Annotated in this window: 52 protein-coding genes (2 of these 52 cut by a window edge); 24 read left to right on the top strand and 28 right to left on the bottom strand. The window is 46.8% G+C overall.

Translation table 11 applies throughout. The features are described 5' to 3' along the window. From Q1B11_RS00735 to Q1B11_RS00725, 3 genes are all read left to right on the top strand, one after another. A protein-coding gene (locus Q1B11_RS00735; protein WP_067519269.1) for a cation:proton antiporter crosses the window boundary here: on the top strand, positions 1-190 show its 3' portion. Its footprint begins 122 nt before the window's first position; 190 of the gene's 312 nt are visible here — the last part of the coding sequence; the start codon falls outside the window, past its left edge; its stop codon occupies positions 188-190. Further along, positions 187-492, top strand: coding sequence for a monovalent cation/H(+) antiporter subunit G (mnhG, locus tag Q1B11_RS00730; protein WP_299725824.1), 306 nt, complete (start codon positions 187-189; stop codon positions 490-492). The genes Q1B11_RS00735 and mnhG overlap by 4 nt, the downstream gene beginning before the upstream one ends. Positions 493-697: 205 nt before the next feature. After that, entirely contained in the window at positions 698-1309 is a 612-nt protein-coding gene (locus Q1B11_RS00725) for a LysE family translocator (RefSeq protein ID WP_299725821.1), read from the top strand. A 178-nt stretch (positions 1310-1487) separates the two neighbouring features. On the opposite strand, the gene ilvD is transcribed toward Q1B11_RS00725, so the two are convergent. The 3 genes from ilvD to Q1B11_RS00710 form a co-directional block, all read right to left on the bottom strand. Continuing rightward, entirely contained in the window at positions 1488-3329 is a 1842-nt protein-coding gene (gene ilvD, locus Q1B11_RS00720; RefSeq protein ID WP_299725818.1) for a dihydroxy-acid dehydratase, read from the bottom strand. Positions 3330-3629: 300 nt separating this feature from the next. Then, on the bottom strand, positions 3630-4340 hold the full coding sequence (locus Q1B11_RS00715) for a DUF3581 family protein (protein ID WP_299725816.1): 711 nt from the start codon (positions 4338-4340) through the stop codon (positions 3630-3632). Between the two features lie 223 nt (positions 4341-4563). Then, complete coding sequence (locus Q1B11_RS00710) at positions 4564-4833, bottom strand: hypothetical protein (RefSeq protein ID WP_299725813.1); 270 nt, start codon at positions 4831-4833, stop codon at positions 4564-4566. Between the two features lie 234 nt (positions 4834-5067). On the opposite strand from Q1B11_RS00710, the gene Q1B11_RS00705 reads away from it, so the two are divergent. The 7 genes from Q1B11_RS00705 (at position 5068) to Q1B11_RS00675 (ending at position 13278) form a co-directional block, all read left to right on the top strand. Beyond that, the gene (locus Q1B11_RS00705; protein WP_299725810.1) at positions 5068-5790 is read left to right on the top strand and encodes a hypothetical protein; all 723 of its coding nucleotides are present in this window, start codon (positions 5068-5070) and stop codon (positions 5788-5790) included. Positions 5791-5934: 144 nt separating this feature from the next. Then, positions 5935-6045 carry a cytochrome c oxidase subunit CcoM gene (gene ccoM / locus Q1B11_RS00700; protein WP_281180376.1) on the top strand — a complete coding sequence of 37 codons (111 nt, stop codon included), beginning with the start codon at positions 5935-5937 and terminating at the stop codon, positions 6043-6045. An 89-nt stretch (positions 6046-6134) separates the two neighbouring features. Further along, positions 6135-7163 carry a GTP-binding protein gene (locus Q1B11_RS00695; protein ID WP_299725802.1) on the top strand — a complete coding sequence of 343 codons (1029 nt, stop codon included), beginning with the start codon at positions 6135-6137 and terminating at the stop codon, positions 7161-7163. A gap of 148 nt (positions 7164-7311) precedes the next feature. Then, a complete protein-coding gene (locus Q1B11_RS00690) occupies positions 7312-8124 on the top strand; it encodes a hypothetical protein (RefSeq protein WP_299725799.1) in 813 nt (270 codons plus the stop codon). Positions 8125-8223: 99 nt separating this feature from the next. Continuing rightward, the gene (locus Q1B11_RS00685) at positions 8224-8877 is read left to right on the top strand and encodes a thiopurine S-methyltransferase (RefSeq protein ID WP_299725796.1); all 654 of its coding nucleotides are present in this window, start codon (positions 8224-8226) and stop codon (positions 8875-8877) included. A gap of 96 nt (positions 8878-8973) precedes the next feature. Continuing rightward, positions 8974-11265, top strand: a complete 2292-nt coding sequence (locus tag Q1B11_RS00680; protein WP_299725793.1) for a DUF748 domain-containing protein — start codon at positions 8974-8976, stop codon at positions 11263-11265. Between the two features lie 261 nt (positions 11266-11526). Further along, entirely contained in the window at positions 11527-13278 is a 1752-nt protein-coding gene (locus Q1B11_RS00675; RefSeq protein WP_299725790.1) for a mechanosensitive ion channel domain-containing protein, read from the top strand. A 131-nt stretch (positions 13279-13409) separates the two neighbouring features. Here Q1B11_RS00675 and Q1B11_RS00670 read toward each other — a convergent pair whose 3' ends face one another. Further along, positions 13410-14147: a UPF0149 family protein gene (locus Q1B11_RS00670; protein ID WP_299725788.1), complete on the bottom strand. Its 738-nt coding sequence runs from the start codon at positions 14145-14147 to the stop codon at positions 13410-13412. Positions 14148-14696: 549 nt separating this feature from the next. On the opposite strand from Q1B11_RS00670, the gene nrdD reads away from it, so the two are divergent. Both nrdD and nrdG read left to right on the top strand, forming a co-directional pair. Then, positions 14697-16817, top strand: a complete 2121-nt coding sequence (gene nrdD, locus Q1B11_RS00665; protein ID WP_299725785.1) for an anaerobic ribonucleoside-triphosphate reductase — start codon at positions 14697-14699, stop codon at positions 16815-16817. A gap of 6 nt (positions 16818-16823) precedes the next feature. Then, positions 16824-17294 (top strand): anaerobic ribonucleoside-triphosphate reductase-activating protein, encoded by a 471-nt coding sequence (nrdG, locus tag Q1B11_RS00660; RefSeq protein WP_299725782.1) that lies wholly within the window; start codon positions 16824-16826, stop codon positions 17292-17294. A 274-nt stretch (positions 17295-17568) separates the two neighbouring features. On the opposite strand, the gene Q1B11_RS00655 is transcribed toward nrdG, so the two are convergent. The 8 genes from Q1B11_RS00655 to budA form a co-directional block, all read right to left on the bottom strand. Continuing rightward, a complete protein-coding gene (locus Q1B11_RS00655) occupies positions 17569-18252 on the bottom strand; it encodes a type 1 glutamine amidotransferase domain-containing protein (protein WP_299725779.1) in 684 nt (227 codons plus the stop codon). Between the two features lie 114 nt (positions 18253-18366). Continuing rightward, the gene (locus tag Q1B11_RS00650) at positions 18367-18990 is read right to left on the bottom strand and encodes a LysE family translocator (protein ID WP_299725776.1); all 624 of its coding nucleotides are present in this window, start codon (positions 18988-18990) and stop codon (positions 18367-18369) included. Between the two features lie 197 nt (positions 18991-19187). Next, on the bottom strand, positions 19188-19871 hold the full coding sequence (locus tag Q1B11_RS00645; RefSeq protein ID WP_299725773.1) for a zinc metallopeptidase: 684 nt from the start codon (positions 19869-19871) through the stop codon (positions 19188-19190). Then, entirely contained in the window at positions 19872-20336 is a 465-nt protein-coding gene (gene nrdR / locus Q1B11_RS00640; protein WP_299725770.1) for a transcriptional regulator NrdR, read from the bottom strand. It abuts the gene before it with no gap. 143 nt (positions 20337-20479) lie between these two features. Further along, positions 20480-20938 (bottom strand): aspartate carbamoyltransferase regulatory subunit, encoded by a 459-nt coding sequence (gene pyrI, locus Q1B11_RS00635; RefSeq protein WP_299725767.1) that lies wholly within the window; start codon positions 20936-20938, stop codon positions 20480-20482. Positions 20939-21133: 195 nt separating this feature from the next. After that, complete coding sequence (pyrB, locus tag Q1B11_RS00630) at positions 21134-22057, bottom strand: aspartate carbamoyltransferase (protein ID WP_299725764.1); 924 nt, start codon at positions 22055-22057, stop codon at positions 21134-21136. Between the two features lie 72 nt (positions 22058-22129). Beyond that, entirely contained in the window at positions 22130-23074 is a 945-nt protein-coding gene (locus Q1B11_RS00625) for a bile acid:sodium symporter family protein (RefSeq protein WP_299725761.1), read from the bottom strand. A 9-nt stretch (positions 23075-23083) separates the two neighbouring features. After that, positions 23084-23839, bottom strand: coding sequence for an acetolactate decarboxylase (gene budA / locus Q1B11_RS00620; protein ID WP_299725758.1), 756 nt, complete (start codon positions 23837-23839; stop codon positions 23084-23086). Between the two features lie 230 nt (positions 23840-24069). On the opposite strand from budA, the gene Q1B11_RS00615 reads away from it, so the two are divergent. The 6 genes from Q1B11_RS00615 to yaaA all read left to right on the top strand — a co-directional run bounded on the left by Q1B11_RS00615 (position 24070) and on the right by yaaA (position 31427). Beyond that, a complete protein-coding gene (locus Q1B11_RS00615) occupies positions 24070-24387 on the top strand; it encodes a hypothetical protein (RefSeq protein WP_299725755.1) in 318 nt (105 codons plus the stop codon). 260 nt (positions 24388-24647) lie between these two features. Beyond that, positions 24648-26051 carry an ATP-dependent RNA helicase RhlB gene (gene rhlB / locus Q1B11_RS00610; protein WP_299725752.1) on the top strand — a complete coding sequence of 468 codons (1404 nt, stop codon included), beginning with the start codon at positions 24648-24650 and terminating at the stop codon, positions 26049-26051. Positions 26052-26348: 297 nt separating this feature from the next. Continuing rightward, positions 26349-27752 (top strand): PhoH family protein, encoded by a 1404-nt coding sequence (locus tag Q1B11_RS00605; protein WP_299726386.1) that lies wholly within the window; start codon positions 26349-26351, stop codon positions 27750-27752. A gap of 206 nt (positions 27753-27958) precedes the next feature. Further along, positions 27959-29977 (top strand): hypothetical protein, encoded by a 2019-nt coding sequence (locus tag Q1B11_RS00600; protein WP_299725749.1) that lies wholly within the window; start codon positions 27959-27961, stop codon positions 29975-29977. A 132-nt stretch (positions 29978-30109) separates the two neighbouring features. Continuing rightward, a complete protein-coding gene (locus Q1B11_RS00595) occupies positions 30110-30535 on the top strand; it encodes an avidin/streptavidin family protein (RefSeq protein WP_299725746.1) in 426 nt (141 codons plus the stop codon). A gap of 115 nt (positions 30536-30650) precedes the next feature. Then, the gene (yaaA, locus tag Q1B11_RS00590) at positions 30651-31427 is read left to right on the top strand and encodes a peroxide stress protein YaaA (RefSeq protein ID WP_299725743.1); all 777 of its coding nucleotides are present in this window, start codon (positions 30651-30653) and stop codon (positions 31425-31427) included. Between the two features lie 58 nt (positions 31428-31485). Here the strand turns inward: yaaA and Q1B11_RS00585 are convergent, their stop codons facing one another. The 7 genes from Q1B11_RS00585 to Q1B11_RS00555 form a co-directional block, all read right to left on the bottom strand. Beyond that, positions 31486-32055 (bottom strand): hypothetical protein, encoded by a 570-nt coding sequence (locus Q1B11_RS00585; RefSeq protein ID WP_299725739.1) that lies wholly within the window; start codon positions 32053-32055, stop codon positions 31486-31488. 219 nt (positions 32056-32274) lie between these two features. Next, positions 32275-33543, bottom strand: coding sequence for an outer membrane protein transport protein (locus tag Q1B11_RS00580; RefSeq protein ID WP_299725736.1), 1269 nt, complete (start codon positions 33541-33543; stop codon positions 32275-32277). A 457-nt stretch (positions 33544-34000) separates the two neighbouring features. Next, positions 34001-35257: an OmpP1/FadL family transporter gene (locus Q1B11_RS00575; protein ID WP_299725733.1), complete on the bottom strand. Its 1257-nt coding sequence runs from the start codon at positions 35255-35257 to the stop codon at positions 34001-34003. Between the two features lie 239 nt (positions 35258-35496). Continuing rightward, positions 35497-36324: an amino acid ABC transporter ATP-binding protein gene (locus Q1B11_RS00570; protein ID WP_299725731.1), complete on the bottom strand. Its 828-nt coding sequence runs from the start codon at positions 36322-36324 to the stop codon at positions 35497-35499. Between the two features lie 3 nt (positions 36325-36327). After that, complete coding sequence (locus tag Q1B11_RS00565) at positions 36328-37425, bottom strand: amino acid ABC transporter permease (RefSeq protein WP_299725728.1); 1098 nt, start codon at positions 37423-37425, stop codon at positions 36328-36330. A gap of 9 nt (positions 37426-37434) precedes the next feature. After that, complete coding sequence (locus Q1B11_RS00560) at positions 37435-38592, bottom strand: amino acid ABC transporter permease (protein WP_366139424.1); 1158 nt, start codon at positions 38590-38592, stop codon at positions 37435-37437. A gap of 242 nt (positions 38593-38834) precedes the next feature. Beyond that, positions 38835-39869: an amino acid ABC transporter substrate-binding protein gene (locus Q1B11_RS00555; protein WP_299725724.1), complete on the bottom strand. Its 1035-nt coding sequence runs from the start codon at positions 39867-39869 to the stop codon at positions 38835-38837. 482 nt (positions 39870-40351) lie between these two features. On the opposite strand from Q1B11_RS00555, the gene folE reads away from it, so the two are divergent. Beyond that, a complete protein-coding gene (gene folE, locus Q1B11_RS00550; RefSeq protein ID WP_067514750.1) occupies positions 40352-40903 on the top strand; it encodes a GTP cyclohydrolase I FolE in 552 nt (183 codons plus the stop codon). A gap of 236 nt (positions 40904-41139) precedes the next feature. On the opposite strand, the gene Q1B11_RS00545 is transcribed toward folE, so the two are convergent. The 9 genes from Q1B11_RS00545 to livH all read right to left on the bottom strand — a co-directional run bounded on the left by Q1B11_RS00545 (position 41140) and on the right by livH (position 51682). Next, positions 41140-42081, bottom strand: a complete 942-nt coding sequence (locus Q1B11_RS00545; RefSeq protein ID WP_299725718.1) for a hypothetical protein — start codon at positions 42079-42081, stop codon at positions 41140-41142. 148 nt (positions 42082-42229) lie between these two features. Continuing rightward, positions 42230-43255 (bottom strand): L-threonine 3-dehydrogenase, encoded by a 1026-nt coding sequence (gene tdh / locus Q1B11_RS00540; RefSeq protein ID WP_299725715.1) that lies wholly within the window; start codon positions 43253-43255, stop codon positions 42230-42232. Between the two features lie 32 nt (positions 43256-43287). Next, entirely contained in the window at positions 43288-44484 is a 1197-nt protein-coding gene (locus Q1B11_RS00535) for a glycine C-acetyltransferase (RefSeq protein ID WP_299725712.1), read from the bottom strand. Between the two features lie 339 nt (positions 44485-44823). Further along, complete coding sequence (cysN, locus tag Q1B11_RS00530; protein WP_299725709.1) at positions 44824-46428, bottom strand: sulfate adenylyltransferase subunit CysN; 1605 nt, start codon at positions 46426-46428, stop codon at positions 44824-44826. Continuing rightward, positions 46428-47348, bottom strand: a complete 921-nt coding sequence (gene cysD / locus Q1B11_RS00525; protein ID WP_067514810.1) for a sulfate adenylyltransferase subunit CysD — start codon at positions 47346-47348, stop codon at positions 46428-46430. Before cysD ends, cysN begins: the two co-directional genes overlap by 1 nt. Before the next feature lie 564 nt (positions 47349-47912). Beyond that, complete coding sequence (locus tag Q1B11_RS00520; RefSeq protein WP_299725699.1) at positions 47913-48632, bottom strand: ATP-binding cassette domain-containing protein; 720 nt, start codon at positions 48630-48632, stop codon at positions 47913-47915. Between the two features lie 13 nt (positions 48633-48645). Continuing rightward, entirely contained in the window at positions 48646-49410 is a 765-nt protein-coding gene (gene livG, locus Q1B11_RS00515; RefSeq protein ID WP_299725696.1) for a high-affinity branched-chain amino acid ABC transporter ATP-binding protein LivG, read from the bottom strand. A 17-nt stretch (positions 49411-49427) separates the two neighbouring features. Continuing rightward, on the bottom strand, positions 49428-50759 hold the full coding sequence (locus Q1B11_RS00510; RefSeq protein ID WP_299725692.1) for a high-affinity branched-chain amino acid ABC transporter permease LivM: 1332 nt from the start codon (positions 50757-50759) through the stop codon (positions 49428-49430). Then, entirely contained in the window at positions 50756-51682 is a 927-nt protein-coding gene (livH, locus tag Q1B11_RS00505; RefSeq protein WP_299725689.1) for a high-affinity branched-chain amino acid ABC transporter permease LivH, read from the bottom strand. Before livH ends, Q1B11_RS00510 begins: the two co-directional genes overlap by 4 nt. 642 nt (positions 51683-52324) lie before the next feature. On the opposite strand from livH, the gene Q1B11_RS00500 reads away from it, so the two are divergent. The 5 genes from Q1B11_RS00500 to Q1B11_RS00480 form a co-directional block, all read left to right on the top strand. Next, entirely contained in the window at positions 52325-53995 is a 1671-nt protein-coding gene (locus tag Q1B11_RS00500) for a peptide ABC transporter substrate-binding protein (protein WP_299725686.1), read from the top strand. 115 nt (positions 53996-54110) lie between these two features. Next, positions 54111-55037 carry an oligopeptide ABC transporter permease OppB gene (gene oppB, locus Q1B11_RS00495; protein WP_299725683.1) on the top strand — a complete coding sequence of 309 codons (927 nt, stop codon included), beginning with the start codon at positions 54111-54113 and terminating at the stop codon, positions 55035-55037. Beyond that, positions 55034-55945, top strand: coding sequence for an ABC transporter permease subunit (locus Q1B11_RS00490; protein WP_299725680.1), 912 nt, complete (start codon positions 55034-55036; stop codon positions 55943-55945). The genes oppB and Q1B11_RS00490 overlap by 4 nt, the downstream gene beginning before the upstream one ends. A gap of 2 nt (positions 55946-55947) precedes the next feature. Beyond that, positions 55948-56964 carry an oligopeptide/dipeptide ABC transporter ATP-binding protein gene (locus Q1B11_RS00485; RefSeq protein WP_299725677.1) on the top strand — a complete coding sequence of 339 codons (1017 nt, stop codon included), beginning with the start codon at positions 55948-55950 and terminating at the stop codon, positions 56962-56964. Next, a protein-coding gene (locus Q1B11_RS00480; RefSeq protein WP_299725674.1) for a dipeptide ABC transporter ATP-binding protein crosses the window boundary here: on the top strand, positions 56961-57671 show its 5' portion. It continues 300 nt past the right edge of the window; 711 of the gene's 1011 nt are visible here — the first part of the coding sequence; its start codon is at positions 56961-56963; its stop codon lies beyond the right edge, outside the window. Before Q1B11_RS00485 ends, Q1B11_RS00480 begins: the two co-directional genes overlap by 4 nt.

The following is a 57671-nucleotide window of genomic DNA, read 5'->3' as shown; positions in this document are numbered from 1 at the left end:
TCTGATCGCATTTATCACTATTGGCTTTATTGGCGTGTTTACCATTTACAGCAACGCAACCGCGTTTATGGATATTGCCATCACCCTGGCACTGGTAGCGTTTCTCAGTACGATTGCCTTTGCGCGTTTTATTATGCGTTTGCCGCAGAGCCAGTCCGATGAGCATTCAGACTCAGGAGAAAAATCATGATGGAGTGGATCGTTGCCCTCTGTTTAATCACCGGGGTGCTGTTCAGCTTTTTCTCAGCACTGGGTATTTTACGGATGCCGGATGCCTATATTCGAATGCATTCGTCGACTAAGGCGGGCACAATCGGAGTTGGTTTGATTATGGTGGCGGTTGCGCTGCACTTTCACGACACGTCTGTTATTTCACGGGCTGTGGGAATCATCGCATTCATTCTGATGACGGCACCTGTTGCCGCACAATTGCTGGGGAAATCGCTGTTGATGAACAATTACAAAATGTGGCGTGGGCATCAGCAGGACTGACTCTTCCAGCCCTTCTTCTTCAATAGGACTGAATATTCAAACCTGTTGAAGAAGGCACTCATAAATGCAGAATGCTGTGGGCAACGCATTAAATATGCCACTATAATCCTGCAGACTAGGGTCTGTTGACGTTTCGTTGCGAGGCTCAGTGACTCAGAAAAACGTCAACAGACCCTAATAACAATTTATTCAGATACAGAACATCATGTCAGCTTCTTCCTGGTTATCCCTTCTTGCTATTTGTGCACTTGGTGCCATGTCTCCTGGTCCAAGCCTTGCTGCGGTGATGAAAAGCACCGTTCAGGGCTCCAGAGCCCACGGGTTGGTGACTGCGGTATCCCATGCGCTGGGGGTGGGCATTTACGCGTTCCTGGTCACGGCGGGTATCGGCATCATCATTACAGAAACACCCTGGTTGTTTCATTTTATTACCTGGGGCGGCGCAGCTTATCTGGCGTGGATGGGGTTTAAGGCGATTACTTCAAGTTCATCTTTAGTCAATGAAACCCAACGTACGAATGCGCTGTCTATCAAACAAGCGGCAATGGATGGGTTTATGGTGTCGTTTCTCAACCCAAAAATTATCGTGTTTTTTCTGGCGCTGTTCAGTCAGTTCGTAACACCACAATCAACCCTCACCACGCAATTATTGATGGCACTTCTCGCGACACTGTGTGATGGCATCTGGTATTGCATTGTTGCTTCGATAGCAGGCCACGGACGTGTACTGCCCACACTGAAAAAAAGAGCTGCGCTGATTAACCGGCTCTGTGGAGCGCTGTTAATTCTGGTAGCTCTTCGTATTCTGGTGATGTAATTGTTAAGTCACCAATCGTATGATCAGTGACTTAAGGGAAGTGGCATTGGAAAACATACCACCGCTCGCACTGAGCTTGTCGAAGTGCGGTGCAACCATCCTTCGATACTTCGTCAAGCTCAGCACTCAGGATGAACGGATTACTTGGTATTTTTCTAACTGCCCCTACCCTAAGTGATCAGTCGAACAAATCTAAATCGCGAATTGCGCCTTTGTCTGCACTGGTCACCATTTTGGCGTAGGCTTTCAGAGCCGTAGAGACCTTTCTTGGACGAACTTTTACCGGCTTCCAGCCATCTTTGCCTTTTGCATCCATCGCTGTTCGGCGCTGAACAAGTTCATCAGCAGACAGTTTCACATTAATGGTTCGGTTTGGAATATCAATACGAATAATGTCGCCGCTTTCAACAAGCCCGATGGCACCACCACCCGCAGCTTCCGGAGAAGCATGACCAATAGACAACCCTGAAGTACCACCGGAAAAACGCCCATCCGTCAGCAGCGCGCAGGCTTTACCAAGCCCTTTGGATTTCAGGTAACTGGTTGGATACAGCATCTCCTGCATACCCGGTCCACCTTTAGGACCTTCATAACGAATGATGACCACTTCACCAGCTTTTACCTGATCCTCCAGAATGCCTTTCACCGCGTCTTCCTGACTTTCGAATACGTGGGCGGGGCCTTCGAAGACGAGGTTGTCGTCGTCTACACCAGAGGTTTTCACCACACAGCCGTCTTCTGCAATGTTGCCATAAAGCACAGCCAGACCACCTTCCAGACTGTAGGCATTATCCAGAGAACGGATACAACCCGCTTGTCTATCCTGATCCAGAGTATCCCAGCGACATGACTGACTAAAAGCTTCTGTCGTACGAATTCCTGCCGGGCCAGCCTTAAAGAAAGTAAGTACATCGTCGTCCGATGTCTGCATAACATCCCACTGCGCCAGAGCATCTTTCACTGACGGACTATGAATCATCGGAAGATCATTGTGCAGCAAGCCGGCACGATCCAACTCACCGAGAATACCCATAACGCCACCAGCACGATGCACATCTTCCATATGGTATTTCTGGATATTAGGCGCCACTTTACAGAGTTGAGGAATCCGGCGAGAAAGCTCATCGATATTCTTCATATCAAAAGGCACGCCGCCTTCCTGCGCTGCGGCCAACAGGTGCAGAATGGTGTTGGTGGAACCGCCCATGGCGATATCCAGGCTCATGGCATTTTCAAAAGCTTTGAAGTTAGCGACAGATCTTGGCAGAACAGAATCGTCATCCTGCTCGTAATAACGGCGAGTGATCTCAACAATGCGTTGCGCTGCATTCAAAAACAACTGTTCACGGTCTGCGTGGGTTGCCAGCATGGAACCATTACCGGGCAACGATAAACCAAGGGCTTCGGTCAAACAGTTCATGGAGTTGGCGGTAAACATACCTGAGCAGGAGCCACAGGTCGGGCAAGCAGAACGTTCATATTCCGCAACGGTTTCATCATCCGCATCAGAAGCGGCAATAACCATGGCGTCTACCAGATCCAACCCATGTTGAGCCAGCTTGGTTTTACCCGCTTCCATTGGACCGCCGGAGACAAACACCACAGGAATGTTCAGGCGCATGGCTGCCATAAGCATGCCGGGGGTGATCTTGTCGCAATTGGAGATACACACCAATGCGTCAGCGGTGTGAGCATTGACCATGTACTCTACGGAGTCTGCAATGATGTCACGACTTGGCAATGAATAAAGCATGCCATCGTGACCCATGGCTATACCGTCATCCACCGCAATGGTGTTGAACTCTTTGGCAACGCCGCCGTGTTTCTCAATTTCACGGGCTACCAGCTGCCCCATATCTTTCAGGTGAACATGACCTGGTACAAATTGAGTAAATGAGTTGGCAACGGCAATAATCGGCTTTTTGAAATCCCCATCGTTCATTCCGGTGGCGCGCCACAATGCGCGGGCACCGGCCATATTCCGACCATGGGTTGATGTTCTGGAGCGATAGACAGGCATGAAACAATCCCTCTATGTGGCTTTATTCCTGATCAGCAGGTTCTGATTCAGCATCTCGGTTACATTCTTGATTATGGAAATACTGATTAAATTCATTCGGCACCATTATAAAAGTATACACGTGCCGTTTAGGGAAAATGCTGGCCTTGTAGGCGCTTCAGCAGTTTTCTTGTTTTTCTGTATTGCTGTGGTGGGTTAACCGCAGATTTCGCAATAGGATACCAAAGCCAAGCTGAAATGGCAGAGATATCCTTCGGGAAAGCGGATAAATATGAGGATAGAGATAACAACGACCGCTTTTTACGCTGAATAACGCTGCTGCCGGGCTCGATGACTTTCCACCATGGTATCAATGGTGTCCTGATCGTAAGGCCGCAAACCAGAGAGAATCATAGTCTTTTCACCCATTCCAACCACCTCACCATTATCACGGTAGGCAAAGTTAAAGGTGACTTTCCCTCGTTTGCCATTAACGGCCAGCGTTGCACCTGTTGACTCCAGCTGCGGGTTGACCAGATCAACATGCTCCATTTTCAGTGTCATGCTATCGTAAATCACCAGGGGTTTAACGGCATTGATCATAACCCCTTCGGACTTCATCAGGGGAACCAGCACGTTGGGAAAGCTCTCTCCGGAAAAGGCCACATAGCCTTTGATCAGTTGCTCGATCATTGCAGTATCACGGTTGCAGCTTCCCTGACTTTCAATCTCAAGATACATTTTGCCGTTCAGGTCACAAATACGTTTGCCGCCATCATCACCAGAAACAATCTCCAGTTCCACACCATCAGTCAGCATATCTCTGAAATGAAAGCGCATGCTGGCGTGCAGACCCTCATTTAACAAGACTTTGGCAAATAGTAGATCCCCGGGAACACAAAAACGGGTGTTATCCACGTCATGGAGTGGATTAAAGTCATTAGCAACACGCTTGGCGAATTCGCTGGCCTGCTCGCGGGTAAACGAGAAATGATCCCCTGCCAGAGTAGTACAGTATTCTTCTAGAAACATAATTTTCAGTTATTAAAAGCCAGTTATTAAAAGCCGCGCACGTATCTTAAACTAGCCCACAATGGCAAACCTACCAGTAATTCGTAGCTTTTTGTTTTTTTCTGAAATTGACGTAAAGGCCACAACTGAGTCAACAGATTGCGCATCAAGGCCATCTAAGGCATTGTTTTATCTCTGGTTTCACATACAAAGCCAATCCGTCATTACTTATGCTTCGATCACCTTATGCTTCAATCACCTGCCCCCGGTAAATTCTCTTTGGTACTTTTTTGGCTTCCACGGGTGCTGCCACCACATCATCACCCAGCGCATGAACACACGCTTCCAACAGTAAGCGCGTATCATCCATTTCCGTTTTCAACCTGTATGTCTGCAGTTGATCAACCAGTTGATCGTCAGACAAGCTGATCACCTCATCAAACTCTTCCTTAATGCTCCGTCTTAAGGTCATTAGCTGTTCGATAGAGGTTCTTGATAGGTGAGTTACATGCACTGTTTTATCTCCTTAGTGAAACTAACGAATGACAACGCCCTGTCCTGGTGCCAAAAGAAGCGAGACTTCCCTTGAGCTGCCCTGCATAAACACTTTGCACTGTTTAGAAGAGCAAAACAGATGCCAACTTACTGAACACAGTTCTCACACTTTGAATTTAAAGAATCCACCCCTTGTCTGATAAATTGTCTGATAAACTGCGCGAAAATAATGAAGCCATAATAAGGACATTCCATGTCACTTGATGACAACCCACGCACGCATCCTGATCCCGACCGACACAATCCTGTAGAGGCAGGTATGGCCGGTGATTACTCCATAGCCATTGGCAATATTCTAGGTGAAGCCTGGCAACGCACCGGTGGCGCCAAATGGATTATCCACCTGGCGATGTTCATCTATTTCGGCATCAGCATTCTTGCAGGTATCGGGATCGCCATCATTGCCATGGTACTTCCGGAAAGCGGGATGACGGAGATGTTCTACCAACTACTGATGATGGCGGTCACCACTCCGCTGTGGGCAGGTCTCTGGATGATTGGTCTGCGTCGAGCTGTGGACGCCCCCGTTCGTGCCAGTCAGATTCTGGATTATTTTCATCTGACCCTGCCATTGCTTGGCCTGTATCTACTGATTACTGTTTTCACCGTGCTCGGCTTTTTATTGTTGATTCTTCCCGGCATTTATCTGGCCATTGCTTATTTATTGGCGATACCGTTGATGGTGGATAAAGGCCTTGCCCCCTGGGAAGCTATGGAAGCTTCACGCAAAGCCATCAGCAAGCGCTGGTTTACGGTATTTGGGCTAACACTGGCGATCTCATTTTTGAATCTTTTTGCCATGATTCCCTTCGGCCTTGGTTTGATCTGGACGCTTCCCATGACCAACATTGCCTTTGGTATTTTGTACCGAAATATTTTTGGTTGCAGTGATAAGTCCATGACGGCGACGTTTTAAACAACACAAGGTCAGATAGAATCTGGCCTTAAATACCCGCCATTCCGCAAATTATATTGACCCATATCAATTCCTTTTTCTGCCCACCCTTTACCCTGAACGCATACAAACATTCCAAAAACAATGCATAAGAAGGAAATGACTATGTATCTTGACTCTGTCGTTATCGCAGGGGTTCTCGCGGTTCTGGCAACCATTATCGTTGTCGGTGGTGTTGTCGGGTTTATCATTAAAGATGCCCGCAGAAAACGCTGAAAACCTTTCGCCTGAATCGTGCTGTATCAGGCTATCTATTTTGATTAACCAGTACTGCCTGCTAATATCCGACCAAATAGCAGGGCAGTATGACAATGCAGAAACAAATTCCTACCAACATCATCACCGGCTTTCTGGGTTCTGGTAAAACCACCGCCATTCTTCACCTTCTAAAACAAAAGCCCCCCGAAGAAACCTGGGCTGTGCTGGTGAATGAGTTTGGTGAAATCGGAATCGATGGTGCGTTGCTTGACGGCGCATTGCCTGATGGCGTCACCAAACGAGATGACATCGCCATTCGGGAGGTACCGGGCGGCTGTATGTGTTGTGTTGCCGGCCTGCCCATGCAAATCGGCCTGAATATGTTAATTGCCCGTAGCAAGCCAGATCGCCTGTTGATAGAACCTACCGGCCTTGGTCACCCTCAAGAAATCATCAATACTCTGCAGGGTGATTATTACAACGAACTGTTATCACTCGAAGCCATTGTCTGTCTGGTGGATCCTAGAAATCTGGATCAACCTCATTATCTTGAAAACGATAATTTCCAGGATCAAATTCATCTGGCCGATGTGCTGGTAGCAACCAAAACAGACCTCTGTTCTGATCAACACAAAACGCTATTTGAAACATTTGTAACCCAACTGCCAGAACCATCACCCAAAACAGACTGGATAACCGCCGGTAAGCTACCTGAACAGTGGTTAAGATTACCCCATCAAGCTCGACAGGCCACCAACCCAAAAGCCCATCACTCCGCCAAACAAACCAGCCACCAGCATAATCAAGAGAGGCCAGAATCACTCTCCATTCTCGAAGGGCAGAGCTTTGTACGCAAAGAAAATAAAGGTCAGAACCATTTCAGCTGCGGCTGGCTCTTTGATAACAGCACCCTATTCTCTTTTGACCAACTCTACTCACTGATTCTTGCCCAGAATGCTGAGCGCTTTAAAGCCGTTGTCATCACCGACCAGGGTATAAAAGGCTTTAATATGCAAGATGGGGTTGTCAGCATTATTGATCTGGAAGATGCCATGGACAGTCGGCTGGAAATGATCACCAATCAACCCGTTGACTGGAATGACCTGGAGAAGGCATTGTTAGCCGCTATCGTATAAGTGCCCGATCTATTGACTGGCCATCTTTGCTAGCAAAACTGCCAGTTAATGGAACTCTCATCATTATATCCAGTCCAAAGGTCATTATTTCTTATTTCATTAGCTGTATTAATGAAGCTTTTCTTCTTTATTGAATTCGAATGGACTTATGAGCTTTCCTGCAAACACCCCACCGTTAATGGATCGTGGATTTTCATTACTTCGTAGTGAATCTACAGACAGCAGTGAATCTGGCGGTCGCCTGTCACCGATACAAGCAGAACCAACTGGTGAGGCTTTCGCTTGCAGAAAAGCAGCAGTGCTAGAAGCATTCCGAATTTTGAAACCTGTTTCAGAAGATGCCCCTATCAGAAAAGCCATCAAAGCCATGCGAATCACGGAGAATCCTGCTCATCCAAACTACTCTACCAGAGAGAGTCGTGATGCAAGCTTCCCAGACGGCTTTTCAAACTTTTTCCTTGGTAATATTGATCAGTGGACAGAATCCGGAGCCTTCTATATTGGCCCTGATGATGCTATGAAGTGCTTTTATTGTGGAGGAGGATTCTATGAAATTGAATCTGAAGATTATGCATACGCATGCCATGCCGGACTGTATCCAAATTGCGGCTATATGCAGGAATTACTCGGCCCAAGCACTGTGAGAGCTGTAAATTATTTAACCCCATCGGTTGCCCCATACACACGTTTCCCGCCCCCAAACCCTGACAACGCTGTCGACTACGATAATTTGGACATAAGAGTAGCTCGCTATCTAGCCGCAGAGCCCAATATTCGACATAAAATGAACAGTAACGTAACAGATACCCTTATTGAAACATTCAAAACAGATAATGAAACAATAGATCAGGTTGAAGAGCGCATTGATACATTAGAGAGGCTCGCAGCTTCAGAACAGGTTGACTGCAGTGAATGGACAGCAGAAACCGCAGGTATTAAATACACAGAAGCGTTCTGGTAAGGTCACTTTCGTGACATTCACTGTTTATCTTCTTTCCAAGTGCCGCTATTGTTAGTGATTAACTCTTTCTAATGCCACCCAGAATGCGGGAAAACAATAATGACGGACACTACAGACTGGCAGGCCTTCTGGAAAAACAACGATATTGGCTTCCATCTGGATCAGCCAAACCCTCTACTGGTAAAGCACTGGCCTAAGATTCGTGCCATGCCCGGCAACATGGTGTTTGTCCCTCTGTGCGGCAAAACACTGGACATGGTTGAGCTTCATCAACAAGGGCATTTCGTACTGGGTGCCGAGTTGAGCAATATCGCTGTTGAGGCATTTTTTGCTGAGCAAAAACTCAAAAGCAACCGTCAGCCAGCTGGGGAGCATGAATACTGGTCCTCTGATAATCTCGCTATCATCCATGGTGATTTCTTCACCTTAACAGAGAGCAGTGTACCGGCGCGTTTTGTTTATGATCGAGCTGCACTTGTGGCACTTCCACCAAAGATGCAAGAGCAATATGTTGCCCAGCTGTTACGGATTGCTCCAGATATTGAACAGATCCTATTGCTCACTATCGAATATGATCATCCGGAAAACATCGCCCCACCTTATGTCATCACTCCAGACAGAGTGCATGCGCTATTTGGTGAGCATTTTGAGATAGACCTTCTGGAAAGCAAGGACACCAAGCCCTCAGATAAAAAGCAGAAAATGGGACTTTCAGTTATTACCGAACATGCTTTTAAGCTCGATCGGAAATAATTAAATACCCATCACATTTTTGGACTGATATGATTGACTTTCTCGATTAGCTTTCAAGTGTTGCAAGACACCTGACTCACATCATATCAAACAAAAATGATTAGAAAACTGGCGTCACTTTTCTTAAAAGCAATAACTGCTGTTGCCGTTGTCGGTTTTGTTATTATCCCTCCTTTGCTGCATATAGGAGTCTCTTTGGCTGGTAATCAATTACTAACCAAAGAAGTTAAGCTTGGGGCCGTCTACTTCAACCCATTTACGCTTAACCTGACTCTGGTTGCTCTGGATATTGAAGACACTGCGCAACTGTCGTCAATCTCCATTGATGCCCAATGGCAGGATCTGGCTCAGTTTATCTTTCCGCCTTCTGGCCAACAGCGCACTTTTGCTCTGAACAGCATTCAGATCGATGAGCCGGCCACCAAGCTGATACTTGATAAAAATGGCATCATCAATGTCGCCGCTTTACTCGCGCCAACAGTACAAGAGCCACAAGCTATTCCTGATGAGCCGGGCAAACCTGTTCACTTTCTCGTCAGAGAGACCACACTTCGTAAAGGCAAGTTCCAATTTACGGATCATCAATACACTCACAAGGCGTCACCTTTTCACCTAACCCTTGATCATATTAATCTTGTGGGTCATAACATTGGCTGGCCAGAATCCAGCGCCGACATCACAATCAATACTCACTTAAACGACAGTGCAATCCTAAAAAGCCAACTGCATCTTCAGCTGGCAGAAGACCCATTCAACACCATTGCTTCAGGGGCCATCAGCCTGAAGAAGCTGAACCTACCGGATTTTCAGCCCATTATTTCTAAGTATGCCAACGCAGAGTTAAAAAGCGGCAATTTAAACGTCGAAGCGCAGGTAAACTGGCAGCCTACTGATGGAATAGAGATTGAAAGCAATGCATCGGTAGACAAGCTCCGGATTGATAACACTATCAACCAGGAGCCAGTGGTTCGCTGGCAACACCTGCAAGTAAATGGATTGGCTTATCGTGAAAGTGACAACCGCTTAACTGTCCAGCAGATCGCTTTGAGCGGTCCTGAAGCCGTCATTGCTATTGATGAAAATCTACAAGTTAATCTTGCCGCACTCGCCAAAGAAACGAACAGTACCGCCCAACAACCCTCAGCACCCGGCTATTCTCCAGAAAGCTCTCCAGAGAAAGATAACGCCCGGGATTTCAGCCTGGCAATAAAGACATTTTCCATCGCAAACGGTGCCATGGACTTTTCCGATCGTTCTTTTGAGCCGGGTTTTGCAACCCCTATCGTCAACCTCAATGGTAAAGTCTCCGGCTTTGATTCCAAAAGTCAGACACCAGCCACCATCGACATCGCTGGGAGAGTTGACCGCTACGCCCCGGTAACGATTCAGGGAGCCATAAACCCATCATCGCCCCTTGACCAAACCAATCTCTCAATGTCGTTCAAAAATCTTGAACTAACGACACTAACACCCTATTCCGGACGATTTGCCGGATACTCCATTCAGAAAGGTCGGATGCATCTGGATCTGAATTACGGTATTCGTAATCACCAACTTTCCGCCACCAATGAGATGTTGCTGGACAAACTGATACTGGGCAGCAAAGTCGACAGTGACGAAAGCGTTGACCTGCCGATTCGCCTTGCAATTGCCCTGCTCAAAGACCGAAATGGTCAAATTGATATTAAGCTGCCAGTCAGTGGTGATTTGGATAACCCGGAATTCAAGCTTGGCCCTATTATCCGCACGGCGTTGTTTAATTTAATTACCAATCTTATCTCAGCTCCCTTTGATCTGCTGGCATCACTGGTCGGCGGCAGTGCTGAAGAGATGCAGTTCATCAATTTTGCACCCGGTGAATTTTCACTCCAGCAATACCAGCAAATCGAATCTCTGGATAAACTGGCAAAAGCACTTCAGGAAAGACCTGAACTGCAACTGGAAGTAACAGGCAAAACCGCCAACCAGTCGGACTGGCCTCTGGTGGCAGAAAAACTGCTGAATGAACAACTGTATAAATCTTGGATCAATACGCTGGAAAGCCAGCAGCAGCCAATTCCGGAATCCACATCCTTATCCATGATAAATCCAGATATTCATTTGCAACTGCTGACCCAAGTCGCCACTAAAATGAATGACTCTGGTCGTGCAACTATCGCGCTGGAAAACAATAATATAGCCAGTATTACTGAACAGCTGATTCAGCAATGGCCCTACAATGAAGCAGCCATGAGAGAGCTTGCGATCGACCGAGCTAAAGAAATTAAAGACTACCTGATGAACGAGGGTGGTTTGGCGCCTGAGCGTATCTATCTGCTGGATGTGCAACACCTGGCGAAAGGCACTGAGGAACAAATAGCTACGGAATTACAATTGGATGCAGGGTAAGCAGCCAGCCAACCAATAAACGTCAGTGAACTTTTTCTACCGAGCCATCTGCAGCACCTAATACCAATGACGTTTTGAAATTTTGGAGCGAGCAAGTTATTTTGGGCGACTGGACAAGGCGAAGAGACGAGTCATAGCTGTAGCTATGGCGAGGAACTTCAACGCTGATCCAGTCGGTAAAAATAGCTGCGCAGCCCATAATTTAAAAACAGAATTGGTATAAACTACACAGGAGACTGATATCTAATCTGGAGGTCTCCAGTGCTTCGAACTTTACTTCTGTCACTTTTCTTCTGCTCATTAGTTAATGCCGCCGACAATCAAGACTCGCCTCAAGAACCCAAAGCGCCACCGCCGCCATTAACGGCTGAACTGCAAAAACAATACAAAACCGCATCTGCTGCCATCAAGGCAACAGAAATCAAAATGAAAAAAATGGAGGCTAATTGGGGGAAAACACAATCCGAAGTCAACAGAGACCTCATACAACAACAGACATCCGTCGATATCAATTTGTTAACGAAGCAAATAAACGACACCATAAAACAATTACAAGCCAGTCCGGCAACCATTGACGCGCCCAAACGCATTGTTGATCTGGTCCATGCAGAAAACCGTTTCTTCGAGCAGCGGTTAACGTTTGCCTCCACCGATCTGCAAAATCTTTTTGCCAAATACGAACATGCCACCATCGATCAGCAAGTCCTGACTATTTTCAATATTGATGATTTTTACCACTACATCAACATCCTGATGGTTGAGCGCGAAAAAAATCTTAAATTACTGCAAAGCATGGGTATAGACGTCACTGATCAAGAAGATGAATTGAATCAGGAAATCACCCTGTACGCCGATTTCATGGCCTCTTTTCTGCGCAGCAATGCCCGCCAGAATTCACTGTTACAGGATGAGTTAAAGACGCTTCCTGCAGATGCACGAAGCACATTAGAGGCGAAAGCCGCCTCTCAGAACCGATTGGTGCAAAGTGCAGTGGCCAACCTGAAAGACGTCGTTATGATTATGGAAGACCAAGATCTGCCGGTTGAGCAATATAACGAATTGCTGTTCAAAACCACCGGCAACCTTGCCGAAGCCGTTTTCAATCTGGATACCATGAAAGCGGTGGTTGCCGGGCTTTGGGTGGATCTCACCGCATGGTTAAAATCCAATATCTCCAGCATGCTCTCAAGGATCATTCTTTTTGTTCTGTTAATGATTGGTGCCGTGCTACTGGCTCGACTGGTTCGTCTGCTGATATCCCGGGCTGTCACCCATAAAAAAGCCGGTTTCAGCACATTGGTTCAGGATTTTTTTATAAAAGTCGGTGGCAATATCGTCATTATCTTTGGCGTCTTGTTTTCGTTAGCCCAAATAGGTTGGGATTTAACGCCGGTACTGACCGGTCTCGGAGTCGCCGGTATCGTGATCGGTTTTGCCCTGCAAGATACCCTTTCTAACTTTGCTTCTGGCATGATGATTTTGATCTATCGCCCGTTTGATGTGGGGGATTTTGTCGAAGCCGGTGGCGTTGCGGGTAAAGTGGGCAAAATGAGTCTGGTAAATACCACCATCCGAACCTTTGATAATCAGGTGTTTATGGTTCCCAATGCAAAAATCTGGGGTGAAACCATTAAGAACATGACCGCTGAGCGGATTCGCCGGGTGGATATGGTGTTTGGTGTCGCCTATGGCGATCAGATCGAGCGCGTCGAAACCATTCTCTGCGATATCGTCACCAGCCATCCAAGTACTTTGAAAACACCAGAACCCATGATCAAGGTTCATGTACTCAATGAGTCTTCAGTCGACTTTATTGTACGACCATGGGTAAAAACAGATGATTACTGGGATGTTTATTGGGATATCACGCGGGAAGTAAAGATTCGGTTTGATCGGGAAGGTATAACCATTCCATTCCCTCAAAGGGAGCTGCACTTTCATGGAAGTGAAGATAAAAATAAAGATGGAAATGGGACCGGAAGCTTTCCTTCCGGCGATGTTAACATTGCCTAAGTAGTTGGCCAGGTTCTCTGCAAGGCGCAACGGCGGAAGCATAGCGAGCTATGTGACCAGAGTTGCAACGCAGACAGAGGACCTGATCAATGATTCAGAAAATATGATTTCAAGTGGTTAACTACTTAAGGTTATTTTTCCCCGCAGCACTTCTTGTATTTTTTACCGCTGCCACAGCTGCATGGGTCATTCCGCCCCACCTTAGTCACCATAACCGGGGCGGTTTTTGCAGTAGATACCTGCCAGATCTTACGAATATCATGACACATGACGGCCATTTCCCGAGCGACGGCAGGCATGGCATCAAGCATTTTATTCACATTTGGACCACCGGGCTTCTTTGCTTTTTCCAGCAGGCTATCTGCACGACTCCAAACGTTCAACAGAAGCATACAGCTGGACCAGGATTCTTCCATAGGCTTAACCTTGGGGTGTTTCAACACCTGAGTCCATACATCCATCAGCAGTTCACTGCCCTGGCCATAACCCATGGCCCATTCCTTCAGACGAGAAAAGTTCGATGAATAAATATCTTCTGCACGACACTCTTCGGGCAATACTTCCTGACCAGAGGTAATGGTGTGCCTTATTTTTTCCAGAAGGTTGAAAAGGATGTGACGAACATCATCCTCCTGCTCCTTAGACGTAAACACCGGTTGTTTCGATGCCAAAGCCAACGCCATCCAGCGATCGGGAGTGACAGTGACCGGAGAGTTCGCAATAGCAAACATAAGCCCTTTAATGGCGGTGACCGTCATGGTTCTACCATGATCCGGCGGGCAGGAAACAAGATAGGCTGACAGCATCTTTTCCTGCATAGGATCATATTCACAGTTTGCCAGGGCAACTTTTCCGTGACTTGGGCTCAACTCACTCTCCACATCGATGTTCAAAAAGGGTGGCTGATCATCGCACCAACGCTGCCTTTCAGCAATAAGTACCCAACCATATGAAATCGAATATTTCTGGCTCAGTGGTTGGTTACTATGCAAGGCACATTGGAGTGAGCATAGCTGTAGCTATGTGATCGAAGATGTAACGTAGCACGACTGAATTGATACAGGAGGTAGAGCAACGCAGGAGCAAGTTGCCGAGAGTGGCTAACCAATGAGTTAGAAAATCTGATTTCATATGATTGGGTGCTTTTGTCAATTAACCCAACATAACGGTATCTACCTAGACGACATATATCCTTTGATTGCACTTATGCTCCGCCGTCAGTGATCCCTGACTTTTCTACTCAACAAGGTAATTCCGGTGAATTTTGCGTTTTGTCAATATTGCAGAACGCGAAATTTTGGAGGATCATTACCACCGAAAACACTACATCTAGTGCTTAATTAAACACCACACCACAATCTATTGACATCGCTCGGTACTATGAGTCAGATGCCTTTTTCTTATTCTCGGAGTTACCCATGACAGAGATCATCAAACGTGATGGCTCACGGCAGCCTTTTGATGCAGAACGAATTGTCAAAGCCGTCGCCAGCGCCTTGAATGATGCTCATATCAAGGATAACGATTTTGCGGAATACGTTGGTAAAAAAGTGGCCAACACCGTTGCGCCTCAGGAGCAGGTGGACATCTACGATATTCAGAATCAGGTAGAAGACCTGATGATGAGTAGCGAACACCACAATGCTGCCCGTAAATACATTGAATACCGCCAGACCCGTGATATCGAACGGGAGTCGCGTAATGCTCTCAGCAAAGACATTCTCAGCATTATCAACCAGGATAATGAAGAGATCATGAACGAAAACGCTAACAAAGACAGTCAGATAATCCCAACTCAACGGGATTTGCTGGCAGGCGTTGTTGCTCGTCATTATGCTAAGCAGCACATCCTGCCAAGGCACATTACTGAAGCCCATGACCGTGGTGAAATTCACTATCACGATCTGGACTATTCTCCCTTCTTCCCAATGTTCAACTGCATGTTGATCGATATCGAAGGGATGATGACCAATGGCTTCCGTATGGGTAATGCGGAAATTGAAACGCCGAAGTCCATCACAACCGCGGCGGCCATTACTGCTCAAATCATTGCTCAGGTGTCCAGCCATATCTATGGCGGCACCAGCATCAATGATATTGATCGAATTCATGCGCCCTACGTCACCAAAACCTACGAAAAGCATCTTCAGCAAGGTATGCGCTGGATTGGCGATGAGCAGAAAGCCCGCGACTTTGCCATGGAAATGACCGAGAAAGATTGCAACGACGCATATCAGGCGTTGGAGTACGAGGTCAACACACTGCACACCGCTAATGGACAGACGCCGTTTGTTACTTTCGGTTTTGGTCTGGGAACCAGCTGGGAAGAGCGTCTGGTGCAGAAGTCCATTTTGCAGAACCGTATTCGTGGTCTGGGCAAAAACCGCAAGACACCGGTATTTCCAAAACTGGTCTTTGCCATCCGTAAAGGCGTGAACTTTGCCCAAGAAGATCCTAACTACGATATCAAACAACTGGCTCTTGAGTGTGCCAGTAAGCGTATGTATCCGGATATTTTGAACTACGACAAGCTGGTAGAAGTCACTGGCAGTTTTAAAACCCCTATGGGCTGTCGTTCATTCCTTGGCGTTTATGAAGAAGAAGGTAAGTTAATTCACGACGGACGTAACAATCTAGGCGTGGTTTCCCTGAACTTGCCGCGTATTGCTATTGAAAGTAGGGGCAGTGAAGAAACATTCTACCAATTATTGGAAGAGCGCCTGAAGGTAGCTAAAGACGCCCTCATGAGTCGCATTCATCGACTGGATAATGTCCGTGCCAGAGTCGCGCCAATCCTTTACGTCGAGGGTGCTTGCGGTGTTCGCTTAAAGCCAGACGACAAGGTCAGTGAGATTTTCAAAAACGGTCGTGCCTCCATTTCTCTGGGCTATATTGGTGTCCATGAAACCATCAATGCTCTGTATGGCAATGGTGATATCTACGACAGTGAAGCGCTCCGCCAAAAAGGTGTGGCCATCATTGAAACACTGCGAGCGGCAGTCAATCAGTGGAAAGAAGAAACCGGGTACGGCTTTAGCCTTTACTCGACACCCAGCGAAAGTCTCTGCGACCGCTTTTGTCGCTTAGACAAGAAAAAGTTTGGTGTGATTGAAGGCGTAACGGAAAAGGGTTACTACACCAACTCCTTCCATCTGGATGTCGAGAAAAAAGTAAACCCATACGACAAAGTAGACTTTGAGCAGGTGTATCCTAAACACGCCAGTGGCGGTTTTATCTGTTACGGCGAATACCCGAACATGGTCAACAATCTCAAAGCTCTGGAAAACGTCTGGGACTATACTTACGACAAAGTGCCTTACTACGGCACTAATACCCCTAATGATTCCTGCTACAGCTGTGGCTACGAAGGTGAATTCAATGCCACCAGTCGTGGCTTTGAATGTCCACAGTGTAAAAACCGGGATTCAGACCGCATGTCGGTTACCCGTCGTGTTTGTGGATATCTCGGCCAACCCAATAGTCGCCCTTTTATCAAGGGTAAGCAGGAAGAAGTGGTTCGTCGTGTGAAACATCTGTAATCCGCTATGAATTATCTGCAGTATTATCCTATTGACGTGGTCAATGGTGAAGGCACTCGCTGTACGCTATTCGTAAGCGGATGCGAGCATTTCTGTAAAGGATGCCATAACTCATCAACATGGGATGCCCGCAAGGGGCATCCTTTGGATCAGACTATGGAAGACAGAATTATTAAAGACCTGGGCGATGCGCGCATCAAGCGTGATGGGCTGTCACTGTCAGGCGGTGACCCACTGTATCCCGGTAATCTCACGGGGATTCTTAAACTGGTTAAAAGAGTCAAAGGAACCTATCCAGAGAAGAATGTTTGGCTTTGGACGGGTTACACCATTGAAGAGCTGAGCACAGCCCAGAAAGAGATCATCCAATACGTTGACGTGATGATTGATGGTCGTTTTGAGCTGGACGAAAGAGACTTAAGTTTACCTTGGAGAGGCAGCAGCAATCAGCGCATTATAAAACTCACCAATGGCTAGAAGGCGTTTTGAATTTAACATATGTCGAATTTTTAATTGAAAGTACCCCATGATCGCCAAAAAATATGAATTTTCGGTATAAGGAGAACTTTCAGGATCAAATAGAGTCCCAAAAAAGCACTCATCTTCTGTAATTGCTTTCCACTGAGCTCAGCATTAGCCAAGGAAAACGTGGAGCAACTAACCGGAAGAACCGACAAAATCAGGCAATTAATCAACGAGGCTTTCAGCCCGGCAGACCAGTGAAACGCATGTTTTTACGGCCTCTAAGCAATTACCCGAGTTGTTCGAGTAATTTTTCTGCCACCAACGCAGAGCTGGCTGGATTTTGACCAGTAATCAACAAACCATCCTGCACAGCAAACGGATACCAATCGTCAGCTTTCTGATAGTTACCTCCACGCGCTTTCAGAGCATCTTCCAGCAGAAACGGCACTACCTCCGACAACTGCACCGCATCTTCTTCAGTGTTACTGAAACCGGTCACCGCCTTACCTTCTACAACAGAACTACCATTGTCGTTTTTAACGTTCAGCAATGCGGCACTGGCATGACACACTGTTGATACTGGCTTGCCGCTCAGCAACATTTTCTCAATGAGATCAACAGAGTCTTTGTTATCTACCAGATCCCATAGCGGGCCGTGACCACCGGGGTAAAACACAGCATCAAACTCAGATGCATCAACCTCAGATAACTTCATGGTCTGTGCTAACTGAACCTGAGCATGGTCGTCTAAGTCAAAGCGGCGAGTGGCATCGGTCTGAAAATCGGCCAACTCACTCTTTGGATCAATGGGTGGCTGACCACCGGCCGGAGACGTTAAAAATACTTCAGCACCAGCATCACGAAAGACATAGTAAGGCGCTGCAAACTCCTCCACCCAAAAACCCGTCTTCTCACCCGTATTACCCAGTTTATCGTGAGAGGTAAGTACCATTAATATCTTATGCGCCATCAATATTTCCTCATCATCTGTCACTTAATTTTGGTTGCAAGATGCAGTTATTCCTATCTGTAACGAACGAGTAGAACCTGAGCTACTATAGTTCAATTTTTGCAACAACAGTCATTACCCAACCGCTAGCCAGACACCAACGCCCATCATTAAAGAGCCGGCGATTCGGTTCATAACTCGTACATTTCCACTCTTTTGTAAGAAGTGTCGCAACGTTCTACCACCAGCGGCGTACATCATCAGGCACATAAATTCGATCAATAGAATCAATACAATCAGAATGGTTAACTGTGGTGCCATTGCCTGATCCGCTGAAATAAACGGCGGCAACAATGAAATGAAAAATGCCCAGCCTTTAGGGTTGGCAACGGCGGTGACAAACCCCTGAACCACTAATTCTTTAATACCCGTATGCCGCGGCTGTTCGCCTTCCAGAGGTATCGCCATCTTTCCTTTCGACAGCCACATCTGTACACCAAGATAAAACAAATAGGCGCCACCCACCCACTTAAACATAGAAAAGGCTTCCGGATAGTTCAGCATGACGGCCGCAACACCCAGAACAGAAAGGGTTGCAACCAGACCAACGCCTACTAATTCACCCGCCATCATCCACAATGCACGACGAAAGCCCACTGTCATACCCAACGTCATCGAGAGCGTCATGCACATACCTGGCGTGGCAGAAACAAAGAAAAATGTCGGAACGAAAAGCGCCAGCAAAGAAGGACTGACCATACAGAATGTACATCCCTGTTAAAGTTAAGTGTAAGGAGCCGTGCCTGAATAACTTCAATGCTCAGAGACGTGTTTTCCGTTTACCGTTTTCCGTAAAAGCACAAGCATCAAGGTATTACGGGTAACGGAACACGGACAACGGTTCTGGTTAAATATGGAAGTTATTTTTGGCAGTTCCTAAGTAATCTAATTAAAGGTTATCGACGGAGAATAGCGATCCACCGACCTATATTCAGCAAGCTGGCAAGAGCAGCGGCCACATAAGTCATCGCTGCGGCCTTAAGCACCTTTCTTGCACCCGGCATATCCTGGCTGGAGAGATACCCGTCTTCAAGAATGGGCAGTGCCTTATTAAAACTGGCATCCATTTCCACCGGCAGATTCATCAACTGAACCCACAAAGCAGCGACCATACCGGAAGCCCCCAACAATAGCGTAATTAGGGTACTTTGAGGCAATCGTGTCAACAAGAATATAAACGGAGTGACCATCAACGCCAACACACTGAAGCGCTCAATCATGATGGCAGTTTTAATTCGACGCTGTCGCCGCATAAAACCGGGATTCTGCTCCTGATGCTGCAGCGCATGGCTGACTTCATGGGTTGCAACAGCGACGGCAGCAACGGTTTTACCGCGAAAGTGAGAAGCGGAAAGCGACACAACTTTCCCTTCCGGGTCATAATAATCTTCGCCTTCCTGGCCTTCTCGAACGCTCACCCCTTCGAGGTGGTAACGCTCAATAAGATGTTCTGCCAGTTCGCTTCCAGTGCCTTGGAGATCCGGCCGGTCTTTTCCATATTTGCGAAGGGTACTTTTTACCCAATACTGGGGACCAAAAACCAGCGCTAAAATAGCCAGCATTAAGATAATCAGAGGCATTCAGACTCCCTTGTCTTCAGTCTCCAGACGATCAATTTCTTCCCGGAACTCATTTAAATCTTTGAAGTGTCGGTACACTGAGGCAAAGCGAATGTAAGCCACTTCATCCAGCTTTTTAAGCTCACGCATGACTTCTTCACCAAGAATTCGGGAGCTGACTTCCCGTTCGCCCATGGCGCGAAGGCGATGAATGATACGGCTCAGGGCTTCTTCCAGCGGCTCAACACCCACAGGGCGTTTTTCCAGAGCGCGAGCCATACCAGCCCGAAGCTTATCTTCATGGAAAGGCTCACGGGTGCCATCCCTTTTTACCAATCTCGGCATTAACAGTTCCGCCGTTTCGTAACTGGTAAAACGCTCAACACAGGTCAGGCACTCACGACGTCGACGTACCTGACTGCCTTCGGCAACCAATCGTGAGTCAATAACCTTGGTGTCAGCTGCACCACAAAATGGACAATGCATTGAGCAGAATAATCCTTATTAATTGAATGAGCCTAGAACGTGCCTGAAGTAAGCAACTTTTAACAATAATAACCACCTACAGCTTTATTACAAGACGGCTTTACAGGGTATTTATTGGTTTAACATCATTTAAACAAAATCAATTATTTGAGCTCTGCAACAATCTCCTTACTGAAGATTTTTTCACAGTAGCGACATTTTAACTGGGTGTCATCTCTGACATGACGAAGATAAAAAAAACTGTCCACCGGCTCGTTATGCGTAATGCAATTTGAATTAGGGCACGAAAAAGCGCCACTGAGTGTCTCCGGTATTGTCATGGCAAACTTATCAACAACCCGATAATCATCGATCACATTAATCGTGGCTGAAGGGGCAAACAACGCCAGTTCGTTGGCTTCCTGCTCCGTAAACATTCTGCCTTCAACTTTGATAATGTCCTTAAAGCCCAGAGCTTTGCTCGGCAGATTAAAGCCTACGGTAATTCGCGCTTTGCTATCCAGCAAATGAAGACGATCCAGAATCTTAACCCCTTGCCCTGCGGCAATATGATCAATCACCGTCCCCTGGCAGATGGCCTCAACCTGAAGTTTGTTTCCCATTCAATAATCCTCAAATACTGTTCGGTAGATTGCCTAAGCAGTTGGCCATATGGAATTGAATATTTCTGGCTGAGTGGGCTGTTACTATGCAAGGCACAACGCAGGGAGCATAGCTGTAGCTATGTAACCGGAGTTGTAACGCCGCAGAGTGACTGTCCACTTAGTCAGAAAATATGATTTCATGTGGTTAACTACTTATAAACCCGTTTCGTTCAGAATCAGTGCCAGTAACGCCTGTCTTGCATAAACACCATTACGAGCCTGTTCAAAATAGTAAGCGTGGGGCGTTTGATCCACTTCAACGGCAATTTCATCCACCCTGGGTAATGGGTGCAGCACTTTCAAATGCTCGGGTGCGGTTTTCAGGGTTTCGTTGGTCAGCACGTATTTTGAGGCGATATGTTTGTACTCCGTTTCATCAAATCGTTCTTTTTGTACACGGGTCATATACACAATATCCGTATTGGCGATCACCTCTTCAATGGTATCCGACCTTTGCCAGCGAATGCCTTTTTCATCCAGCTCCTGCAGAAGGTAATCCGGCATGGCCAAAGCGTCCGGAGCAATAAAATTAAACGTAGCATTAAAATGAGTGAGCGCTTGTGCCAGAGAGTGCACTGTTCTTCCGTACTTTAAATCACCAACAAACGTCACTGTCAGATTATCCAGCTGCCCCTGACATTCTTTGATACTAAATAGGTCCAGCAGCGTCTGTGTCGGGTGCTGGTTAGCACCGTCGCCACCATTAATGATGGGTACGCCCGAAAACTCAGATGCCATGCGCGCCGCACCTTCCTTCGGGTGTCGCATAATAATGGCATCCGTGTAGGAGCTGACCATTCTGATAGCATCCGCCAGGGTTTCTCCTTTTTTTGCCGATGTATTGCCGCCATCGGCAAAACCAATCAGCGTTCCACCTAGCCGATGTATAGCGGTTTCAAAAGAGAGCCTTGTGCGGGTAGATGCTTCAAAAAAACAACTGGCGATGACTTTGCCATTAAGCAGGGTGGGATGAGGTGTTTCTTTTAAAATTGCCGCAACGTCCAGAATTTGTTCCATATCTTCCCGAGATAAATCGGCGATCGATACAATATCCCGGTTATAAAACCTGTTATCCATAACCTTGTCCTTCATAAACTGCGTTCGCACCATTATCTAAACAACTATTTAATCAGCTTACCCCGTCCTCGATTAACATTCAGCCCTATCTTCATCGTGCTCTATATTCTTACAAGGTCGGATAGACCAGTAACCGGCAAGGGCAGCACCAAATATGTTCTGAAAAATACTGAAAATAGCCGATGGAATCGCAGTTAAAGAAGAAAAATGCTGGATAGCAATTGCTGCCGACATACCGCTATTTTGCGTACCCACTTCAATGGCAATGGTTCGAGCAGACGCAAAATCCTGCCCACTGGACAACGCCAGTATATAACCCAAAGATAAGCCGAGCAGATTATGCAAAACCACAGCAACCACCAGCATTACACTGAGATGAGCCAGATTAGCAACATTTAAAGCAACAATAATGCAGATTGCACTCGCTATGCCAAAGCTGGCAATACTCGGCAAAATCGGTACCACCCGGGAAACCAATTTAGGCAGCCAGGCTTTACAAAGCATTCCACCAAGGACTGGCAATAAAATCATTTGCGCGATACTGAGTAAAATACCCAGCCGGTCGACCTCCACAACCGAGTCGAGATAGTAGCCTGCAAGCAATGGCGTAAAGAGGATAGACAGTAACGTTGATACTGTCGTCATACTAACGGAAAGCGCAACACGGCCTCCGGCCAAATAAGCCAGTACATTCGATGCCGTCCCTCCAGGCGCAGCTCCCACAAGCACCATGCCTGTTAGCAATTCAGGCGACAGCCCCAAGGCAATACTGACCGCCCACGCGACAGCAGGCATCACCAAAAACTGAAGCAATACACCAATTGCCAGAGCCTGCGGTTGTTTAAGTGTTCGCAGTACATCTTCCATTGAGATAGTCATCCCCATGGAAAACATAATCGTTGCCATAATAGGAATTAATGCGGGTTTGAACGTTGAAACTTCTACATGGAAATAAAAGCCCACAGTGCTGGCAATGATGATCCATAAAGGCAACAACAAACCTAACAACGCTCTCATACCAGTGCCTCAATGGGTGGTGTTTTCGACGGGCAACTGCAACTCAAGATGTGAGGCCTGATTCAGTTTCACGATTCCAGAATCCGTGATCAACTCCAAAACATGCCCACCGAAGCTGCGACCAGTATCGATAAAATGGAAGTGATAGCCCGCTACATTGATTCCACTCATAGAATCAGGCGCTCTGAACCCGACCAAGGTGCCTTCAACATCTTTGTATTCAAAGCGCACTTCATCTGTTTTCAGAACATCTGCCAAAGGCCGGAAGGGCTTCGACTGTTTTGGAACACTTCTAACCAGCAACTGCTTAAACCGCCCATCAATGCGAATGGCATGAATCAAATCCTGATCACGGATGCGCTGATCAATAAAACGGCCAAGCTGGTTGAGTGTCAGTGCTTCAACCACTGAAAATGTCTGTGTGGCACGGAATGGGATAACAATGGCAAATGGGGTTTTGCTGTCTCCAGCCACCAGCGATGCCACCCCATGATCATCAACCCGATAGAACTGACCATCAACCGCCACCATCTCACCATCGACGCCGCTCAATGTGCCCAGCCCAAAGTCACCATTTTTGGCCAGCTCTGACAATGTTAGCCGTCCTTCCAATTGCCCCTTTAGCAGAGCATCAAGCGTTGAATATTGAAAAACACGGGAGATTGCTGGCTTATGCTCGGCAAAAACCAAAGTAGGCAAAAAGAATAGAGATAGCAACGCAAAGAGGGCTGCGTGAGTCAATGTCGATAAATAGTGCTTCCCCATGGGAACCGCTCCTCTTATCAGTCAACCAGTCCACCAAACCATTGGCAACTGAAGGCTTTCAGGATTGGACTTTTTCAACTTGCCTTAGTTCCCAAGAAGTTAAAAGCACCTTCATTTCTGCACCTCATTTTATAGTAGAAATACTGCACAAACTCAGACTAATGTCTAATCGTAAGCCACCTTTCTATAAGCTACTATCGAATTTTTCAGGCATACATGGAGGAATAGCAATGAATTTTTGCCCTTCTATCAACCTGATCGGCAACCGGTGCCTATCAGCACCTTTGATTCAGGATACTCAGCTGGCCAGAAGCCAGAAATTTGCGGAAGAGATGTCATTTGCCGCAGCCCTGTTCAAGCAGTTTCATATTCGGCATATACCGGATACCGGGCAAGCATTTGTCTTGCACCGACTGTGGCTGAAAATGAAAAAACGCCGGGTCACCAAAAAAGAAAAATCCGAGCAATTATGGTTTGGTAAAAGGCAACCTGAAGAGCACCAAGACAGCTTTGACAGTCAGCACTCAATAGATAGAGTCCTGCCATAATCGCCTCAAAAACCATGGGCAGTGTTGCATCACTGCCTTTTAAAACCCTCTTTTTATGACTGCTTGTATAGTAATAGCCTCTCCCGGTTTGCTTTGAGCATCCTATCGGCGCGATAATAGCGCTTTTATATTTACCGCAAACTGAAAACCAGCTGACTCCACTTAACGATATTAAGTGGCACTTCACCTACTTTGGCTGGCCCACTGGGCTTTATAAACACTGAAGCCTTATCAGTACCGACAGGAATGAGAGTAAAGCATTGAGTGGTTTTCTAGGATTTTTCAAGAAAAAACAAGCAGATAATGGTACTCAGGCTTCTGACAAGTCCCTGAACAAAGCCCCTGTCAGCAAGCAAATAGAACCGGCAAGCACCGGTAAAAAAGCCGCCCCTAAACCACGAAAAAGCGGCAACAGAAAATCGATCAGCCAGGACAAACCTCAGCACGACAACTGGAGCATTGATCAGTTTCAGGTCGCCCCGGATCCTGAAAAGAAGCGCTTTCACGATTTCGAACTGCCCAGTGAGCTGATGCACGCCATTGCTGACCAAGGCTTCCAATACTGCACCCCAATTCAGGCCGAAGTTCTGGGCAGCACCATTGCCGGGCGAGATGCCATTGGTAAAGCGCAAACAGGTACCGGTAAAACCGCCGCCTTCCTGATCAGTACCATTAAGCAATTAATGGATACGCCAGCCCCGGATACCCGTTACATCGGTGAGCCCAGAGCCATCATCATTGCGCCTACCCGGGAGCTGGCTCTGCAAATTGGTAAAGATGCCGAAGCGCTGACCAAATACCTGCCATTGCATGTGGTCACTGTGGTGGGTGGTATGGATTACGAAAAGCAGCGAAAGAACATCAACTCCAATTATCTGGATATTCTCGTGGCAACTCCGGGCCGACTGCTGGATTACTGCGAACGTAAAGACCTCTTTCTGGATCTGATCGAAGTGATGGTCATCGACGAAGCTGACCGCATGCTGGATATGGGCTTCATTCCGCAGGTTCGCCGCATCATCCGTATGACGCCCCGCCCCGGTGATCGCCAAACTTTGCTGTTCTCTGCCACCTTTACCGACGACGTGCTGCGCCTTGGTGAGCAATGGACGTGGGCACCAGTAAAGGTTGAAATTGAACCTGAAAGTGCTGCAACCGATACGGTTGATCAGAAGGTTTATATCCTTTCCTCTGATCAGAAGTTCCCACTGCTGGTAAATCTGATCCGTCATCTTAACCTTGAGAAGGTCATCGTCTTTACCAATCGCCGGGATCAGACTCGTAAGCTAACAGAGAAGCTACAACGCATTGGTGTGAAAGCGGATCAACTGTCCGGTGAAGTGCCACAGAACAAACGACTGAGAACACTTGAGAACTTCCGTTCCGGTAAAATCACCGTACTGGTGGCGACGGATGTTGCCGGTCGTGGTATTCATATTGATGGCATCAGTCACGTCATCAACTACAACCTGCCTGAAGTGCTGGACGATTATGTTCACCGCATTGGCCGAACCGGTCGTGCTGGTGCCAGTGGTACTAGTATCAGCTTTGCTTGTGAGGATGATTCCTTCCTGATTCCTGACCTGGAAGCCATGATGGGAGATAAATTGAAAAAGGATTACCCACCGGAAGAACTTCTGGTGAAGCCGGAAAAACAGCACTGAGAGTGTTTTCAGGTTCGCTGTAAATAGTCTGTCAGGCAGTCAGTCAACAAAACCGGTTGATTGCCTGTTAAGGCCGAATCGAGAGAAGGAAAAACGTCAAGAAAAAGGTCTCATACTTTTGTGCGATAGTGCGATATAACTTTTGAAGTGTAGAATTAAAACAACCTAATTAAAACCATTTAAAGGAGGAAAGTAAGTTTTTTATTCTTAATTGATATTTGGTCTTGCCGGATGTCGTTTTTTCGATAAGAATCAAAAATGAGTCACCCAAAAACAAAAGCGACAAGGGAGCTGCCTATGGGACATGCCCTGGAAACCAGGCCACAGAACTCACCCACGTCAACCACCTACATTCTGGACAGTAACGTCCTGATACACGACCCCAACTCAATCCTTAATTTCGAAGAACATCAGGTTCTTATTCCCATCACCGTCCTGGAAGAACTGGACAAACTGAAAAACGGTAAACAAACCATCGCCGCCGATTGCCGGCAAGCTATACGACTCATTGATAATATTATAGGCACGGCAACACCCAGCGATATTGAAGAAGGTGTACCCATTCATCGAGGAGGCAAAGCAGAACCCAGCGGTACACTGTCTATCATGATGAGTCATGCGGACGACAAAATCACAACCCTACCCACCAGCAACAATGACAATCAAATAATAAACGACATTTGTCAGTATCAGAAAGCCCATCCAAACCAGCAATTCATTCTGGTCACCAAAGACATCAATATGCGTCTAAAGGCCAGAGGTTGCGGAATCCTGACGGAGGATTATCACAGCGACCAACTGGTCAGCGATATTGGTTTACTCACGAAAGGCTACCTCCATTACGAAGGTAATTTCTGGGACCGTATTAATGAAGTCAATACAATTCAACTGGATGGAAAAACCCTTCACACCATCAACAAGAGCGATTTTGAAGAAGAGCTCTACCTGAACAAATTCCTTTTAGACGACCAGGGTTTTGTTGCCAAAGTCGTCGACATTAAAGACGACAAAGTAATCCTGCAACACCACAGTCGGGAAAGCCTGATGAATCAGGATGCCTGGGGCTTAAGACCACTGAACATCCATCAGGCCATGGCGCTGAATCTGTTGCTGGACCCGGACGTTCATCTGGTCAACCTCAACGGTGCCGCCGGTTCCGGTAAAACCATTCTTGCTCTGGCAGCGGCCATTGAAATGACCATCGCCACCAAGCAGTTCCGGCGGATCATTGCCACCCGCTCCACCCGTGGGCTGGATGAAGATATCGGATTCCTGCCCGGCACGGAAGCGGAAAAGATGGAACCCTGGCTCGGCGCCATTACCGATAACCTGGAAGCCCTGCACAACGATGATGAATCCACTAACAGCAGTGTGGAATACATTCTCGATCGGGTACCTTTGCACTTCAAATCTCTGAACTACATTCGAGGACGAAGCTTCCAGCAGAGTTTGATCATTATTGATGAGTGTCAGAACCTGACGCCTCACCAGATCAAAACCATCATCACCCGTGCCGGCGTGGGCAGTAAGGTGATTTGTCTGGGCAACCTTGCTCAGATTGATACGCCTTATCTGGCCGCTACCAGCTCCGGCTTAACCTACATGACTGAACGGCTGAAGCATTTCCCTAACGGAGGCTCCATGCAGCTTCAGGGCGTGCCCCGTTCACCACTGGCGGCTTATGCCGAAGCTCACCTATAACTTGCTCATGACACAATAAAAAGCCCCGGAGTATCTTCGGGGCTTTTTATTGCCCAATAACTCGCAAACATTAAATCAGCTGACAACGATTACCTCACCCAACTAATTCCGCATTACTTAAAATACACAACTGGAACTTTTAACTGTTTTATTGGTCAATAACTCATCTACTGTATTCTATTCATTGACACAGTGAGCCTTTAAATATGCATGACTTACGCCCAAGCAGCCCCTCTTTACCAACTCACAACTTAGTTAATCCACTTAACTCAGACGCACAAGATATTCAACATGATCGGAGTTCCACTACAACGGGTGGTGTCAAGGTTCAAGAAAATGTGGCCTGCCAGATCCCGGAAACGCCAAATGAGCAACACAGTGCAGCGCCAGAGATCGGAGAAAGACGCCGCTCTGTCAGCCATTCACCAGAGCAACCAGAATCACCAACACCCCCTTCTTCTCCAAATACTGCCAAGCAGACCGTTCCTCGTCCAAATGTAACCATAAAGCCGTTAGACTTAAGATGCAGTGAGCAAGCGAAAAAAAAAATCATAACGGATGTTCTTAATTTTTATCTGGGAGAAACGAGCTCAGGTAAAAATTATGCCCCGTTAAGCGAAGGTACACCTTTGGTCTGCCGCCAGATACTCACAGATCCAGAAAACCAGCCCGCAACCATCCAGTTTATGATCAAAGGCATTAATGCATCGATAGACATCAAAGAACTCATAAGAAGCGATTTTTACCAACAAGAAAAAGGGTTTAATTTTTCAACATTTAATGCCCTACTCTACCCTCACCTATCGCTAACAAAAGAAGAAAAAAAGGAAGCTAAATCAAGCGAAATAGACAAACAGGCGCTATTTACCAATAAGGTAAAAGACATCCACCTTGATAGAAATACAATCACAGGAGTGATCCCAAATACTGAAACATCAAAAGCCTTAGGGATGAACAACCTCTCCAATGAAGCCAGACAGTTTTTTGAAAACCATCCAATCGCATTATGGGAGTGGTTAGCTACGAGCCTTAATGTACTCCAAGAGCTAAAAGCTTTGCGTGACGTCATCAAATCAGCAGCGCGTGAAATCAATTCATCGAAATTTGAAACAATCAAAAAACTTGAACAGGCAATATGTAGCGATTTATGTATAAATAATGAGGACAGTATTGAAAAGCTGAGAGGTGCAATTGGCGTATTCGCAGAACCCACCAACCGCTTGGGCGAACTGGTAGAAGCGCTTGAAGAGAGCCTGTCACCAAATAAAGAAATTCAAGCTAAAGTGATCCATGGAATTCTTTTGGATAGTTTACTGTCTGAAATGCAGAATGCACTCCCTATAAACCCTAAATTACTCAGCATGCAATCTGGGCGACTCTGTTCCTTGGATGCATTGAGGCTAGCCGACAGTATTTTAAATGCTTCAAGGAGTAGTGAGCCTCCAATAAAGCCTGACTCCGATTTAGCATTCCCTGTTAGAAAACTGGGTAACGCCCCCATTTCACTTCGAGAAATCGCTAAAAAAAATGGTTTCCCATTAGGCGCAATCACAGACAGATCCAGTCTTTCAACGCTTGCTAATGCAATTGGTTTAAATGTGGTATGGTCTGCAAAACTGAATACACCTGATGACTATTTGCAGTTTATTTCGAATGCCATTATCCATCAAAAAAAACCTGTCTATTTGCACTGCGCTGTTAATGGGGAAATGGAAATGACAGACCAACAAGGACTACAGGAGTTAATATCCAAATCAAAAAACTGGAAAGCAGCAAACTGGCCCTACGGAAATGAAAGAAGACTTAAGGAAATCAAAGCATTTCAAGACAGCAGAGAGCATGCAATCATTATTTTCAACGTCAATCCAGAACAAAGAACTGTCGACTACATTGCCACTGATAGACACTCACAACAATATCCTGTGCGGAATGTAAAAATTGAAAAATTCTTCAACGCCAATCATTTTCTATCCAGCACCAGGAGCCCTGAAACCTATATAAAAACCAGAGAAAAAATGCACGATGGCCATGCAAAATATCATATAGACCTGCCATTTTTCGATAAAATTTCTGGCCTGAGCGATCGCTGCACAGAAAAGCTTCCTATTCCGACACCAAAAGAGGCTGGCGGCTTTGGCGGTTATTTATGTTATATAGAGAGACGTCCCGACTACGTCACCATAAGAGAAAACCTACTCCCAAACCAAATGGATACCACCACCTGATCAACATACTCAGCCTGCAGGTGGTTTCCATTGCCTTCAGGCTTCCTTAAACACTCCACACACTGTCTTCTATAAATTTCAGCACCATGTACCAATTGCGGCTATTTTTTAGATCTCAGCATCCGGAGAAACATGATGAAAAGTTTTGCTCTATCTATTGCAACTGCATTTACCTTATTCACAGCTACCAGCGTAATAGCAGATACTGTAGCCAACTTCACCGGCACGTGGATCAATCAGCGAGGGTCAACGCTGATTCTGGAAGCGGCAGATGGTCATAACCTTAATGGCACTTTCAACACCGCGGTTGCCAACACTAAATCGTGCATTGGCAAAGCCGTACCACTGCAGGGTGTACACAATGGTAATGCTGCGGCGTTCAGCCTGAGCATGGAAAGCTGTGGCTCCCCTGTCACCATCGCACTCAGCGGCACACTGCAAGTGGATGAAAACCATCAGGAAACACTGCACACCATGGATCTTGTACAGTGGAAAGGACAGGAATCCTGGAAGTCCAAAGTCATTGGTACAGATACCTTCGTCAGGGCAGTAAAGTAATCTGATTATCTGGGTTAATGGCGGCAATAGGTATTATCAAACCTGACCCCCTACTAAAGGAACGCTCCCTGCTCTACTATTGTCTTCATTACTATAGAGATTCAGGGAGTGTTACATGCTGCTGGTTATATCCCCCGCCAAAACACTGGATTTTGAAACACCTGCCACTACGCAGACCTTCACCCAACCAGATTTTCTGGATCATTCGGCTCAGCTGATTGATGAACTACGGGATTTAAGCCCTGCAAAAATCGGCAGCCTGATGAGCATTAGCGAGAAGCTCTCACAGCTCAATGCCGCTCGTTATGAAGCCTGGTCAATGCCATTCACCATGGGTAACGCCAAACAGGCCATACTGGCCTTTAAAGGCGACGTGTATACCGGGCTAGATGCCGAAACCCTCTCTGAGCAACAACTGGATTTTGCCCAGCAGCATTTGCGCATGCTTTCCGGCCTTTATGGCTTGCTACGCCCTCTCGATTTGATGCAGGCTTACCGACTGGAAATGGGCACCAAATTCGCCAATCAGCGAGGCAAAGATCTCTATCAGTTCTGGGGTGGCTTGATTACAGAGCAACTAAACCAGGAGCTCGCTAACCAGAAGAAGCCGGTGTTGGTGAACCTCGCTTCAAATGAGTATTTCAAATCTGTTCAGACGAAGGACATTAATGGTGAGATCATTACACCGGTGTTTAAGGATTTGAAAAACGGGCAATACAAGATCATCAGTTTTTATGCGAAAAAAGCCCGTGGCTTGATGTGCCGCTACGTGATCGATAAGAAAATCACTCAGCCAGAAAAATTGAAAGCTTTTGATTATGAGGGCTATGAATTTAACGAAGCCATGTCTTCCGGCAATGAGTTGGTCTTCACTCGGGATTCTCAAGCGTAATTTGAAGTAGCCCGCTCTGACATACAGCGGGCTGCTTTCTATTCAATTCGCAGCCTAATCATTTCAGCAGCGATGGAGAGTCAATAAAGAAGTACACACTCCAGCTGTTTTTAAACAAGCCTGATGTATTGACCTTCCTTAGCGCGCCTCTCACATTGCCATGGTAGAGGTATTGCGTTTCTTCTCCCCGGCCTTCCAGCATTTCCTGCTTCTCGTACCAGTCATCAGTACTTTCATTGGATTCACATTGATTGATTAACGCCTGTGCTCTTTCGTAAGTCTCGTGAGCGGTTTCTCGATCAGGGTAGGTTGCACTGCAGACATAGCTGTACTTATCGCCCCATTGCCATATCTGACAACTGTTCTCTATCAGTTGATAACGGGTTTTCCAGAGAGTGATTTTGTCTTTGTAAGATGGGTTGTAGCGTATCTGTTCGAAGTTGTAGTTACTTTCGCTGAACAGGGTTGCCAAAGATTGGCAGTTAGCTTTGTTGGCAACGGCAGGGGTTTCGGAATTGTATTGGTCTTGAGTATCGATTGAGCTACAGCCGGACAAGACGGCTCCAAAGCACATCGATGTTAACAATTTGGTGGTGGCGCGGCTTTTCGGAATGGCTTTGTACAACATCGCTGCTTTCCTGGTACATCTGTGTATTCAAGGAAGAGTATAGAGTTGTATTTAGCAGGGGAAATTGAAAAGTTGAATGCTTGCGGGCATGACCTGCGGGTGCCTCGCTCCCATGCTGTGCGTGGGAGTGTATACCGGAGCTCCGGAATTTACCGAACTGTTAGGGTATGCATTCCCACGCGGAGCGTGGGAACGAGGTTGGTGTTTATGTCGTATGCTTTAGAAAAGGTAGTTCAGCTGAACACCGAAAATGTGGGAGCTGCTGTCGTAATCGCCAGAAATACTTCCATAATCAGAATCAAGCTCACCTGGACCTTTGTATTTAGCTTCATCAATAGATGCACTATTCAATTTAACGTAGGCGTATGCGAAGTCCATATTCATGTTCTCAGCAAGCTTCAGGTTTGCACCTAAAGTAAACCAGTTGCGATTCGCATCTGGGGAACGCACTGTACGAGTATCATTACTTACTGGAGATTCATCAAACATATAGCCTGCGCGCAGCAACCACTTTTCGTCTAATTGATAAGAGGTACCAAGAGACAGAGCCCAAGTATTTTTCCAGTTCATTGGAACATATGAGTCCAAATCAGGATTTGGGGACGTTACATGAAACTCTTGGAATCGGCTCCAACGAGTCCATGTAGCGTCAGCCATGACAGTCCACTGTTCATCAACTTTGTGTGTGGCACTGAACATGATTTTTTCTGGCATGGTAATTTTTAGGCTAGCATCATCACTCTTTGAACCAACCACCGGAATATCTTCTACATCGAAATCGCCCTCCAACGTGAAGTCCAATTTAGAGTGGTATGCTAACCCAAGAGTAGTAGAATCATTGACATTCCAAATTGCACCAAGATTCCAGCCAAGGGTATTATCATCACCCTTGATAGTTCCATCACCAGCTATTACACCTGAGGGTATACCTAAGTCATCAGAGGCCACCCATGACTTCTGAGTCAATTCACCAGCTACATGAGAACCTATCAAACCAAAGCCGATAGCAAGATCGTCGTTAAACTTATAGGACAGTGTACCCTGCAAGTTCATAACCTTAACACTAGTCTTGTCAGCAAAGTATTCGCCTCCCCAGCCATTCTCGTAGTCCAACTCAATACCATATGGAGCATATCCAGCAAGACCAAAACTCCATTTTTCATCAATAGGCACTACAAAGTAGCCAAATGGTACAAATGAAGTTTTCTGGAAATCATCTGTACCAGCATCAGTTGTTATATTTCCTGAGCCTATTTGACGAGGTCTTGTATATTCTCCATCAAAACTACCCCCTTCCAAAATAACATCCGCACCAACAGAAATCTGCCTACCACCTTCTAAAAAGCTGATACCCGCAGGGTTCGTTGCAGAAATAGATGCATCAATAGCATTGGAAGCGCGGCCAGCAAAGCCGGTGCCTAAATAACTGGCGGACTGTTCGTTAATACCGTAACCGGCGGCTTGAACAAAAGAAACCTGAGATGCCATAGCGATGGCAGAGGCCAGAACGACCTTACGATTGAGTGGAAACAACACCATACCCTCAATTTATTGTAACTTCGGTGAGCCTTCACCGAAATGTATAATCTGTATCAAATTGACGCGGATATTACATTTTCTGATACGGGTATTCTGTTATGTTTTGTATCAAAAAACACGGGTAGGGATACGAAGTTTAACAAACCGGGTGGAGCGCCACGGAGAGTAAATGATTTATCATGAATGGCTTTTCTCCACACTGAAGCAATGCGAAGGACTCAAACGCTTTAAGGTTGTCGCAAAAGATTATTGAAAACAGATGTAGTAAGTCGGTAACCCAAAGGGTTGCCGACAATCAGTACCTACAGACCTTCGAGATGTCGGCAATTTTTACAGAATTACCGACCTACAGGTTTTGCGACAGCCTCGCTTTGCTTGGAAACGAGGCATTTGGAGGGAGTTCTATTTAAAAGAGGTAGTTCAGCTGAACACCGAAGATATGTGAGCTGCTCTTATACTCACCTACAACTGTTCCATATGATGGATCCACACCACCAGCAGGTCCTACAGCTTTAGACTCACTGATTTTACCATCCTGCAACTTCACATATGCATAAGCAAAATCAATGTTCATATTTTCAGAGGTCTTTAAGTTGGCACCAAAAGTAAACCAGTTACGATTTGCATCGGGAGCACGGACTGTACGGTTATCATTATTCACTGGCGCTTGATCAAACATGTAACCAGCTCTCAACAGCCAGTTTTCATCTAGTTGATAAGAAGTCCCCAGAGATAAAGCCCAAGTATCTTTCCAGTTCATTGGAACATAGTTGACAGATGCACCTGAAGAGTTAACAACATTAAACTCTTCAAACCGACTCCATCGAGTCCAGGTTGCATCTGCCATCACAGTCCATTGATCATCAAGGCGATGAGTTGCACTGAACATAACCTTCTCAGGCATAACCAAATTTAGTTCAACTTTTTCTGTTCCTGTCTGAGCACCTGATTTGGTGAGATCACCACTTAAGTTAAAATCGAGTTTTGAGTGGTATGAGGCACCAACAGTGGTAGCCTCTGTTACATTCCAGATAGCTCCAACATTCCATGCAAGAATTGTATCATCACCATCCATTTTGGTATTAACTGCACCAAATGGTTTACTGGTCAACTCACCTTTTACATGTGAAGCAATCAAGCCAAAGCCAACAGAAACATCATCTCTAAACTTATAGGAAACGGTACCTTGAAGGTTCATAACCTCTACAAGTGTCTTACCACCCAGCCATTCACCAGCCCAGCCATCTTCATAATCCAAATGAATCCCGTATGGAGCATAACCGGCCAAGCCAACGGTCAATTTCTCATCAACAGGTATTACGTAGTAACCGAAAGGAACAAAAGATGTTTGTTGGAAATCATCTGTTTTTGTATTTCCAGTAGGTGCAGGCGAACCTTCACGCTCCCCCTCAAAACTCCCCCCTTCCAAAATCACATCCACACCCACAGAAGCCTGCTCACCTTTCAAAAAGCTGATACCTGCAGGGTTAGTCGCAGAGATAGAAGCGTCGATAGCGTTTGAAGCACGGCCTGCAAAACCAGTACCGAGGTAGCTGGCGGACTGCTCATTGATGCCGTAACCGGCAGCCTGAACGTAAGAAACCTGGGAAGCCATAGCGATGGCGGCGGTCAGAACGACCTTGCGATTGAGATGAAACTGCATAATGCCCTCAATTTTTTGTGTATTCCGGTGAGCCATCACCGAAACTGTATGATCTGTATCAACGAAGCACTCGATCACACATTTTATTGTTAGTTTTTCCGGTATGCTTGCTGCAAAAATCGGGGCAACTATACGCTTATTGTTATTTTATGTAAAACCTCCAAAATGTGAAAAAACTCTCATTTTATGCCGGTGATCTTGACGAGATTACCGGCACCTCTGTGGATTAAAGACCTACGTCAATGGTTTAGTACCTGCCCAAGGAATTTCTGGGTGCGTTCTGAACGAGGGTTATTAAAGAACTCTTCCGGCGGAGCCTGTTCAATAATTTGTCCTTCATCCATAAAGATCACCCGATCCGCCACGGTGCGGGCAAAGCCCATTTCGTGGGTAACACAGATCATGGTCATGCCTTCTTGTGCCAGTTCGATCATTACGTCCAACACTTCTTTGATCATTTCCGGATCAAGCGCTGATGTCGGCTCATCAAACAGCATCACTTCAGGATTCATACAAAGGCTTCGGGCAATCGCCACTCGCTGTTGCTGACCACCGGACAACTGTCCGGGATATTTAAGCGCCTGATCAGGAATACGAACTCGCTCCAGATATTCCATTGCTAATTTTTCTGCGTCTTTGCGAGATTGTTTGCGAACCCAGATCGGTGCCAGTGTGCAGTTTTCCAGAATGGTCAGGTGCGGAAACAGATTAAATTGCTGAAACACCATGCCCACTTCACGACGGATGGTTTCTATATTTTTCAGATCATTAGTAAGACGAGTGCCGTCTACCACAATGCTGCCTTGCTGGTGTTCTTCTAGGCAGTTGATGCAGCGAATCAGTGTGGATTTACCCGAACCGGACGGGCCACAGATAACAATCTTTTCGCCCTTGCGAACGTTCAGATCAATATCCCGCAGCACATGAAACTGACCATACCACTTATTCAACCCATTGATTTCAATGAGGTTGGCTTGTGCCTGCGTCAATTCACGCTCGATGCTTACCGTGGGTTTTGCCGCACTGTCTGCGGTTGTCGCTTTTTGTTGTAATTCAGCTTCACTCATTGCTCAGTGCCCCTGATGTAATTGTTGTTCGAGTCGCTGGCTGTACTTCGACATACCAAAACAGAAAATCCAGAAAACAAAGCCTGCGAAGAGATAACCTTCTATGGAGTTACCCAACCACTTGGGATCGTTCAATCCCGCCTGAATAATCGCCAAAAGATCAAATAGCCCAATAACCAATACAAGGCTGGTGTCTTTAAATAAGGCAATAAAGGTGTTCACCACACCGGGTATGACCAGTCGCATCGCCTGAGGCAGAACAATCATAATCATTCCCTGCCAGTAACTGAGGCCGAGGCTATCAAAGGCTTCAAACTGCCCTTTAGGAATGGCCTGCAAACCACCACGCACCACTTCGGCCATATAGGCGGACTGGAACATAATAATGCCGATCATCGCCCGCAGCAGCTTATCGAAAGAGACTTCCACCGGCATGAACAGTGGCAACATAACCGATGCCATAAACAGCACGGTAATTAATGGAACACCGCGCCAAAGTTCAATGTAAGCCGTGCACAGAGAACGAATCACCGGCATGTCGGAGCGACGCCCCAGTGCCAGCAATACACCAAATGGCAAAGAAGCAATCATGCCGCACAGAGCCAGCAGCAGAGTGAGCATCAATCCGCCCCACTGATGCGTATCCACTTTCGCCAGTCCGAAAATATCTCCATACAGCAGGAACCAGGATACAACTGGCATAATCACCAGGCTGTAGCCCAATACCCACTTTTTCCAGGGTGTCGATTTGATACTTAACCAGCCAACCAGTACCGCTAACTGAGCAAAGAACAGATTTGGCCGCCAGTATTCTTCGGATGGATAGAACCCATAGATAAACTGATCCAGTCGTGCAGTGATAAAGGCCCAGCAGGCACCTTCACGGTCGCAGGCTTCACTGCTGGCACCAAACCAGGTGGCGTCGAGAAACAGCCATTGCACCAGTGGAGGAACGGTCAGAATTAAACCGTAGATAATCAGCAAGATTGCCGCCGTCCCCAATGGGCCGGTAAACAGATTTCCCCGCAGCCAGGCGATAGTACCCACTGCCATTTTTGGTGGCTCGCGGGCAGGAATCATTTTTAATTCTTGTTCGATCATATGATTGCCTTAGCGCTCAATCAGAGCCACACGTTTGTTATAGATATTCATCAACAGCGATACACTTAAACTGATGGTGAGATACACGGCCATGGTCATGGCTATCACTTCTACGGCCTGCCCCGTTTGGTTCAAGGTGGTACCCGCAAACACGTTAACCAGATCCGGATAGCCGATAGCTGTCGCCAGTGACGAGTTTTTTGCCAGATTCAAATATTGATTGGTCAGGGGTGGCACAATCACTTTCATGGCTTGAGGAATAACCACCAGAGACAGTGTTTTTCCAGGCTTTAATCCAAGGGAAGCTGCTGCCTCTTTCTGACCTTTTTGCACCGATTCGATACCTGCCCGCACCACTTCAGCAATAAACGCCGCAGTATAGATAGTTAATGCCAGCAGTAATGCACCGAGCTCAGGAATGATGGAAAGACCACCACGGAAGTTAAATCCTTTCAGCTCAGGCATATCAAAGGTCATGGTTGCGCCAGAAAGCCACCAGGTGATTGCAGGAATGCCCACTATTAGCGCAGCCATCAAATAAGGCGCACCAGAAATGCCCTTACCGGTTTCAACCCGTTGCTTACGATGCTTGTAACGCAGAAACAACGCTAGCCCGACGGCCACCAGACAGCTGATAAATACTGCTGAAAGCCCTTGTTCCATCACAGGTTTTGGAAAAAAGAAGCCGCGAAGGTTCAAAAACAGTGCATCGCCCAATGCATAACTTTGCCGAGGGTGGGGCAACGCCGCCAATACCGCGAAATACCAGAAAAAGATTTGCAGCAATAAAGGAATATTTCGGAAGGTTTCAATAAATACGGAAGATAACCGGGCCAGCAGCCAATTAGGCGACAGCCTCGCGACACCCATCAGAAAACCAAGCACAGTGGCAAAGAAAATGCCCAGAACCGAAACCAGCAGTGTATTTAAAATACCCACCGTAAATGTACGACCATAGGAGTGTGATTCATCGTACTCCACCAGCGATTGAAGAATACCAAAACCCGCTTCCTGCGAGAGGAAGTCAAAACCCGTGCTGATCCCCCGGGTTTCCAGATTGTTCATGGTGTTATTGATCACCCAGGCACCCATAGCAACCACGAGCAGCACCACCACTGCCTGCATGATCAATGGGCGAATGGATGCATCACGCCATAATAATAAAATTGAATTAAGCAGACGATTCACAGGGCCTGACGAGGTGTTGTTGATTGATGCGCCTTCAGGATCACTCACAACATGACTCCCTTTTTCTTATTGTGTCGCTTCTATTCCGTCTTGGGGCGTAGGCCGTTAACCCATAGGGTTGCCGACATTTTCCACAGGACGGCTGCAACAATACAGTCGGCAATCCTTTCAGGATTACCGACCTACAGCATGCTAAGCAGTTTTAGAGATTGATTTACCAATCAACGGAAAGGAGGCGCGTACAGGATACCGCCGTCGCTCCACAGGGCATTCAGACCACGGTCGATCTGCAGAGGAGAATCAACACCTACGTTGCGCTGGAAGACTTCATCATAGTTACCCACCTGCTCGATGATGCGCAGAGCCCATTCATCATCCAGGTTGATACCTTTGCCTTTTGGCCCATCGATGCCCAGAAGACGACGAACGCCCGGATCGGTAGATTCTTTCTTGGCGGTAATATTTTCAGAGCTCAGACCGAGTTCTTCCGCATTGATCATGGCCGCAAGGCTCCATTTCACAATGTTGAACCAAAGGTCATCACCCTGACGAACCAGCGGCCCCAGAGGCTCTTTGGAAATAACATCTGGCAGAACCACTGCAGCGTCTGGTTTGGTGAGACGAGTTCTCAGAGCATAAAGCTGAGATTGGTCAGAAGTCAGCACGTCACAGCGGCCGGCATCAAAGCCTTTGGCGGTGCCATCAGACGTATCAAATACCACTGGCTGGTATTCCATGCCATTGGTACGGAAGTAATCCGCGAGATTCAATTCCGTGGTAGTACCTGCCTGAATGCAGACAGAAGCCCCGTCCAGATCTTTCGCACTCTTAACGCCCAGGCCTTTCTTCACCATAAAGCCCTGACCGTCGTAGTAGGAAACGCCGGTAAAGTTCAGGCCCAGAGAGGCATCACGGGTCAGCGTCCATGTAGTGTTTCTGGACAACACGTCAATCTCACCAGATTGCAGCGCTGTAAAACGCTCCTTAGCGTTCAGCGGGACAAATTTCACCTTGGAAGCGTCCTTCAGGGTTGCCGCAGCCACCGCACGGCATACGTCGACATCCAGACCGTTCCAAATACCCTTGTCATCAGGGTTACTGAAACCAGCCAGACCTGTGCTGACGCCGCAGGAGAGATAACCTTTTTCTTTAACCGACTCAAGGGTCGTTGAGGCACTGGCAACCTGAGCGAAGCCAGCGGCAGCAAATGCGCCCAGCACTGCTACTTTTTTGAGGGAGCTCAAACTCTTTAGCATGAGATAGCGTCCTTTTGTGTTGTTGTTATTGGGTCAATAAGCCGTAACGAATACAGCCCATTCACTGCTGTTCAATTTTGTTAACACAAGTCCCCTTATATCAACAAAATCTAACTCATGGCTTATCAACCATACCTGCAAGAAAAAGCTCTAGCAAGGTGCAAGCCAAAGTTCGTTAACCGACCCTCAAAATTGGCTCTACCGTCTTATACCAATGGCGTTTTTAAATTGTGGAACGAGCAAGTTATTTTGGGCGACTGGGCAATACCCGAGGGCATAAAGGCGAAGTGACGAGTCATAGCCTTTACGCCCTGTGGGTGGTAGCTATGGCGAGGAACTTCAACGCAGATCCAGTCGCCCAAAATAGCTGCGCAGCCCATAATTTAAAAACAGAATTGGTATTATAAGAACGGGTAATAAGATCCCGTGGAGTTGTGATAGAATCGGCGCAAATCAATAACGTATATTGAAAGTCTCTTTAAATGTCCCAGCAAATCAGTGAACACTACAAGGCCATTATTGAATCAGTCGGTGAAGATATTCATCGCGATGGCCTGAAAGACACGCCTCAGCGTGCCGCCAAAGCCATGCAGTATCTCACCAGAGGCTACAATCAGACGCTGGACGAGATCGTCAATGGTGCGGTATTCGAGTCTGATATCAGCGAAATGGTGGTCGTGAAAGATATCGAGCTTTATTCCCTGTGCGAGCACCATTTGTTACCGTTTATTGGCAAGTGCCATATAGGTTATGTGCCCCGTGGCAAGGTGCTCGGCTTGTCTAAATTTGCCCGTCTTGTGGATATGTTTGCCCGTCGCCTGCAGATTCAGGAAAACATGACCACCCAGATCGCCGATGCCATTATGGAAGTAACTGATGCAAAAGGTGTCGCCGTGGTGATTGAAGCACAACATATGTGCATGATGATGCGTGGTGTGGAAAAACAGAACTCGAAAATGACCACTTCGGTCATGCGTGGTTTGATGAAAGACAACCAACCTTCTAGAGAAGAGTTTTTGCGGTTTATTCGATAAATTGCTGTATCTCATTTACTAATAGCTGTACGTCTAAAGCGTCAGCTATTGTTTAAAGTCGGAACACTAAAACTAGGAGCCTGACCGAGAGTAGGTTGCCCTACTGCGGTGGTAGTAAATTGGTCTAAAAACTCTGTTTTGTTCAGCAAATAGCACCACTATTCACTTCACAAAACAGATTTTTTATCCTCAATTTTCTACCATCCTCGCTACGGGCGCTATTCTCGGTCAGCCTCCTAGTGCTCCCTATCCTCAAATATCTCTTTTGTAATATCATTAAAATCAAAACGTTCTCTAAGCAACCGTTTTATACCTGGCTCCCGATGATACTCTGCGATGATCAACATCAGTTGCTCTTCAGGCCTATTCTGAAACGCTTTAATCGTATTACCCACCATTAAGCTAGTGCGGTAATCATTCATCCAATATGATAAAGGGAAAATATAGGGTGATAATGTTTTAGACTCGTTATCTAAGAACACATTGTTAAAATGTTTATAAAGAAAGTGGGATGCCTGAGTAACCGAATACAAAATAGCAGTCAAACCAACAACATGTTGCAGTGTAAGACTCGGGCTAGAGTTAAGAAGTGCCAGATATGCTATTTCTACCCCCAATGCTAAAGGCATGGAGCCAAGTGCTGCAATCGTTGCAATATCACTACTACCGCTTTCCAGCAGAATATTCACTGCATTAGCCGTTCGGCAGTCATCCGGTTTTACAGTAATTAAATTTTCTGTGGCATGAGTGGCGTTATTAAGGTTTATGTAATTCTGAGTAAGCTCTTTATCCACCAGCAATCCTCCCAACCTGACAACAGCATTAAAAGGTAACATGGCAATGTTTATGGGTAACACAGCCAGAACACTCCAGTCATTGGAAAGTTGTATTCCCTCTAGCCCTCGAAAAGTAAATAACGATGCCAGCTTTTCCCCAGTTCCTGCAGACGAGTAGTTTTTTAAAGCATCTTCGCCAACAATGACTGCGACTCTATCAATACCTGAGACATTGCCAGAAAGAATACTGACTCGATAACCTCCATTCCTTGCTCGTTGTAAAGTATCGATTCTATGCTGACCAAGAAATTCTTCTGCACCAGAAGCCGCTACAAAACCATCACCAAAAGCATTGAGACTTATCAGAAAAAAACAGAAAAAAAAGAACTTACCAATCTTCACGTATAACCACCAACCAACACATTACAGATCAAGACCTTCCACTATTGGAAATAGCATCCATAGTAATGTGTAGCTCATAACCAATACGCTGCACGTTTTTTTCATAAAAAAGCCAGCAAAGCTGGCTTTTGGGCAGTAATTTGATTAATTAGTTCCAGTCTAAAATCACTTTGCCGGATTGCCCGAAACCCATGATTTCAAACCCTTGCTCAAAATCATCCACTGCAAAGCGGTGAGTAATGATTGGAGAAATATCCAAACCGGACTGCAGCATACTGGTCATCTTGTACCAGGTTTCATACATCTCACGACCATAAATCCCTTTGATCACCAGACCTTTGAAAATCACCTGATTCCAATCAATCACCGTATCGCTGGCAGGAATGCCCAATAAAGCGATCTTGCCACCGTGGTTCATGTTTTCCAGCATTTGCTCAAATGCACGACCATTGCCGGACATTTCCAGCCCTACATCGAAGCCTTCTTTCATGCCCAGCTCCGCCATCACGTCGCTCAGGTCTGTGTTGGCAACGTTCACAGCACGGGTTGCACCCATTTTACGAGCAAGATCCAGACGGTATTCATTCACATCGGTGATCACCACATTGCGAGCACCTACGTGCTTACAAATCGCCACCGCCATAATACCGATGGGGCCGGCGCCAGTAATCAGAACATCTTCACCTACCAGGTCAAAGGAAAGCGCTGTGTGTACTGCATTACCAAATGGATCAAAGATAGAAGCCAGTTCATCGCTGATATCATCAGGGATCGGGAATGCATTCTCCGCTGGGATGACCAAATACTCAGCAAAGGCACCATCACGGTTCACACCCACACCCACGGTGAAGTTACACAGGTGACGACGACCGGCCCGGCAATTACGGCAATGCCCGCAAGTGATGTGACCTTCACCGGAAACCCGCTGACCTTTCTCAAAGCCACGAACGCCGTCGCCCATCTCAACGATTTCACCGACAAATTCGTGACCAACGTGCATGCCTACCGGGATGGTCTTCTGTGACCATTCATCCCAGTGATAGATGTGCATATCCGTACCACAAATAGCGGTCTTGCGGATTTTGATCAACACATCGTTATAGCCCACTTCTGGCATTGGGCGATCAGCCACCCAAATGCCAGGTTCTGCTTTTAATTTTGCTAATGTTTTCACAGTATTCTTTATCTCAACTATCTCAACACGTCTTAATTAATGACGCCCAGCTCTCGGCCAATTTTGGCAAAAGCTGTAATGGCTCTATCCAGATGCTCACGACTATGGGCAGCGGACATCTGAGTACGAATTCTGGCCTGACCTTTTGGCACTACCGGGAAAGAGAACCCTACTACATAGATACCTTCTTCGAGCATTCGTTCCGCAAACTTGCCTGCCAACGACGCATCACCCAGCATAACGGGCACAATAGGGTGATCGGCACCGGCCAGGGTAAAGCCCAGTTTGGTCATTTCTGAACGGAAGTATTCGGCATTGCCACGTACTTTCTCACGCAACTCGCCACCTTCTGCCATCATCTCAAACACTTTCAGAGAGGCAGCTGCAATACTTGGCGCCAAGGTGTTGGAGAACAGGTAAGGACGGGAGCGGTTACGCAGCCAGTCGATCACTTCTTTTTTACCCGAAGTGTAACCGCCAGAAGCACCACCCAATGCTTTACCGAGCGTACCGGTCAGAATATCAATTCGACCCATAACATCGCAGTATTCAGGTGTACCGGCACCATTTTCACCGATAAAGCCTGTCGCGTGACAGTCATCCACCATCACCAGAGCACCGTATTTATCCGCCAGATCGCAGACACCTTTCAGGTTGGCAATCACGCCATCCATGGAAAATACACCGTCAGTGGCGATCAGTTTGGTTCTGGCACCGGCTTCGTCGGCGGCTTTCAGCTGGGCTTCCAGATCCGCCATATCGTTATTGGCGTAACGGAAACGCTTAGCCTTGGACAAACGAACACCATCAATAATACTGGCGTGATTTAAAGAGTCGCTGATAATGGCGTCTTCCGGGTCGAGAATGGTTTCAAACAAGCCGCCATTGGCATCGAAACAGGAAGGATAAAGAATGGTGTCTTCCATACCCAGAAAGGTAGAAATTTTTGCCTCCAGCTCTTTATGCACGGTTTGAGTACCGCAAATAAAGCGCACGGACGCCATACCAAAGCCAAACTCAGCAAGGCCGTGCTTTCCGGCTTCAATCAACTCCGGCGAATTTGCCAGCCCCAAATAGTTATTAGCACAAAAGTTCAGCACTTCTTCGCCAGTGCTTACCTTAATTTCGGCCTGCTGCTGCGAGCTGATTACCCGCTCACTTTTATAAAGGCCTTCGCTTTTCAGTTCTTCCAGCTGATCGCGCAGGCGACCGTAAAAATCAGCCTTCATTGTGGCTCCTGATAGAGGGTGGTTAAAATCATTAACAGCTAAGTACCCGGCCATATGGAATCGAATATTTCTGGCTTGTTGATCAGGTTCTCTGCAAGGCGCAACGGCGGGAGCATAGCGAGCTATGTGACCAGAGTTGCAACGCAGTCAGAGAGTATGATCAATGAGTCAGAAAATATGATTTCATAGGGTTGGGTACTTAATAGTGAATCAGTATGGCACGCCATTGAACAGGCATTTGTACGTATTTTAGGCGCACTACCTTAGAAGAACAGAAGGAATAAAAGAAATAGAAAGGAGGTAAAGAAGACACTCTCGCCGAGAGTGCCTTTAATAAAGCTACTCAACCAATGAAATGGATTGGGTAATTTGATCAGTAAGACGTACCAAATCCAGCGGCTCTGATTCTGATAAATCATCACTTGCTAATAGAATTACCGTTTCAGTGTTGGATAACACTTCAAGCTTAAGCTCAAGAAACTCATCGTTGTTATTGATCACAACAGGGAAGAAGCCACGATTGAACAACAAACGTTCAACAGAAACAGCGTACTGGCCGGGCACCTCAAAAACGCCGCCCTTTTGCCCTAATCTCTGCTGACGTTCCCGCTGGTTCACCGTTTTAATGTCAGAACCCTGCTTGCTGGCTCCGCGTACCATGCCTGCAGCAACCGTCGCATTACTCAAGCGATCAATCACAATAAAAGCGCCGGTCTGACGATTATCCTGATAACGATCCGCTGGAATATCTTTAGTCAATTGCAATTGGCACTGACCAATTTCATTAAGCTGCAATTTATCCGCTTCATGCTCGCTTAATGAATTAATATCCACACGGTATGAAATATCAGAAAAAGCGCCCGAAATCTGGCTACCGGCAAACTTGATCAGATATTGCCTTCCCAAAGAAAGCGGTTCCTCTGCCATCCAGACCACATCGGTATCCAAAGTGGATGACACCGTTACATCACCACTGTTGTGTATCAGCATATCGCCACGGCTGATATCAATTTCATCTGTTAACGTCAATGTCACAGCCTGACTGGCAATCCCCTGAGGCAAGTCGCCATCCCAGGTCACAATACGTTCGACAGTGGACGTCTGTCCAGAAGGCAATACCTTAACCTCATCACCCGGGCGAACAGTGCCAGAAGCAATGGTTCCGGAGAATCCACGGAAATCCAGATTCGGTCGATTCACATACTGAATCGGAAAGCGAAAATCATCCAGGTTGCTGCTTCGGCTTAGCTCAACGTTTTCCAGAATCTCCATCAGGGAGCTGTCCCGATACCAACTCATGTGCTGGCTTCTATGCACCACATTGTCGCCATCCAATGCAGAGATAGGAACAAACTGCACATCACTGAGTTTCAGCGACTCGGCAAAATCCAGATACTGCCGACGGATTTCTTCAAAACGCTCACGACGGTAATCCACCAGATCCATCTTATTGATGGCGACGACAAGGTGCTTGATACCCAGCAGATTGGCAATATACGTGTGCCGACGGGTTTGAGTCAGGACACCTTGGCGAGCATCAATCAGAATAATCGCCAGATCACAGCTTGAAGCCCCCGTTGCCATATTTCGGGTGTACTGTTCGTGACCCGGCGTATCCGCAATAATGTATTTACGTTTTTCTGTAGAAAAGTAGCGGTAGGCCACATCAATCGTGATGCCCTGTTCACGCTCTGCCTGAAGACCGTCCACCAGCAAGGCCAGATCAATCTTCTCACCTTGAGTACCTACACGCTTACTGTCGTTTTCCACCGCAGCAAGTTGATCTTCATACACCATACTGTTGTCGTGCAACAGGCGGCCAATCAGTGTGCTTTTTCCGTCATCAACACTGCCACAGGTCAGGAAGCGCATCATCTCTTTGCGCTCATGGCGGCTCAGGTATTCGTCGATATCCGTGGCAATTAATTCAGATTGATGCGACATCAGAAATACCCTTCCTGCTTTTTCTTTTCCATGGAGCCCGCGCTATCATGATCAATGACCCGCCCCTGTCGTTCCGATGTTCTGGTCAGCAGCATTTCCTGAATGACATCGGTCAATGTATCCGCTTCGGATTCAACCGCACCCGTTAATGGATAACACCCTAACGTTCTGAAACGCACTTTACGCATTTCTGGTACTTCACCTTCATTCAGTGGCAGGCGATCATCGTCCACCATAATTAAATTGCCATCCCGCTCTACCACAGGGCGCTCCTTAGACAGATAAAGTGGCACTATAGGAATCTGTTCAAGGTGGATGTACTGCCAGATATCCAGCTCAGTCCAGTTAGACAATGGGAATACACGAATACTCTCGCCTTTCTCGACTTGGCTGTTGTAGATATTCCACAACTCTGGTCGTTGATTCTTTGGATCCCAGCGGTGGTTTTTATCTCTGAAGGAATACACTCGTTCTTTCGCTCGGGAGCGTTCTTCATCTCGGCGAGCACCACCAAAAGCCGCATCAAAACCGTACTTGTCCAATGCCTGCTTAAGAGCCTGAGTTTTCATGACATCCGTATGCTTTGCGCTGCCGTGGGTGAAAGGGCCAACACCTTGTGCCAAACCATCCGGATTTGTATGCACCAGCAACTCAAGCCCAAGGTTTTTTACGTGATTGTCACGAAACTCAATCATCTCCCGGAATTTCCAGGTGGTATCTACATGAAGAAGTGGGAAAGGTGGTTTACCCGGATAGAACGCTTTCATAGCCAGATGGAGCATGACCGCCGAATCTTTACCAATGGAATAAAGCATCACCGGATTTTCAAACTCGGCCGCGACTTCACGAATAATGTGAATGCTCTCAGCTTCCAACTGTTTCAAGTGGTTAAGGCTGTGGTTTTGATCGAGATCTGACATGCATGGCAACCCAAAGCGAAATTATTGTTCTCTAGTTAGAATACTATCAGCGTAAAAAGAATAATAAATTCAACAGCTAGATCGTTTACATATATGAATATAGCGCTTGGCGAGGTCGATGCTGCAGCCATTGCCACACTTGAGGAGAGGTAGAAACGAGCCCTTTTTTGACAAAACATCAATGGGAAGGGCTTTTCTAAAAGAAGCTGACAAACTATTGGACAAGTGCACCCAGTGCCATCAGTGTACTGGCAAGAACGCTCAAGGAGCCAGCCAGCATAACTACTTCCATTCGACTTAATTTATCGTATTCAGACTTCATACTGCTTTCCTGTACTGATACAACTTACAGAAATTATAGCTCTGAGGTTTGAGGTATCGGTACAACTTTTGTCGTAATAGCCAATAATCTATTGAAAATCAGACAGATAGCTAACAAGACATTTTTTTGCCGGTCTATACACCTCCCAAGGCTAATAAAAATCAGCCTCGTTTTAAAAGATGAATCTCCTCTTAAATAGTCCACTACTGGTTAAAGGAGAGATCCTTAGAAATGAAAGAAGCTTACCCTCCAAGATAAGCCTCCCGGACAGACTCATTAACCAACAACGCTTGCCCAGTGTCCTGCAGCACAATTTTGCCATTCTCCAGAACATAACCACGATCCGCCAGTTTCAGAGCCTGATTGGCATTCTGCTCTACTAGAAAGATCGTCATGCCTTCATCCCGCAGCTTGGCAATAATGTCAAAAATCTGCTGAATAATAATCGGGGCAAGCCCAAGGGATGGTTCATCCAACAACAGCAGTTTAGGTTTACTCATCAACGCCCGGGCAATGGCCAACATTTGCTGTTCACCACCAGACATCGTACCGGCCCGCTGGTTAAGTCGTTCTTCCAAGCGTGGAAATAGCTCAAGTACATGCTGATAGATTTTTTCGTAATCCTTTTCGTTCGTGAAGAACCCACCCATGCTCAGGTTTTCTTCCACGGTCAGTCGTGAAAACACACGACGCCCTTCCGGTACCAGCGCAATCCCCTTACGCATGATATCCGCCGTATCGTCCCGAGTGATCTCACGACCTTCGTAAAAGATTCGACCACTGCTGGCTCTTGGATCACCACACAACGTCATCAGCAATGAGGTTTTACCCGCACCGTTGGCACCAATCAGAGTGACAATTTCACCCGCATTGATCTCAACGCTAACGGAATCCAGCGCCTGTACCTGACCATAAAAGGTAGAGATATTCTCAAGGCTTAATAGTGAATTCTGGTTGCTCATACGTCCTCTCCCACTATTCGCCAAGATAGGCTTTAATCACTTCAGGGTTATTGCGAACCTCTTCCGGTGTACCGGAAGCCAGAGGACGCCCCTGATTAATCACATATATACGATCAGAGATGTCCATCACCAGTTTCATATCATGCTCGATCAATAGAACCGATACGCCGTGGGACTTTCTCAAATCGGAAATCAACTCATCCAGTTCACTGGTTTCATTGGGGTTCAAACCTGCGGCAGGTTCATCCAACATCAAAAGCTCCGGATCAGTCACCATACAACGGGCAATTTCCAACCGGCGCTGCTGCCCATAGGCAAGGTTTCCAGCCTCACGGTTGGCAAACTCCGTCAGCCCAACCTTATCCAGCCAGAACGCTGCACGTTCTGTGGCCGCTTTTTCACTTTTCCTAAAAGACGGTGTTTTAAACAGGCCGGCTAATAACCCGGTATTCAAGTGACGATGTTGTGCCACTAGCAGGTTTTCCAAAACGGTCATCGCCTTGAACAGACGAACATTCTGAAACGTTCTCACCACACCCAGGCGGGCAATTTTGAAACCGGGCAGTTTTTCGACGGCCTGCCCTTTAAAAAGAATTTTGCCACCGGTTGGCTGATAGAAACCGGTCAAACAGTTAAACACTGTCGTTTTTCCGGCACCATTTGGGCCAATCATGGAAACAATTTCACCCGTGCGGATATTCAGCGCCATTTGATCCACTGCCAGCAGACCACCAAAGCGCATACTGAGATCCGATGCTTCAAGCAAACATTGACTCATCTTACAACTCCTCCCAATTACACGCTGCCAGCCGCTGGCTGACCGCTGGCTGATTCGTCTTCCTGATCTTCATTCAGGCTTAAATGTGGGCGTTTCATTGGCATCAACCCTTCCGGACGCCAGATCATCATCAGCACCATCATCAAGCCAAACATCAGCATCCGATACTCCTGAAATTCCCGGGCAAATTCTGGCAGCACGGTCATAATCACCGCTGCCAAAATCACACCCATCTGCGAGCCCATACCACCCAACACCACAATGGCGAGAATGATGGCAGACTCAATAAAGGTGAACGACTCTGGGCTAATAAACCCTTGTCGTGCAGCAAAGAAGGTGCCGGCAAAACCGGCAAAAGCAGCACCAATGGTAAAGGCAGAAAGTTTGATAGCTGTTGGATTCAAGCCGAGAGAACGACAGGCAATATCATCTTCACGGAGCGCTTCCCAGGCACGACCAATGGGCATTCTGAGCAGGCGATTGATCACGTACAGTGTTACCAGAACCAGTAACACCGCCAGAATGTACAAAAAGATGACCTTATAGCCACTGCTGTAATCGATACCAAAGAATTCATGGAAAGGCACATTGCCTTCTTCTTTTGCCCTGCGAGTAAACTCCAAACCAAATAAAGTAGGTTTTGGAATCTGACTAATGCCGTTAGGGCCACCGGTAATCGCCGTCCAGTTATTCAACAGTATTCGTATAATCTCACCAAAGCCCAAGGTGACAATGGCGAGATAATCCCCCCGAAGCCTTAACACTGGAAAGCCAAGAATAAAGCCAAACAGTGCTGCCATTGCACCGCCAATCAGCAAACAACTCCAGAAATCCAGACCAAAATACTGATTCAGCAATGCATAACTGTAGGCACCAACGGCGTAGAAACCAACGTAGCCAAGATCAAGCAGCCCTGCCAAACCAACAACGACGTTCAGCCCCAGACCCAGCATCACATAAATCAATGCCAGTGTTGCCAGATCCACAGCACCGCGAGAAACAAAAAACGGCCAGATCAGCAAACCCGCAATGGCAAAACTGATCAGCAAGCGTTTCAGTGGCTTATTGTCGTCCAATGAGGGAACACTGATTTTTGGAATCGCGTTATGACCCTTAACGCCACTCCATAAAGCCGTTAAAGGATCACGAAAGAGCTGCACCAGAAAAACAAAAACCGCACCAGACACAATCCATGCCCAGCGTTCACTGGCTGCAAAATCAACCACCAACTGTGTATTTTCTGTTGTGAGCTGAACACCCAACATCAACACGGCCAGTAACAAAAGGACGCCAGCTGCCATAAATGCCGGGAACCACCGCAAACCGGATGTAGCGTTATAGTTATTCATACTTTTTCTACCTCCGGCTTACCCAGAATACCTGTCGGGCGGAACAGAAGAATCAGCACCAGAAGACTAAAGGCGACAACATCCTTATATTCCGTACTGAAATAGCCAGCTGTGAATGCTTCAGTCACACCAAGAATTAATCCACCCAACACTGCACCAGGAATACTTCCGATGCCGCCAAGCACCGCTGCGGTAAAGGCTTTTAGCCCAGCCAGAAAACCAATATAGGGATTGATCACACCGTAATAGAGACCAAGTAGAACACCCGCAACGGCGGCTAGTGCAGCACCAATGACAAAGGTCAGAGAAATTACCTGATTGGTATTAATGCCCAGAAGACGAGTCATTCCCAAATCTTCAGCACAGGCGCGGCACGCTCTGCCCATGCGGGAGCGGGAAATAAACAAGGTAAGCAATGTCATGGTGATGAAAGTAATAATGAAGATCACCACCTGCATATACGACAACGTAATATTGAATCCGTCTTCCGGCCCAAAACTCCATCCACCGGTAATCAGGCTCGGCATGGCGATATCCCGAGAACCTTGGGCAATACGCACATAGTTTTGGAGGAAAATAGACATACCAATTGCAGAGATCAGCGCTATCAGACGATTACTGTTGCGCAATGGTCGATAAGCTACCCGCTCTATGGCAAAGCCATAGGTACTGGTAATAATAATACTGATGATAAAAGCGGCAGACAGCATCAGGGTGACACTATCAATGCCCATCAAGGCAAGAGCAGCCAACACGGCGAAGGCAACGTAACTGCCAATCATATAAATTTCGCCGTGTGCGAAGTTGATCATTCCAATGATGCCATAGACCATTGTATAGCCTATGGCGATGAGGGCATATGTACTGCCTACAGTCAGCCCGTTCAGCAACTGCTGTATAAAATAAAACCCAGCTTCCCCCATAATGTACACCTTATTATGTTTATTCTTTTAGTTGGTTTTTTCGGGTTATTTCACCCTTGGCTAATAAACAATCACTGTCCTATACCCGTCGCCTTTCAAGCTGCTATTATATTGGCTGCATAGCAACTTGAAATCCTTTGGGTATATAAGCCAACATCAGGAAAGTAAAATTCCCTGCAAAATGTGACACCATCCTAAATAAAAGCTAAAGATTTCGAAAGTAAAAAGTTTATCACTAGGAGGCTGACCGAGAATAGCGCCCGTAGCGAGGATGGTAGAAAATTGAGGATAAAAAATCTGTTTTGTGAAGTGAATAGTGGTGCTATTTGCTGAACAAAACAGATTTTTTAGGCCAATTTACTACCACCGCACGACTGCATGGATGCAGGAGCTAGAGCAACGCAGGAGCAGTTGCCGCGTAGGGCAACCTATTCTCGGTCAGCCTCCTAGAATCTATTGACATTTTGCTGCGTGCTCATCGTTCTTTTTTTAATCCACTGGCCTGCTTTGTGCATACCAGAGGCTTCAAACACACGTTTGCATAAAAAATTTAAATCTGGTTTTATAAGCCCACGTTCGCCTATCCAGCGATGCTTTGCTTCTAATAAAAACTACGATGTCGGGTACGGATACCATCTACACTTGAGTAGTTTGACAGTCCTTATAACAGAAGAAGACCATAAAAAAGAGGAAGTGACGACTGTGAAAATCAAGCACTTTAAAAATCTAAAAGCCAGTCTATTGGCCATTTCTGTAGCCTTCTCCGGAGCTATGCTCACAACCGCCGACAATGATGCCTATGCTGCCGGCACACTCCGAATAGGTAACATGGGCGAACCAGCATCACTTGACCCTCACTTTGTTTCAGGTACATGGGAAAGTGGCATTGTTGGGAACCTGTTTCTGGGGCTAACCACTGAAGCTGCTGATGGATCAATTATTCCCGGTGCAGCAAAAAGCTGGACAGTATCAGACGATGGACTGGTATATACTTTCTCCCTTAGAGATCATACTTGGTCTGACGGAAAACCTGTGACCGCACAGGATTTCAAACTTGCACTCCAGCGCATTTTGAAACCAGAAACTGCAGCCGGTTACGCATCACTTCTGTATACCATTAAAGGCGCCGAACAATATAATACCGGCAAAGCTGGCGCTGACGCTCTCGCTGTAGAAGCTATTGATGAAAAAACACTGGAAATAACTCTCTCTGGCCCTGCTCCTTACTTTATTGCCCAGCTTTCTCATTACACCGCTTACCCTGTTCCAGCCCACAAAATTGAAGAGTTGGGCAAAAACTGGGCTAAAGATGGCAATATGGTCAGCAATGGCGCATTTACCCTCAGCGAATGGACTCCAAATGCACAGATTCGTCTGGAAAAAAACCCGAGATTCTATGACGCTGAAAATGTATCTCTGGACGAGCTTGTCTTCTACCCTCAGGAAGATCGTTCTGCAGTATTGAAGCGTGTACGTGCTGGTGAAGTTGATATACAGACAGACTTCGCCTCTTCAGACTTGAAGTGGCTTGAGAAAAACATGCCTGACTATGTACGCATCGCTCCGTACCTTGGTGTCTATTACTACCCCCTGAACCTGGATGACGAAGTACTGAAAGATATTAGGGTTCGAGAAGCATTGGCCATGACCATTGACCGAAAAATATTGACAGAGAAAGTATTAAAGACGGGTGAAATTGCAGCCTACAGCTTTGTACCTCCTGGCACCGGAGATTATGGTTCATCGCCAGAAGTAAGCTGGAAAAACATGACTCAGAAAGAGCGTGTTGCTGAAGCCCAGAAGCTGATGGCTGCAGCTGGCTACGATAAATCCAATGCGCCAACCATCAAACTAAGCTACAACACATCAGAAAACCATAAGAAAGTGGCCATTGCTGTTGCTGCCATGTGGAAAAAGGCTCTGGGTGTGAAAACCGAACTCTTCAACACTGAGGTGAAAGTTCATTACGACAACCTGAAAGTCAGAGATTTCCAAGCAGCTCGTGCTGGCTGGATTGCTGACTATAACGACCCACAGAACTTCCTGAGTTTGATGGAAAGTCGCAATACTTCCCAGAACTACGCAAACTTCAATGATGATCAGTACAACGAACTCATGAGAAAAGCAGAACTGGAAGCCGACCCAGTTAAACGTAACGAGTACATGCGACAGGCTGAAGTTATTGCGCTTACCGAAGTGCCTAACATCCCCATTTACCATTATGTTTCCAAGAATCTGGTAAATCCAAAAGTTGTAGGCTGGGTTGATAATGCTTCTGATATCCATCGGGCGCGTTATCTCTCAGTGAAATAATGACTGGACAGTCTCCTGCCTGATGGCAGGAGCTAGCTCAAAGCTGTCGTGCGCCACGGATGGCCATGAAACATATAATGAAGAGGGATCTCAAAAGGAAAGAGCGAATAGTTCCATGTTCTCCTACATACTCAAGCGATTGCTAACGGCGATTCCGACGCTGTTTATCATCATTACAATCGCATTTTTCATGATGCGCATTGCACCCGGGGGCCCGTTCGATCAGGAACGACAGCTGCCGCCGGAAATTGAAGCCAATATTCTCAAAGCCTATGATCTGGATAAACCGGTCTACGAGCAGTATTTCATCTACATCAGCAAACTCCTCCAGTTTGATTTTGGGCCCTCTTACAAATTCAGGGATTTTTCAGTTACTGAACTGATTCTTTCCGGCTTGCCTGCCAGTTTTCAAATCGGTGGCCTTTCCATCCTGCTCGCGACGTTTATTGGCATTGGGCTGGGAACGCTGGCAGCACTCTATCAAAACCAGAAAACCGATTACGCGATTATGGGCGTTGCCATGACAGGCATTGCCATTCCAAACTTTGTTGCAGCCCCCATTCTTTCCTTGGTGTTTGGTGTCTATCTCGCCTGGCTGCCCGTCGCTGGCTGGGGTGATGGCGCCGCCAGAAATCTTGTACTGCCCGTGATCTCTCTGGCATTGCCGCAAATCGCCTACATCGCCCGACTGACAAGAGGCTCGATGATTGAGGTTCTGCATTCCAACTACATCCGAACCGCCAGAGCCAAAGGCATTCGTGAAAGATTGGTGGTGGTGCGTCATGGTATCAAAGGTGCTTTGTTGCCGGTTGTCTCTTATTTAGGCCCGGCGGTGGCTGCCGTGACTACCGGCTCTGTGGTGATTGAATCCATTTACGATATACCCGGCGTTGGTCGTTATTTTGTAAATGCTGCGCTGAACCGTGATTACCCTCTGGTCATGGGTGTGGTGATTTTCTACGCAACCTTGATTCTCATGATGAACCTGATCGTGGACGTGATTTACAGCTTCCTGGATCCGAAACTGAGGGTTGGCGCATGAGCAATGCATTGAACATGAACGACAAGCTGGCGTCTTTTAATGATGACTCTGCAGAAGTTGCAGGCCGCTCTCTCTGGCAGGATGCCCGTATTCGCTTAATGCGAAACAAGGCAGCTGTCGTTTCGATGGTGATTCTATCCATCATTACTTTAATGGCGATCTTAGCGCCCTGGCTCTCAGCCCATCCTTTTGATGAAGTCTACTGGGACTTTATTCAAGTGCCGCCAAACTTTGCAGAAGGCTTCTGGTTTGGTACCGATGAAAATGGCCGAGACCTGTTCGTCCGTACGCTTTATGGCGCCAGAGTGTCGTTAATGGTTGGCCTTGTGGCGACCACGGTGTCGCTGGTGATCGGTGTCGTTTATGGTGCTGTCGCCGGTTATATGGGTGGGCGTGTCGACAACCTCATGATGCGCTTTGTGGACATCCTTTATTCACTGCCATTTATGTTTTTCGTCATTATCCTGATGGTGATTTTTGGCCGGAACATTTATCTGATCTTTGTCGCACTCGGTGCCGTTGAGTGGTTAACCATGGCGCGAATCGTACGCGGTCAGACACTGGCGGTTAAGAAAAAAGAGTTTGTTGAGGCGGCTCATGCCAGTGGTGTATCCACTACGAAGATTATCTTCCGCCATATCATTCCCAATATTCTTGGACCGGTGATCGTCTATATGACGTTGACGATTCCTCAGGTCATTCTCACGGAAAGCTTTCTTTCCTTCCTTGGTCTTGGTGTACAGGAACCGTTAACCAGTTGGGGCGTATTGATTTCCGAAGGCTCCAAAGTAATGGAATCTGCTCCCTGGATGCTGGCATTCCCTGCCACCTTCCTGGCTCTCACCCTGTTCTGTTTCAACTTCATTGGTGACGGTCTGCGTGATGCGCTGGACCCCAAGGATCGATAACTATGAACGAGAACAACATCATTCTTGAGGTCAAAAACCTCAACACTCGTTTCGATACGCCGGATGGCGAAGTATCTGCAGCCAGCGAGATCAACTTCTCTTTGAAAAAAGGGGAAAGCCTCGGTGTCGTCGGGGAATCCGGGTCCGGAAAAACCCAGATATTTATGGCACTGATGGGCTTGCTGGCAAAGAACGGCAAAACCACAGGCGAGGCCATTTTCAAAGGACAAAACATTCTTGGACTGCCCGTAGCCCAGCTAAACAAGGTTCGTGGCGTTTCTCTGTCCATGATTTTTCAGGACCCAATGACATCATTGAATCCCTATCTGAAAGTCTCACGACAGATGACGGAAGTTCTGATTGAACATCAGGGGATGAACAAAAAAGCGGCCCTGGAAAAATCCATCGATATGCTGGAGCTGGTCGGTATTCCAGAAGCGCGCAAGCGGGTGCATATGTACCCTCACGAGTTCTCCGGCGGTATGCGACAACGAGTCATGATTGCCATCGCCCTGCTCTGCGAACCGGACCTGTTGATTGCCGATGAACCAACTACAGCTCTGGACGTAACCATTCAGGCGCAGATTCTCGACTTACTTCAAGATCTGAAAGAAAAGCTGGGCATGTCCATTGTGATGATCACCCACGACCTCGGTGTCATCGCCAATATGTGCGACCACGTAATGGTGATGTACGGTGGCCGAGTGGTTGAAACCGGCTCCGTTAGCTCACTCTTTACTGATGCCAGGCACCCTTATACACAGGGACTACTGAAATCCATGCCAAGGATTGATGGCAATCATAATGAAGACTTGTATGCGATCCCAGGCCAGCCTCCTAACCTTCAGGCCTTACCTAAAGGCTGTGCCTTTCAGCCTCGTTGCCAATATGCGACAGAGCGATGTCATCAGGAACAACCAACGACTACCTACATCGATGAGAATCGTACGGCATCGTGCCATCAGCTAAGCGCGGTCACCGCCAGTCACCCGATGAATGTTGTAGAGGGCGCCCTATGAATACTGTTGAAAAAGCCCCCATCCTGACCGTCGATAACCTGAAGGTTCACTTCCCTGTGGATGTCGGCACTATTTTCACACGGAAGAAAACCCTGAAAGCCGTTGATGGCGTAAGCTTTCAACTCTATGAAGGGGAAACACTGGCAGTCGTGGGCGAGTCAGGCTGTGGAAAATCCACTCTGGGCAGAGCTGTGCTGCAGCTGCTGCACAACACCGACGGACAAGTGGTCTGGATGGGCCAAAACATCACGGGCAACTCAGTGAAAGAGATGCGCCCTCTGCGTAAAGATATGCAGATCATTTTTCAGGACCCACTGGCCAGTCTTGATCCACGCATGACCATTGGCGAAATTATTGCAGAACCGCTGGTCACCCATCACCCGGAATTATCGAAGGATGCCGTAAAAGACCGTGTTCGTGAAATGATGGATATCGTTGGCCTGCTGCCAAGAATGATTAACCGTTACCCTCACGAGTTTTCTGGAGGACAGTGTCAGCGCATTGGTATTGCCCGGGCGATGATTCTACAACCCAAAGTGATTGTCTGTGATGAACCCGTATCCGCACTGGATGTGTCCATTCAGGCACAGATCATTAACCTGCTGGGCGAACTGCAGAAGAAGTTTGGTCTGTCATTGTTGTTTATCAGTCATGATCTTTCAATCGTGCGACATATCAGCCATCGAGTCATGGTTCTGTATTTAGGA

The organism is uncultured Endozoicomonas sp. (genome assembly GCF_947495845.1).
Lineage (GTDB): Bacteria > Pseudomonadota > Gammaproteobacteria > Pseudomonadales > Endozoicomonadaceae > Endozoicomonas.
This window is presented reverse-complemented; position numbering and strand designations above follow the sequence as displayed.

What these genes read in the sequence shown, in the direction of transcription:
- Q1B11_RS00490 (WP_299725680.1), top strand. Translation starts at nt 55,034, where the DNA reads ATGAGCAATGCATTGAACATGAACGACAAGCTGGCGTCTTTTAATGAT.
- Q1B11_RS00570 (WP_299725731.1), bottom strand. Translation starts at nt 36,324, where the DNA reads ATGAGTGAAGCTGAATTACAACAAAAAGCGACAACCGCAGACAGTGCG.
- ccoM (WP_281180376.1), top strand. Translation starts at nt 5,935, where the DNA reads ATGTATCTTGACTCTGTCGTTATCGCAGGGGTTCTCGCGGTTCTGGCA.
- Q1B11_RS00695 (WP_299725802.1), top strand. Translation starts at nt 6,135, where the DNA reads ATGACAATGCAGAAACAAATTCCTACCAACATCATCACCGGCTTTCTG.
- cysN (WP_299725709.1), bottom strand. Translation starts at nt 46,428, where the DNA reads ATGTCGCATCAATCTGAATTAATTGCCACGGATATCGACGAATACCTG.
- Q1B11_RS00625 (WP_299725761.1), bottom strand. Translation starts at nt 23,074, where the DNA reads ATGAGAGCGTTGTTAGGTTTGTTGTTGCCTTTATGGATCATCATTGCC.
- Q1B11_RS00595 (WP_299725746.1), top strand. Translation starts at nt 30,110, where the DNA reads ATGATGAAAAGTTTTGCTCTATCTATTGCAACTGCATTTACCTTATTC.
- Q1B11_RS00520 (WP_299725699.1), bottom strand. Translation starts at nt 48,632, where the DNA reads ATGAGCAACCAGAATTCACTATTAAGCCTTGAGAATATCTCTACCTTT.
- nrdG (WP_299725782.1), top strand. Translation starts at nt 16,824, where the DNA reads ATGAATTATCTGCAGTATTATCCTATTGACGTGGTCAATGGTGAAGGC.
- yaaA (WP_299725743.1), top strand. Translation starts at nt 30,651, where the DNA reads ATGCTGCTGGTTATATCCCCCGCCAAAACACTGGATTTTGAAACACCT.
- Q1B11_RS00715 (WP_299725816.1), bottom strand. Translation starts at nt 4,340, where the DNA reads ATGTTTCTAGAAGAATACTGTACTACTCTGGCAGGGGATCATTTCTCG.
- pyrB (WP_299725764.1), bottom strand. Translation starts at nt 22,057, where the DNA reads ATGGATAACAGGTTTTATAACCGGGATATTGTATCGATCGCCGATTTA.
- Q1B11_RS00680 (WP_299725793.1), top strand. Translation starts at nt 8,974, where the DNA reads ATGATTAGAAAACTGGCGTCACTTTTCTTAAAAGCAATAACTGCTGTT.
- Q1B11_RS00605 (WP_299726386.1), top strand. Translation starts at nt 26,349, where the DNA reads ATGGGACATGCCCTGGAAACCAGGCCACAGAACTCACCCACGTCAACC.
- pyrI (WP_299725767.1), bottom strand. Translation starts at nt 20,938, where the DNA reads ATGGGAAACAAACTTCAGGTTGAGGCCATCTGCCAGGGGACGGTGATT.
- Q1B11_RS00485 (WP_299725677.1), top strand. Translation starts at nt 55,948, where the DNA reads ATGAACGAGAACAACATCATTCTTGAGGTCAAAAACCTCAACACTCGT.
- Q1B11_RS00585 (WP_299725739.1), bottom strand. Translation starts at nt 32,055, where the DNA reads ATGTTGTACAAAGCCATTCCGAAAAGCCGCGCCACCACCAAATTGTTA.
- Q1B11_RS00655 (WP_299725779.1), bottom strand. Translation starts at nt 18,252, where the DNA reads ATGGCGCATAAGATATTAATGGTACTTACCTCTCACGATAAACTGGGT.
- Q1B11_RS00535 (WP_299725712.1), bottom strand. Translation starts at nt 44,484, where the DNA reads ATGAAGGCTGATTTTTACGGTCGCCTGCGCGATCAGCTGGAAGAACTG.
- Q1B11_RS00600 (WP_299725749.1), top strand. Translation starts at nt 27,959, where the DNA reads ATGCATGACTTACGCCCAAGCAGCCCCTCTTTACCAACTCACAACTTA.
- Q1B11_RS00685 (WP_299725796.1), top strand. Translation starts at nt 8,224, where the DNA reads ATGACGGACACTACAGACTGGCAGGCCTTCTGGAAAAACAACGATATT.
- Q1B11_RS00705 (WP_299725810.1), top strand. Translation starts at nt 5,068, where the DNA reads ATGTCACTTGATGACAACCCACGCACGCATCCTGATCCCGACCGACAC.
- Q1B11_RS00565 (WP_299725728.1), bottom strand. Translation starts at nt 37,425, where the DNA reads ATGATCGAACAAGAATTAAAAATGATTCCTGCCCGCGAGCCACCAAAA.
- folE (WP_067514750.1), top strand. Translation starts at nt 40,352, where the DNA reads ATGTCCCAGCAAATCAGTGAACACTACAAGGCCATTATTGAATCAGTC.
- nrdD (WP_299725785.1), top strand. Translation starts at nt 14,697, where the DNA reads ATGACAGAGATCATCAAACGTGATGGCTCACGGCAGCCTTTTGATGCA.
- Q1B11_RS00510 (WP_299725692.1), bottom strand. Translation starts at nt 50,759, where the DNA reads ATGAATAACTATAACGCTACATCCGGTTTGCGGTGGTTCCCGGCATTT.
- Q1B11_RS00690 (WP_299725799.1), top strand. Translation starts at nt 7,312, where the DNA reads ATGAGCTTTCCTGCAAACACCCCACCGTTAATGGATCGTGGATTTTCA.
- budA (WP_299725758.1), bottom strand. Translation starts at nt 23,839, where the DNA reads ATGGGGAAGCACTATTTATCGACATTGACTCACGCAGCCCTCTTTGCG.
- Q1B11_RS00725 (WP_299725821.1), top strand. Translation starts at nt 698, where the DNA reads ATGTCAGCTTCTTCCTGGTTATCCCTTCTTGCTATTTGTGCACTTGGT.
- Q1B11_RS00580 (WP_299725736.1), bottom strand. Translation starts at nt 33,543, where the DNA reads ATGGCATCTCAGGTTTCTTTTGTTCAAGCCGCCGGTTACGGTATTAAC.
- livH (WP_299725689.1), bottom strand. Translation starts at nt 51,682, where the DNA reads ATGGGGGAAGCTGGGTTTTATTTTATACAGCAGTTGCTGAACGGGCTG.
- ilvD (WP_299725818.1), bottom strand. Translation starts at nt 3,329, where the DNA reads ATGCCTGTCTATCGCTCCAGAACATCAACCCATGGTCGGAATATGGCC.
- cysD (WP_067514810.1), bottom strand. Translation starts at nt 47,348, where the DNA reads ATGTCAGATCTCGATCAAAACCACAGCCTTAACCACTTGAAACAGTTG.
- Q1B11_RS00555 (WP_299725724.1), bottom strand. Translation starts at nt 39,869, where the DNA reads ATGCTAAAGAGTTTGAGCTCCCTCAAAAAAGTAGCAGTGCTGGGCGCA.
- livG (WP_299725696.1), bottom strand. Translation starts at nt 49,410, where the DNA reads ATGAGTCAATGTTTGCTTGAAGCATCGGATCTCAGTATGCGCTTTGGT.
- Q1B11_RS00645 (WP_299725773.1), bottom strand. Translation starts at nt 19,871, where the DNA reads ATGCCTCTGATTATCTTAATGCTGGCTATTTTAGCGCTGGTTTTTGGT.
- nrdR (WP_299725770.1), bottom strand. Translation starts at nt 20,336, where the DNA reads ATGCATTGTCCATTTTGTGGTGCAGCTGACACCAAGGTTATTGACTCA.
- Q1B11_RS00650 (WP_299725776.1), bottom strand. Translation starts at nt 18,990, where the DNA reads ATGGTCAGTCCTTCTTTGCTGGCGCTTTTCGTTCCGACATTTTTCTTT.
- mnhG (WP_299725824.1), top strand. Translation starts at nt 187, where the DNA reads ATGATGGAGTGGATCGTTGCCCTCTGTTTAATCACCGGGGTGCTGTTC.
- Q1B11_RS00615 (WP_299725755.1), top strand. Translation starts at nt 24,070, where the DNA reads ATGAATTTTTGCCCTTCTATCAACCTGATCGGCAACCGGTGCCTATCA.
- oppB (WP_299725683.1), top strand. Translation starts at nt 54,111, where the DNA reads ATGTTCTCCTACATACTCAAGCGATTGCTAACGGCGATTCCGACGCTG.
- Q1B11_RS00575 (WP_299725733.1), bottom strand. Translation starts at nt 35,257, where the DNA reads ATGCAGTTTCATCTCAATCGCAAGGTCGTTCTGACCGCCGCCATCGCT.